We start from the raw sequence: 57,671 nt of genomic DNA on the forward strand, positions 1-57,671 counted from the left end.
ATTATTTTGCGCTGGGATGTACAAAAAGCTGTCATCACCATCCCAAAATCAACGAAAGCACATCGTTTAAAGGAAAACGCTGATATATTTGACTTTGTCTTATCTGATGAAGATATGAAACGTCTTTCTGACTTAAATGAAAACAAACGTATCGGTCCAGATCCAGATCACTTCGACTTTTAATGAAAACACCCCCGCTTTTTTGCTTTGCGGGGGTATTCCTATTGGTCATTTTGATTTTTTAAAGGAAGCTTCATATTCTTCTATGATTTTATTCCCGCCATTTGATTTCCACTTCTCTACACCCTTCTGAAATTGATCTTCATTGATGTCTCCAAGAATGAACTTATACGTCGCATCATCGATGATTTTCTTCAATTCGTTTCCTCGCTCTGATGCAGTTTCTGAATACAGGCTTTCAGCAGGATTGGCAACGATGATGTTTTGATTGTCTTCTTCTAGCTCTTCATATTTAGAACGAACTGCATCCCCTTTATTTTTCAAGTAACGTTTATCAATGCCTACAAGACTGACAAGCGGCTGTACATCTGTCTGCCAGCCTTTCACTTGGCTTTCTTCCCTGACAAATGCATTTCCTTCTTCTTTTTTATAATGCTTGCCATCTATACCATACGTCATGAGACCATATACATCTTCTTCGGCAATGCGGTCAAAGAAGGCCAAAATCCGCTTTAATTCCGCCTCTGATTTCACGCTTGTTTTAGGGAATGCGAAGATGCCATTATGCCCCCCTGATGCCCACACACGTTCTTTGCCATCTGGGCCTTTGATTCGGTTGATAATATCTACTTTCATGTTTTTATCTGTCGCATCATCTCTCAGGTTCACGGCATCTACCATATTTCCAACATAGATGCCTGCTTTTCCTTGTGAGAATAATTCCTGCTGCTGTGTTTTGCTTGTCACTGGGAAGTCTTTGTTGATATAGCCATTGTCGCGCAGCTTTTTCATGTATTTCATTGTATTCATGTACTCATCTGTCATAAAGTCCGGCGTGAATTTCCCGTTTTCTTCTTTCCAGTCTGTCGGCATTCCTTCATATGAACCAAGTGTTTTAAATGCGCCATAAATTAAATCGTTACGATCTGTAAAACCAATTGTATCGGCTTTTCCGTTTTGATTCGGGTCTTTTTCCGTAAAGGCTTTGGCCACTTCATACAGATCATCCAATGTTTTTGGTGTATCCAAATTTAAATTTTCAAGCCAATCCTTTCGAATGACAATCCCTTGTCTTGAAAGTGGTCTTTCTCTATAGATGCCATAAAGCTTGCCGTCTATAGAGGCGTTTTTATTAATCAGTTCGTTCATCTTACTTAAATTTGGATAATCCTTTAAATACGGACCGACTTCCCAAAACATGCCTGATCTGAACGCATTAATCGCAGACGAATTTTTAATGTCTTGAATCGTCACAATTTGCGGCAAATTCCCTGCTGCAAGTGCGGAGTTTAGACGATCTTCCTTCACTGCATCAGGCACCCATGTAATATCAAGCTCTGTATTTGTGAGTTTTTCAATCTCTTTTAAAACCGAATCCTTCGGCGGCTGCTGATGATACAAAATCGCCATCCATGTCAGCTTTACCTTTTTGTCTAAATCAACCTTCTCATCTGATGAGTTTGCCCCTTTACTTGAACATGCTGACAGAATACCGCTTGCTGCAAATAACAGGACAAACGCAATCAGCCATAATTTCTTTCTCCCCATATGATCCCTCCGTTGTTCCATCTTTTTAACCCTTTACAGAACCTAGTAATGCCCCTTTGTTGAAATGCTTTTGTATAAATGGATAGACAAGCAGAACTGGAATGGTTGCCACAACAATCACAGCCATTTTAATCGTCTGATCTGGCGGTGGGGTGGATGAGCCCATATCCGACATATCTCCCTGCATACCGCTTGAGACAATGACAATCTGTCTCAGCAGCACTTGAATCGGCCATTTCATTGAATCATTTAAATATAGAATGGCGGTCATATACGTATTCCAATACGTCACGGCATAAAAAAGTGAAATGGTTGCAATGGCAGGCAGAGAAAGTGGGAGCACAATTTTAAAGAAAATCCCTAAATCGTTACAGCCGTCCATCTTCGCTGATTCCTCAAGGCTTGCCGGTATGTTTTGAAAGAAGTTTTTCAAAATGATTAAGTTGAACGCATTGATTGCAACCGGAAAAATCAGTGACCAATAGGTATCAAGCAGACCGAGTGTTTTCACCACAATAAACGTCGGAATCATACCTCCGCTAAACAGCATCGTGAAAACAACGAGAAACATCAGTGTTCTCCGGCCTTTTAGCTCCTGACGAGACAGCCCGTATGCCATAAGCGAAGACAAAAACATACTGACAGCTGTTCCAACGAGCGTCACAAGAATGGACACAATGAGGCTGCGATACACAATATCTGTAGAAAAAATATATCGATATGCCTCTAAAGAAAACGTCGTCGGGAACAAGATAAACTTCTTCGTGATGACCTCTTCTACTGTTGCAAAAGAGGCGGCAATGACATGGATGAACGGAAGCACACATATTAATGCGAACATGAGTAGAAAAGAGTAATTAAATAAATTGAACAATCGGTCTTTAATAGAACGATCTATGTTCATCACACCCTTTCTTTGAAAGCGTTATCATTTCATCTGAAAGTAAGCTGCAGCCTGTGACGATATCGTGATTAAAATGTAACAAACGGGGGAAGAAAGCGTCTATAATCATTTTGACAGACCAACTGGATAGATCATGTCAGCCGTGCTTTTATGCTCTTGAAACAAAAGAATAAGATCATTAGCTCATGACATGATTATGCCTTATGCTCGATCATTTTCTTCGAGGATTTCCGTCGTATTGACATCTGGTTCATAGCCTAACTCCTGCTTCGTTTTCTCAGTAGACCACGGCTTTTCTTCATTCTCTGATACAGCATAATAGGTCCCAAAGGGAATATCCGTTTCAATCGCTGCCTTTATCATACCTGTAAGATCCTCATGTGACAGCAGGGTTCTTTTTGTTCTTGGCTTTTTGTGTAATGCCTTCATCTCATCTGTGACAACTGTTCCAATTCTTAAATTGATGACAGACATTCCCGATTGATCGTGGAACAAACGTCCCAGCTGCTCGGAAGCAAACTTTAAAATACCATAAACATTTTTAGTCGCAGGCACATCGTCAGTTGTAATCTGCCGTCCAAGTAAGGAGCGTCCATCCTCTTCATAACGATCCGTCACATGGTTGCTGCTTGCAAAAATGACTTTTCGTATGCCATGCCGCGCGGCTGAACGAAACATATAATAGGTACTTCTCCAAAAAATATCAGTCATTTTTGCAAATTCTCCATGATCCATCACATCATGCGTCATGTCCATGTTTAGAAGATGCAAGATGACATCTGTATCCTGCGGAATTGCCTCATATACATTTTGTTCATTCGCTGCATCGGCTAAAATGACTCCTTCTACACAGCTCGTTAGATCAACAATCGTGACGCTGTACTCAGTAGAGAGCGATTTTGTTAAAAGACGTCCAATCACACCGCATCCTCCAATGATGGTGATTTTTTCCATATATCTTCTCCTTTCTTTTGACGTAGTATGTCCAAGCGTTTCTTGATTACAGCCACTTTTTCAAAAATCGTGTCGCCTCGTGACGCATAGCGGCTGTTTCAAAATGACCTGCATGAAGACGGGTAAGCTGATATCGTTCTTTCAATGAAGCAGCTTCATAGGTTTGACTCAATACTTTTTGAATTCTTCCAACGCCTTCAGCAGGCGTGAGCTGATCAAGTTTTCCAACCAAACTTAAATGCGGTCTTGGAAAAATCATTTCTTGAATGTCCGCTGCTGTAAAATGCTTCGCCAAGCTCGGTACATAGTAATAAAAGCCATGTCTGTCCAAATTGTTCGTTTCAATTAATGTATGATGGTCCACCTGTGCGCAAAGATCAATACATACACTGACCCTCTCATCAAGTGCAGCCGTCCACCAGGAAAGAAGACCGCCCATTGACATCCCAAAGACAGCTAACCGGTCCGCCAGCACATCAGGTCGAGACAGCAAATAATCAACCGCACACATACTTTCATACAGCATCATGCCCCACATCACTTTTCCTGTTAAAAGCATTTCCTTAAAAATTTCACTTTCTGTTCTTCCTCTTCTCTCACCAAACCCTGCATGATCAATGGCCAGTACACTATATCCTTTAGACGTAAACTCTTTTGCATATGAAGGCGCTTGCAAATAATGAGCACCTTTTAACAGCTCTTCCTTCCCATTCACGTAATCTCCGCCATGAGAATGCTGGAACAGCACAACGGGTCTTTTTTTCACCGTATCCTTCGGTTTCACGAAATAAGCGGGGACTTCCTCTACGCCATTTATGGAGAGAATGAGTGTTTCCACTACATATGATTCACGTTCCTCCATTTTTAACGTATAAGCCTCCACGCGATGACGTTCTGGCATTTCTCCTAACAGACTGAGCAGTTGTTCACGTTTGCTTTCCTTTTCCATTGACGTCACTCCTCATTTTCTTGATCACCTGTTAAAATACGAGACCGATGCGGGAATCACCTTGTTTTCGACAAAATTATGTCCCGGGAAATAAAGAACACCCACCGGTTCATACCGATGGGTGTCATCATTAGTTCGCAACAATATTGACAAGCTTCCCAGGAACTGCAATCACTTTACGAATGGTTTTCCCTTCAAGCTGTTCTTTTACACGTGCATCATTTTTCGCAAGCTCTTCTAACTGCTCCCTTGTTGCATCAGCAGGAACGGTTAATTTTGCTTTTACTTTACCGTTAAGCTGTACGACAATTTCTACTTCATCGTCGACAAGCTTTGACTCATCATATTGAGGCCATGCTTCATAAGAAATAGATCCTTCATGACCAAGTTTATTCCAAAGCTCTTCTGCTAAATGCGGTGCAATTGGAGAAAGAAGCTTTACAAAGCCTTCTGCATATTCTTTCGGCAGTGTATCCGCCTTATAGGCATCGTTGATAAACACCATTAATTGTGAAATTCCTGTATTGAAACGCAAGCCTTCATAATGATCCGTTACCTTCATAACTGTTTCATGATAGCTGCGTTCTAATGCGCCGCCAGATTGCTCTGTCACTTTATCACTGAGTGAACCATCTTCATTTGTAAAGAGACGCCATACACGATCAAGGAAACGACGAGCGCCATCAAGTCCTGTTTCAGACCAAGCAATTGATGCATCTAAAGGTCCCATGAACATTTCATAAAGTCGTAATGTATCCGCACCATGGGATTCTACGATATCATCTGGGTTGACCACATTTCCTTTTGATTTACTCATTTTTTCATTGTTTTCCCCAAGAATCATGCCTTGGTTAAATAATTTCATGAAAGGTTCTTTTGTTGGAACAACACCGATATCATACAAGAACTTATGCCAGAAGCGTGCATATAGAAGATGCAGTACAGCGTGTTCTGCTCCGCCGATATACACATCAACTGGAAGCCATTTCTTCAGCTTCTCAGGAGAGGCAAGCTCTTCTGTGTTATGAGGATCAATATAACGTAAGAAATACCAGCAGCTTCCTGCCCATTGCGGCATTGTATTCGTTTCGCGGCGGCCTTTTTTACCTGTAACAGGATCTACAACCTCCACCCAGTCTTTAATATTGGCTAATGGTGATTCACCTGTACCACTTGGCTTAATCTCAGATGTCTTAGGCAAGATCAGTGGAAGCTCTTCTTCTGAAACGGCTGAAGATGTTCCGTCCTCCCAATGAATGATTGGAATCGGCTCACCCCAGTAGCGCTGACGGCTGAACAGCCAGTCTCTTAAACGATATGTGACTTTCTTTTCACCTTTTTGATGTTCTTCAAGCCATGCAATCGCTTTTTCAATCGCTTCTTCTTTTCCTAAGCCATTTAAGAAATCAGAGTTAATGTGCTTTCCATCACCTGTGTAGGCTTCTTTTTCAATGTCTCCGCCTTCTACAACTTCTTTAATTGGAAGATCAAAGGTTTTGGCGAATTCATAGTCACGTTCATCATGGGCAGGAACCGCCATAATGGCTCCAGTTCCATAAGTCGCCAGCACGTAATCGGCAATCCAGATCGGCATCTTTTCACCATTTAAAGGATTGATGGCATACGCTCCTGTGAAAATACCTGTCTTCGTTTTAGCAAGATCTGTCCGCTCTAAATCACTCTTTGATTGAATCTCTTTGATATACGCTTTGACAGCTTCTTTTTGAGCATCTGATGTAATTTTTTCAACAAGTGCATGCTCTGGTGCAAGCACTGCATATGTTGCGCCAAATAGTGTATCAGGACGCGTTGTGAAAACCGTAAACTGTTCGTCATGTCCTTCTACTTCAAAATGAACGTGCGCTCCTTCAGAGCGTCCGATCCAGTTACGCTGCATATCTTTGATGCTTTCAGGCCAATCAATGTCCTCTAAATCTTCTAACAGCCTGTCCGCATATGCTGTAATCTTTAGCATCCACTGCTTCATAGGACGTCTTTCAACAGGATGGCCTCCGCGTTCACTTTTTCCATCAATGACTTCTTCATTTGCAAGCACTGTGCCAAGCGCTGGGCACCAGTTCACTGGTACTTCATCGATATAGGCCAATCCTTTTTCATACAATTTCAAGAAAATCCATTGTGTCCATTTGTAGTAATTCGGATCTGTCGTGTTGATTTCTCGATCCCAATCATACGAGAACCCTAGTGATTGAATTTGGCGGCGGAAGTTATTGATGTTCTCTTCTGTAAAGGCCGCCGGGTCATTTCCTGTATCAAGTGCATACTGTTCTGCCGGGAGACCAAATGCGTCCCACCCCATTGGATGAAGAACATCATATCCCTGCATACGCTTCATGCGTGATAGAATATCCGTTGCTGTATAGCCCTCAGGGTGCCCGACATGAAGCCCTGCTCCTGATGGATATGGAAACATATCAAGTGCATAAAACTTCGGTTTATCTTCCGAGTCAGATGTGGCGAATGTTTTATGTGTCAGCCAATAATCCTGCCACTTCTTTTCAATTTCCCGATGCTGAAAACTCAATGTGAAAACCTCCTTTAATATGTACGGCTTTATCTGCTTAGATGACCACTGCAAGAATTCAGATTTTTCTAAAATCAACAAAAAACCCTCATCCCTGGAAAGGGACGAGAGATTTTTTGGTTCCCGCGGTACCACCCTTGTTAGCGTAACATGCTGTTCGTACGCTCACTTAATATCTTTAACGCAGACATGCGACAGAAGCTTTAACGCAACTGCAACTCTGAGGCGAGTTCAGAAGCAGATTTGATTGACTTTCACCAGCCGTCAATTCTCTAAAGACAAATACTGCTTTCCTACTACTCCTCTTCACTGTTCTTATCGTAACCGTCATCTAAGTAGTATTTTATAGAATTATGATCATAAGTGCAAGCAGGTTTGTATACAATGGGAATGTACCCTAGACTAGGGTAAAGTAGAGGATATTATTCGTGTGGAGATCGGTTATGACGGTTGGAGTCTGCATCCTGTGAATGCTGTTCTCTCACAAAATCAAAGCTTCGCAGAACTGCTTCTCCTCCGTAACCTGAAATAATGGATAAGATGATCAAGTGCAGACTAGAATCGGGATTTGAGGATAAGACAAGCAGTGTAGCGGCAATCATCCCAACGAGCCAATCTTCAATAAACCCTAAGTAAATAAACTTTTTTGTCATTCTGGGCTTCTCTAGCCTGCCTTTTTTCTTTACGTGACCGAGAATGCCCATGACCCCTCCAATGGCACAAGCAATAATGACTTGTTGCAGCATTTTCATCACCTTCCTAAAGCCCTTAGAATAGTAAAGCGACTTCAGGCTGTCCAGCCCCCTGTAATGCCATTCTGCTGTTCCGTCATAATCCATGTAAAAGGTCTATTCTCTCTAACGAAGAAAAAAAGCTTGTTTCTTCCATTATATGTGAATGACCCAAAAACAATCTTGATGCATTGGAATCATTTTTACCTAATCCATATTAACTATTTTTGTCATTTTATGAATGATGAGTAATTGATTCCTTCTTTTTCTAATGAAAAGTCTCCTTACTTACTCTATTCTAATGGAGGACAAACTATGATGACAAATTTAACAAAGCGTTTGCAATCGTTGAAACAGAACATATGTTATGTTACGTTTAAAAGGATTCATTTGGTTGAAAAGACAACCATTTGATATGTCTTATAGCAGCAAAGGAGGGTAATATGGTCAGCTCGAACATTTTCGGCTTGCAAAAACAGCTTGAACTCATCAAAAAAGCGCTGGATCATGCGCGGATCGGTGTTGTCATTACAGACCCTTCCTTAGAGGATAACCCTATCGTTTATGTGAATCACGGCTTTACACAAATGACTGGATACAAACCAGATGAGATTCTTGGTCGTAATTGTCGATTCCTTCAAGGACAAGACACGGATCAAAAGCAGCTTGCTTTAATTCGCCACGGAATTCAAAACAAAACACCTATTACCACACAGCTAAAAAATTATAAAAAAGACGGCACTTTTTTTTGGAATGAACTCAATATAGATCCTCTATACATTGAACAAGATGACAAAACATTTTTCATTGGTTTTCAAAAGGATATTACGAAACAGAAAGAATATGAACAGCTCCTAGAAGATTCCTTACAGGAAGTCACCTCTCTTTCGACGCCAATCGTCCCAATCAAAAATGGTGTATCTGTTCTTCCGCTTATCGGAAAATTATCTGAAGAACGCTTTGATGCCATTGTCGCTAAGTTAACCTGTATATTAGATGATTCAAAGGATGATTATTTAATTGTCGACCTTTCTGGTTTAATCGAGGTCGATGATTCCGTCGCAGCACGTATTTTCAAACTGCATCATCTTCTCAATCTAACTGGAACCGAACTGATTATCACTGGGATTAAGCCGCAGCTTGCGCTGAAAATGAAAGACCTCGATACAGATTTCCAGAATACGATCACTTATTTGACAGTAAAAGAAGCCATAAAAGGATTAGCATTAGCTGAAAACCCTGTGTAAACAGGGTTTTTCAGATTGTTGACAAAGGGCTAAAATGATCTTTATTTTAGCCCTTTGTCTTCTTTTCAGCGTGATAGAAAACCTTTGCAGTCTAGGAAGGACGAGTACTGGCGCGGAGCGAATTTGATATTCGTGAGCACCAGCACGCAGGACTGACAAAGAATGCGAGGGTTTGTCTACACGCTGGAAAACCCTGTGTAAACAGGGTTTGTTTAATTGAACCGCTCCCCAAAATGGAAAAATGAGGTATGATAGGTGTAAATAGCAATTTAGGGGGCTGTTAGATATGTTGTTACTCATCATAGGTCTTTTATGTGTTTGTTTTGCCATCGGATATGCCGTCAATTTCTTCTTACTCAAACACAAGAACGAGCTGATTTTTTCAAAGAAACTTTTTTATCCTTTTTTGATCATTGGTCTCTTCTTTTCCATTATGTCATTACCGCTTACTGCTGGAAATGCACCAAAGGCACAAGCCGATCCATCTTCCGAACAGCTGTTAAAGGATCAAAAGGAACTCTCATCTGACATTTCGCGCTTAAAAGCTGATAAAGAGTCGCTTACCTCCTCTTTAGAAGACGCGGAGAAGGAAAAAGAAAAGCTGGAAAAAAAGCTGGAAACCATCACCTCGGAAAAAGAAACGGTCAAACAGCAAGAAAAGACCATTCAATCGCTTGAAGAGAAAATAGACAAGCTTACCTCCAGCAATAAAACACTCAAACAAGAAAACAAGAATAGCAGCAGCGATACGAAGTCTTCCACCGTCCAGCGCTCCGCACCTAAAGGTGAAGGAAAAAGCACAGGCGGTCATGAATCACAAAAGGAAACAAAAAAAGAATCGGCTGCCTGTAACATTAAAGGAAGTGTCAATGGCATTTACCACACACCAAGCAGCAGATACTACTCTAGAACAAAGAATGTAACCAAAATGTTCTGCTCAGTAGAAGAAGCAGAGCGTGCCGGATACAGGGCACCTAAGCAATAGCGGTGTGTATTTAAGATAAAAAAGAACCTCCTGAGCGCCCAATGGTTTTCAGGAGGTTCTTTTTTAGATTTCTCTTCTTAAAGCTGCTAATACATTCGTTTTTGTTGCCTTACGTGCCGGGTTAAGCCCTGAGATGATCGCTACCCCTGCGCTGATCACTGTCGCTGTAATGACAAGGCTGAGTGGAATATAGGAAAAAGTAATCGAGAATTGATCGCTTGATCCTCCCTCAGACATGGACGACAAAATGGCTGGGATGATCAAATTAACGGCGAAACTAATCAAATATGAGATGATAATACCGATGATTGATCCGATTACTCCAATATAAGCACTTTCCATTAGGAACATTCGCTTGATAATGGATGGATTCGCGCCAATGGCTTTCATAATCCCAATCTCTTGTGTTCGCTCTGTTACCGCCATGGTCATCGTATTGAAAATTCCTATGGCAGAAATAATGACTGCAATACATCCGACAAAAATGAGTCCAATTTTGAAGACCGTAAAGAACATATCCATTCCTTCAAGCTGGTTCGTCACAGAGATGACTTGATAGCCCTCATCTGTCAGTTTATTCGTGAGTGCACCGACATTGTCGAATTTATCTGCATAAACAGAAGTCATTTTCTCGACATTTCCTGCTTCAGGAGACAGGTCGAGTATTTGACCAAATTCTTTTTCATAAGCATTCGGAATCAGAATTTTATGATCCTCCTGCCACTCCAAATTCGGCTTTTTCAAAACACCTACTACGCGGAAATCAAATGTTTTTTCTTTGACGACTTCCCCTTCTTCATTTAGTTTTGGCACTTTGATTTGAATCACTTTATTTAAAATATCCTTCGTGTAGCCTTTTGGCTCCTTCGGTGTTTCTTCCCCATTTGACGTCTGGTTTAATTCTTTTTCATAGGCTTCGCGTTCTTTTTTTGTCCACAGTTGCTGCGCCATATGGTACCCGACCACAATTTCGTTCGCTGATGTTGGGACTTTTCCTCGGTCTAGTTCAAGCCCTGCTTCTTTTTCTTCTTTCATATCGGTCAAAGCAGCCTGTGTTTCACTTGAACGGTTATCGAGCTCGACGTTAACCGATGGATTGATCGCCGTTCTTGAGACAACAGATTTCACATGATCATATTTCTTTAAATCATCAATCTTGACGTCTCCTTTTTCTTTTCCTAACACTTTAATTTCTGTGATGATTTGCTGCTTCATGATTTCATCTTGAGCTGATTTTTGCAAACCAAAACCAACAGACGCTAGTACGATTAAGAAAGAACATGCCATTGTTGTCGCAAGAATGGTCATAAACACACGCAATCTATTTTTCTTCATATTTCTTCTAATGAATTTGACCTGATCTCTAAATTTCAATGGATTGTTCCCCTTTCTTTAATACACCATCGTGAAGCTGGAACGTTGTGTCTGCGATTGAAGCGACTTCATCGTCATGTGTAATGATGACAAATGTAATTCCTTTTTCACGATTGAGCTGCTGGATAAAGGCTAGAATTTCTCCTTCCGTTTCTGAATCCAGACTCCCTGTTGGTTCATCCGCTAAAATAATTGATGGATTTAAAATCAAGGCTCTTGCAATACTCACACGCTGCTGCTGTCCGCCTGACAGTTCATTCGGGTAATGTCCTGCATGATGTTCGAGTCCTACTCGTTTCAGCATTTCTTTTACTTTCACTTTTCGTTCAGACGGCTTCACACCTTTTAAAGTGAGTGGAAGTTCAACATTCTCATACGTTGTTAAGCTCCCGATCAACTGAAAGCTTTGAAAAATAAAGCCAAAGTGATCTAAGCGAAAGTCTGCCCATTCTTTTTCATTAAAGCCGGTCACATCAGTTCCATCAATGACAATTTTTCCGCTCGTTGGCGTAATATAGCCTGATATTAAGTTCAATAAAGTCGATTTCCCCGAACCACTTCGTCCAACAATACAAGCAATGTCGCCTCTTTTGATGGAGAGGTCAATCCCTTTCAGCACAGGAATTTCATTTTCCCTGCCTTTTTTACCAATTTTAAACTCGTGATCTAATGCTTGAATCTGAATCATCTCTACTCCCCTGCTCTCTGTTTATCTTTTTCGATAGATTAAGAAATAACTCGTTAATGCGCCTACGACTCCACCGATGAGCATACCAACGATATAACCAAATATGGAATTATCTGAAGAAAAACCAAACCATCCAAATCCTAGAACACCGAAGACAATGACCATAATCTGAATAGGTCTATCCATACTTGAGTAAAGGAAGAAGCGGCCATTTCTTTCAATTGGATGTTTTATAAAGCTAAACAAACCAATTAGGTAAAATATGACCATCATGACAAGTGGAATGATGAATTCTTCACCATTGAACCAGTGTCGATATTCTTGTTGATAAATGTCATTTGTAATATAAGTAATTGGTGAAATAGGCGATATCAAATAATTGAAGCTCGTATCTATCCACCTCTCACTTGTTCTAAAGATAAAATCTAAATGAACGATCGGAAGTCCAATTAACAAAAATGGGAGAATGGACGTACTGAATCCAACGATTGCTTGGGATATAGCACTTCCTGTTAATGTACCTGCTGCAAAAAATAAACTGTAGATCATCAAAGCTGACAACAGTGCATAAAAATAACGACTGTTTAACTCAGGTGTTTCTATTGGCTGAAGGCCTAATTTGAGTAAATAAATGATAAGATATGAGACAACATGAACGCTTGCGATGATGCCAGCACCTAAGAAAAATTTGGAGTGAAAGATGGTACTTCTGCTAAATGGCAAGGATAATGTAAAGTCCATCTGCCCTTTATTTCTCTCAAACCCTAGCTGAATCACAGCGAAATATATTCCCATTACCCATGAAAGTGAGAGAAATGCATCCTTCTTGAACATATAGGTGAATGTTGTTGTATCCATTATACAGTCTGGATTTTTCAAACAATCTTGAAAGGTTGAGTAATCCATTAAGAGGGATAATGGCGTCGCAAACACCGCAACAAGCATCACTAAAATGAATGTCAGCTCATATTGCTTCCACTCCTTATATAATAATTGCCGCTTTACCATCTGCGTTTCCCTCCAAACTTCGCAATGAATACTTCTTCTAAATTCACAGGCAGTTCATGCCATACTTTTGGCTTCAGTGACTTCAAGTACTCTTTAGCTTCTTCGTCGGTTTTTAGAACAAGCGCTGTATAGAAAACGCCCGCTTGATCCAAAATCGCAACACTATTTTTTCGAATACTTAAGTTCATATCTTCTTCAAAGACCATTTGGATTTTGACATAGTCATTTTTTAATTCATCTAAATCCATGACACTTGTGAGTTCATTTCCTTCTAAAAATCCGATTCGATTACACATACGCTCAATATCCTCTAAACGGTGAGATGTAATTAAAATCGTTGTTTCACGTTCTGCCACTTCGTCGATCATGAGCTGAAGAACATCATTTCTTGTGACGGCATCAATTCCATCAGTCGGCTCATCTAATAAAATGACCGCTGGTTTGATGGCAAAGCTTAAAATTAATGACAGCTGTTTCTTTAACCCTGTCGACAATTCACGATATTTTACTTTTTCCGGAATTTCATACCGGTTCACAAGTTCATTGGCATAAGTCACGTCAAACCTCGGATAAATATGCTTTAACAGCTGGACAAGCTGTCCGTAATTGTATCTGTCAAAGTATGGATTCACGACTGGCATAAACACAATATTTTGCTTCACTAAAGGGTGGTCTTTCACCAGCACATCTTTAAAATAAATCTCTCCTTCATCGGGAAGAAGAATCTGCTGAATCAATCGGAGAAGCGTTGTTTTCCCAGAGCCATTCCGGCCAAGGAGACCGAAAATCTCGCCTTCGCCTATTTTGAAGGATACGTTGCTGAGTACTTCGCGTCCATTTAATTTCTTCGATACATTTCTGACCTCAATCAACTTGTTTTCCTCCTTTGAGACTTGAGCCGATCTCTTCCAGCCATTCCTTGAGTTGATGAATATTAATACCGGCATAATGAGCTTCTATGATGAGTTGTCTTAACTGTTCTTTCATCTGGAGCACCTTCCCTTCATTCAGCTTTAACTGAGCACCTTCTGTTACATACGTACCGCGGCCTCGCAGAGTTTCAATAATCCCTTCCCGCTCAAGCTCTTTATACGCTTTACTGACAGTGTTTGGGTTGGCAATAATAATGGTGGCGAGCTCTCTGACAGAGGGCAGTTTGTCACCTGGCTTCATCACGCCTTTTAAACATAAAATTTTGAGCTGCTCAATGATTTGTTCATATATTGGCGCAGCGCTTCTAGGATCTATTTGGATCATGATGGCTCCCTCTTTCCTCATTCATGCTTTTGCAGTCCTATCGCTTGTTCATGTCCTTGCATTAAAGGAAACGAATTGGGTATCAAATCTTTTTGAACTTCAAAACCAATGAAAACGAGAACGAAAAAAAATGTACATGCTAACGCAACAGCCAGAACCATCCACTTTAAATTGATTGGCTTTTTTTCTTTTTTCATGGTTGAACACCTTTCTCCACTTTTTAAGTGTCTGTAGTGTATTAGTTGATGTAGTACACTTAATACAATATAGACACTTAATTGAAAAGTCAAGAGACTCTAGAAAAAATTAGGCTGTTTTCGTAAAGATTGTTGCTTTCTTGATTATACTGTTAAAAGGTTGTTACAATGGGCATTCGAGAGGCGTTTAAGTATATGGGAAAATGTTTATGAAGAGTTCAGCGATTTAACCAAATCAGAACAATTAGCCTTGTTTAACGCAATGAAACAAGACTTGTTTCCAGACGAACCAGATAAAATTACGAAACTACTTAAAAGCATTCGTGAAGCCAAATTTGCTTCTGGTTTAGGGTGAGTTCATTGCGGTAGTACATCATCCGTTAAACGGAACGGGAAATATCGCTCAAGACAACGCTATCTGTGTAACGATTGTGGAAGATCCTTCAATGATATGACCAACACATCATTCTCAGGCTCTCGTTATCCAGAAAAATGGGTAAAATACATTGAACTAATGGTTGAGGGTTATAAAGGCTTTAAAAAACACATTTCCACCGCATTTTATTGGAGACATAAAATCTTGAACGCATCAGGCAGTTTCGGATTTAATCAACTTTAAGGTATCGTTGAAAATGATGAAACTTTCTTTCGTGAGTCTATGAAGGGGCGAGAAATCACCCATAGAAAAGCCAAAAAGCGTGAAGAAAAGGACGAAAAGTGAGGTATTTCTAACCTTAAAATCTGTTGTCGTAGCACAAGACCGTAATGGAAGTGTAATTGCTCGTAAGGCAGGAACAGGTCGTGTTAAAGCAGAAGGGTGAGTATATTCACCCTTCTGCTTTGCTATGCACTGATACAGCAACAAATTATAAAAAGTTCGCCAAGTAACACGATTACAACACGAAACAGTCAATGAGCGTCAAAAACAGCGTGTAAGAAGGGGGTTTACCACATTCAACACGTTAATAACTTCCATAATCACCTATAAATGGATGGAGCGTTCCCAAGGAGTTGCAACAAAATATTTGGACAACTACCTCTACTGGTTCCGATGGCTTGATAAGGAAAAGAATTTAGCATTTGAAAAATGAGTAGAGCAAATGCTTGTTTTAGCGTGTCAAATATCTAATTATAGTACAGTTGAGATGTTGAGAAGTGCATAATAAAAGACCCCGAATATTAAGGTCTCTACAAGGTTTTAATTAGATACTATTACTTGGTTTTTGGACTTGCTTTTGAACAGGATTAGCACCCACCATACTAATAAAAATATATAGCCTATAACTGTAAAGATAGACCAAACTTCACCCTGTTGCAATTGACGAAATAAGTGTTCAAATTCATTCATTCCTTCTACTCTACCAATGCTATTTATCAGGCTAATAATCGGAATTGTAACAGTAAATACAATGGTTAGAATGGACAATCCCCTATGTTTATTTTTCACAACACTGAATATTGCAGTTCCTAATGTTGCTAAGAAAAACACGTAATATAATGCCCAAAACCAATTAGGAAGAGTCTCCAACATTTTTTCTACCCCCTTGATTAAAGATATTTGCAATTTCTTTATAGAACATATTTTAACAGAATAAAACCAATTACAAATAGATATCCAAAACAACAATCTTTGCGAAAACATCCAAAAAATAAAACAGACCCTTAAAAGAAGGATCTGTTCATCATTCATTATCGTAAGAAATCCCTAAAATCATTTGGTTTTGCAAGCTCTGAATTTGAACACGCGCCCTGTCTAACCGTTCTCTTTGCTGGTCATTGGCGACATCTTTTAATTTTTCTAATTCGTTGACTGTATTCTCAAGCATGAGCTGTGCTTTTGAAAATTCTTCCTCATTATAATGTTCCTGTCGTGAGCTCAAATCAAATTGTTCATTTGCAAACTCAAGGGTTTCCGTACTTTTTTGGATAAATTCATCGATCGACTGCCTTGTTGCCATCTTACATTCCCTCCATTTCATTATCGCTCCCGCCTATTTTGCCCATGTAACGCTTTTTCACTAAAGAAAATGTTGGACAGATTCAATTGTCCTCCTTCGTGATTTTTGTTAAACTTTAAGGATGCCTATTATTATGCAAGGAGGTTACTGACTTGGATCAGCATAACCCTTTTTTATATTCAAACAGCGAAAAACGTTATCACACATGGAACTACCATTTGCGTGAACACTTTGGCCATAAAGTATTTAAAGTAGCCTTAGACGGCGGCTTTGACTGCCCAAACCGTGATGGTACTGTAGCCCACGGCGGCTGTACATTTTGCAGTGCCGCTGGATCTGGTGATTTTGCAGGAAACCGGGCTGATGATCTCATCACTCAATTTAACGAAATCAAAGACCGGATGCATACAAAATGGAAAGACGGAAAATACATGGCGTATTTCCAGGCGTATACAAACACACATGCACCGCTTCCTGTCCTAAAAGAAAAATATGAAACCGTCATGAATCTGGATGGTGTCGTAGGTCTATCCATTGCAACAAGACCTGACTGTCTGCCGGATGACGTAGTGGAGTATTTAGCCGAATTAAACGAACGCACTTACCTGTGGGTAGAGCTTGGTCTTCAAACGGTACACGAACGGACAGCTATGCTCATCAACCGTGCTCATGATTATGAATGCTACGTTGAAGGTGTAGAAAAACTGAGAAAACACGGAATTCGTGTCTGCTCACATATCATCAATGGATTGCCTCTTGAAAACCGGGACATGATGATGGAAACAGCAAAAGCTGTTGCGGATTTAGATGTGCAGGGAATTAAAATTCATTTGCTTCACCTTTTAAAAGGGACTCCAATGGTCAAGCAATATGAAAAAGGAAAGCTTGAGTTTTTAAGCCAAGAGGAATATGTGCAGCTTGTTTGTGATCAGCTGGAGATTCTGCCGCCAGAAATGATTATTCATCGTATTACAGGTGACGGTCCTATTGAATTAATGGTTGGTCCAATGTGGAGTGTAAACAAGTGGGAAGTCCTCAATGCCATTAATGCTGAGCTTGAAAGACGTAACAGCTACCAAGGGAAACGTTTCGTCAGATTGGAAGAAGCAGCCAAATGATTTTGAAACGCATGCTTCCTTTTAGTAAAGAGCTGTTAGAACTCGCTTGTCAAAAAGGCGACATCGTTATAGATGCAACAATGGGCAACGGCCACGATACACTCTATTTAGCTGACCTTGTAGGAACTGATGGACAAGTGTTTGCATTCGACGTCCAAGAGGAAGCCTTGCAGCAGACAAGCAAAAGGCTTGGCGGTCAATATTCTTACGTTCACCTCATCCATGATGGACATGAAAAACTGGCGGATCATCTTCCGAAGTATGCTTATGGACAAATAGCCGGTGCAGTGTTTAACCTTGGGTATCTGCCCGGAGGCGATAAAGCCGTCACCACTCAGGCTCATACAACCATTGAAGCCATCAAGCAGCTCCTGGAATGGCTCAAACCCGGAGGTCTGATCGTCCTTGTGATCTACCACGGACATCCTGAAGGTAAAAGGGAAAAAGAAGTGCTTCTCGACTACTGCAGATCACTGCCTCATGAAGAGGTACAAGTTTTATCATATCAATACATGAATATTCAAAACGACCCGCCGTTTGTGGTCGCCATTGAAAAAAAGCTAAAATGATGTGCATTTTAGCTTTTTTTCTTCTTTTTTATGATGATTTCATCCAAGGCATTTTCTGATAGGTTCGATAGGCTCTTCCGTTAATATAGAAAAAGAACGATGTTTTCCCGCTTGATTTGATCAGCCGCTTTGCCAGCTTGTTCATCTCTTTTTGGGCTGTCACTTTTTCATCGGACAAATAGACCGCCAGTAACCCTCTGTTAATCAATTTGTGAAAGTTTTCATGCGGAATGCCTTTCAGCTGCTCATCCGCTTTTTCGATAAAATGCTGAAGTCTATCCATCATCTCATGATGAGAATTATAGTATGAGCAAAAGTTTAGATCTCCCCCAAGCCGGTCCTCTTCTTGGTCTATTAAATAATCGAGTAAAATGTGCAGACCTTGAATATAAGGGAAATAGCTTTCGTAAATTTGCTTCGCCTGCTTTTCTGTAAAATCAGGCTGCAGCGCATACGCCACAAGACAGAATATTCCTAACGTTGATCCCGCACAAGCTGAAAACTCATACCATTCCATCTTCGGCAAATCTTTTTCATATTGGCGGAACCATGACTCTAGCCGTGGTACACGCTCATGAGGGACGACGTGCTTATGTACTTGCAGGTCACTATAGTAATCACACAGCGTGTGTAAATATGGCTGAATGATCGGATAATGCCGAACGCGGGTAAGCACGTCTTGACATGTGCGGACAAGCGCATGTAAATATCCATGATCCTCTTGTTCATCACGGAATTGATAGTATGGCTTGAGCTCAGCATGAATATCAAGCGCATCTCTCATCGCTTGATGCAGCATATGAAAATCCTTAGGATCAAGCGACGTGCTGCGGTCACATAGGTTATCTAAGTAATCACTGATGGTTTGGTACGCCACTATGAATTCAATACACGTTTCTTTCTCTTCACCTGCTAGAAGAGATAAAATACCTCCGCCTTCACAGTGAAACGTTTTACTGGATATGCTCGCTAGTGCCTGCGTTCTCAGTTCTTCATTTTCAATCATTTCTGCATGAGCCCGCCACTTTTTCAGCTCCTGATGAACAAGCGGAAAAATATCTTTATACACCTTTGTCATCAGTGCAAAAGGACGCTCTGGTACTGACAAATCACTCCACCCCCAACTTAAAGCTCACAATCAAATATATTGATCTGTAAAGGCTCTCGCCGCCTTAAACACTTCTTCTCTTTCTGGTTCATTAAAAATTTCGTGATACAGCTCTTCCCATTCACGGTATGATTTATTGGTTGATTCTATGCCATTGAACCATTTGATCACCCTCGTTTTATCGACGATCTTATCATCTCCCGCCTGCATTAAAAGGAGCGGGATCGATTTAAAGACATTCGTCGGCTGCATCGCCGCATCGATATTTTTGATCAGCTCTCGATACCAGCGAACCGACACCTTTGTCACGTAAAGAGAATCATTTGAGTCTGCCTCAATCACTGCCTGATTTCGTGTGGCTAATTCAATCGTCAGACCTGACTCCACTTTAAAAGACGGTGCCAGCACATTTAGACCTTTTGACGCAAAATCCATCAGCTTCTTCGGTTTAAATTGCAGACCTAAACAAGGTGATGATAAAATAAGGCCATTCAACTTCGTATGGGTATACTGCTTCATCCACTCAATTGAAATGAGTCCACCCATACTGTGGCCGAGTAAAAAAGTAGGAAGCCTGAATGATTTCGCATGTTCGATCCATTCATCCACTGTATCAATGTATTCTTGAAACGAACGAATGTGGCCTCGCGCACGTGTCGATGTGCCTTGTCCAGGCAAGTCACCCATGACGACGTGATAGCCTGCATTCCGCCACATTTCAATCAGCCATTTATATCGGCCGTGATATTCACTCGCACCATGTACAATGACAATTGTACCAACTGGTCTTTCAGCATGCCAAGTCCACAAAGTAAACACCTCACAAATGTTGTATTAAGAAAGGAAGTCGAAAAAGTGATTTATCCATATCATCAGTTTACACCTGAGATTCATGAATCAGTCTTTGTCGCAGATAACGCCACCATTACCGGTGATGTCACAATTGGAGAATATTCGAGCGTGTGGTTTCAAACCGTCATCAGAGGCGATGTTGCCCCTGTGAGAATTGGAAAGAACGTCAACATTCAAGATTTATCGTGCCTGCATCAAAGTCCTGGAAAAACACTTCTTATTGAAGATGGTGCTACCATTGGACACCAAGTCACATTACATAGCTCAATCATTCGAAAAAATGCCCTCATTGGCATGGGGTCTATCATTCTCGATGGTGCGGAGATTGGCGAAGGCGCCTTTATCGGTGCAGGAAGTCTTGTCCCTCAAGGAAAGGTCATCCCAAAAGGATCACTCGCTTTTGGCCGTCCAGCCAAAGTCGTTCGGCTGTTAACAGATGAAGATATCCAAGACATGGACCGAATCCGCAGAGAATATGTAGAAAAAGGACAATACTATCGTTCCCTTTTATCTCGTTAACATCATACGTGTATCTTCACTTTATCATGTTTTTTTCAGGATATTAAGCAATAACTATGAACCGCTTGTTATTTTACCCTTTTCCATCCCTTTCTATCATGACAAAAAAGGTTTTCAGCACAAAGCTGAAAACCTTTTTTCATTAACTGAAGATGACTTCTTTCGGTTGATGATTCAATTGCTCTGGATCAATACTGCGCTCGACATAAATGCTGTGCCAAATCATAAAGATCAGGACAGTCCAAATCTTACGGCTATGATCTGCTTTACCAGCACAATGTTCATTTAATAAATCAAGCACATACGCTTTGTTAATATATTCGTCAGTTTGACTGTTTTTAATGATGTCTTTCGCCCAAGCGTTCATCTCATTTTTCAGCCAATGACGAATTGGAACAGGGAAGCCCAGCTTCTTGCGGTTTAACACATGGTCAGGCACAATGCCTTCTGCTGCTTTACGCAATAAATATTTCGTTGTGCCATCTTTTGTTTTCAGCTCTTCTGGAATTTTAGAAGCTGCTTCAAATACGACCTTATCAAGGAAAGGAACACGAAGCTCAAGAGAATTCGCCATTGTCATCTTATCTGCTTTCAGTAAGATGTCCCCGCGCATCCACGTATGAATATCAACATATTGCATTTTGTTAATATCACTGTAGCCTGCACTTTCCTCGAAGTATGTCTTCGTCACATCACGATACGTAATGTTCGGATCATACTGCTTTAAGAGGTTTTTCTTTACTGGCTCTTCAAAGATTTTCGCATTACCGATATAACGTTCCTCTAATGGTGTACAGCCGCGGACGATAAAGCTTTTTCCTTTCATTCCTTCTGGCATTAAGCGCGCCAGACGAAGAAGAAGCTTTTTCAGCATAGATGGTACAGATTCAAATGGTTTAAGAGAAAGCGGCTCACGGTAAATATTATATCCACCGAACAGCTCGTCTGCTCCCTCACCAGAAAGAACAACCGTCACTTGTTTCTTCGCTTCCTTTGCCACGAAGTACAATGGAATCGCCGCCGGATCAGCTAAAGGATCATCTAAATGCCAAACAATTTTCGGAAGCTCATTCATATATTCCTCAGGAGAAATCACCGCGCTGAAGTTTTGTAAGCCAAGCTTATCAGCCGTTTCCTTCGCTACATCAACTTCACTAAAGCCATCCTGCTGGAAGCCAACAGAAAACGTCTTCAGCTCAGGATGAAATTCCTTTGCGACAGATACGATGAAAGAAGAATCGATACCACCTGATAGGAATGAACCAACAGGTACATCACTTCTCATATGAATTTTCACAGAATCATAGATTGCATCGCGGACTTCTTCAATCAGCTTTTGTTCTTGTGTTTGCTCAGGCTTGAATTGAACCTTCCAGTAAGTCTTAAATTCAATCTCCTGTCCTGGGCGTAAAGTAAACTGATGACCTGGCTCTACTTTGTGAACCTTTTGATCAAGTGTATTTGGCTCAGGTACGAACTGGAATGACATATATTGCTGTAAGGATGTCTCATCAAATAAAATGTTCTCGTTCACTGCCATCAAGCTTTTGCGTTCAGACGCAAAGTACACTTGCTCATCCATTTGTGTAAAATAAAGCGGTTTGATGCCAAAAGGATCTCTTGCGCCATATAATAATTGCGCTTCTTTATCCCAAATTAAAAATGCAAACATGCCGCGAAGCTTTGAAGCCGCTTCTTCTTTATAATGACGGTATGTGGCAAGAAGTACTTCCGTATCAGAATCTGTGCTGAACGTATAGCCTTTTTTCACAAGCTCTTCCTTCAGCTCCACATAGTTATAAATTTCTCCGTTGAAAATAATCCAATACTTTTCATCTTCATAAGAAAGCGGCTGCTTTCCGTGCTCAACATCTATAATACTTAAACGTCTAAATCCAAATCCTACATGCTCATCATGAAAGTAACCCTCATCATCCGGACCACGATGAACGATGAGACGATTCATTTGTTTAATTAGCTCTTCCTGTTCAGTAGTTTCGGACAATGGACGGTGATTAAATACACCAACAAACCCACACATATTATTGCCTCCACGTTATGTTATTTCTTAAAAGTAGACCTATAATTAGACAGTATTTTGTCCGATTTTGTTTCACATTTTTTCGCTTTTTGCAGATTTTTTTTTAATCAAAAGGAAAACCGCTTAAAATAAGCGGTTTTTTATGTTGTTATTGTCCCAATGCTTCTTTGCGAAGTGTATCGGCTTTATCCGTTTTTTCCCACGGAAGATCTAAGTCGTGACGGCCGAAATGCCCGTATGCAGCTGTTTGTTTGTAGATCGGACGGCGCAGGTCAAGCATTTTAATAATGCCAGCTGGACGAAGATCAAAGTTTGCACGAACCACTTCAATTAATTTTTCTTCAGAAGCTTTTCCTGTTCCGAATGTATCAATTGAAATCGATACAGGCTGTGCAACCCCAATTGCATAAGCAAGCTGTACTTCACAAGAATCTGCAAGGCCGGCAGCTACGATGTTTTTCGCTACGTAACGTGCAGCGTATGCCGCAGAACGGTCAACCTTCGTTGCATCCTTACCTGAGAAAGCACCGCCGCCATGACGAGCGTATCCGCCATACGTATCAACGATGATTTTACGTCCAGTTAAACCAGCATCCCCTTGAGGTCCACCGATCACGAAACGGCCAGTTGGGTTAATAAAGTATTTTGTCTGTTCATCAATCAGTTCACTTGGAACGACAGGACTGATGACATGCTCTTTTAAGTCACTTTGAATTTGTTCAAGCGTCACTTCTGGTGCATGCTGCGTAGAAATAACCACTGTGTCAATACGAACTGGTTTGTTTTGCTCATCATATTCAACTGTGACTTGTGTTTTTCCGTCTGGACGAAGGTATGCAAGTGTTTCATTCTTGCGTACTTCTGTTAAACGGCGAGATAATTTATGCGCTAGTGAAATTGGCAGCGGCATGAGCTCTTCGGTTTCGTTGTTAGCAAAACCAAACATCAATCCTTGGTCACCTGCACCAATCGCATCAATTTCTTCTTCAGTCATTGTTCCTTCACGTGCTTCAAGCGCTTTGTCTACACCTTGCGCAATATCAGCAGACTGTTCATCAATTGATGTAAGTACCGCACATGTTTCCGCATCAAAACCATATTTCGCACGTGTGTAGCCAATTTCCTTAATTGTGTCACGCACCGTCTTTGGAATATCGACATAAGTAGACGTTGTAATTTCACCGCTTACTAATACGAGACCGGTTGTAACAGAAGTTTCACAGGCAACACGTGCATTTGGATCTTTCTTTAAAATTTCATCCAAAATGCTGTCTGAAATTTGATCACAGATTTTATCCGGATGTCCTTCTGTCACTGATTCTGAAGTAAATAAACGACGATTTTGACTCATAATGGCTATTTCCTCCTGTACAAGACCACATCATCCCAAGATGAGGCCTCCAATATGATACGGAACTCGTTCCCTCTTATATTTGAAAACGTTTATATTAGAGATGTTATTGGCAATTTGTTCATATGATATCCCAAAAATAAAAAAACCATTTCCTTCATTGCGAGGAAAGGGTCTGAGATCGCATGCCTTTCACTCTTATCGCTCAAGGTGTTCTTGTACCTTGCATCAGGTTAGCACCTTGGTTTCTCAGCATTTTCATGCCTTTTTCATAAGAAACCGGTTGCTGGGCTTCATCGGGCCTGTCCCTCCACCAACTCGGGATAAGAGTATCCGTTCAATAAGATATCTTATCTTAAACCCTTGCGTCATGTCAATGCTTCATAAGAATTATCTCCCTCTTTTTTCTCCTCACCATTAGCATCACCAAAAAGCATATTTTCATAGCAGAAATGAAAAAACACACACAAAAATTTTTAAATAGTATAGACTATTATTATTAATGTGTTATACTAATCGAAACAAACAAATTCAACGGTAAAGGAAGGGTTTTTTTATGAACTCAGTGGATTTAAAAGAAGATTTGCAGTCATTGCTCTCATTAGAAAATACGCACCAAAATTTATCTGTTCCGAAACTTGTTGAAAAGATTTTGGCACGTAATGAAGGCGTTTTAACATCAACTGGAGCTGTCCGCGCTACAACGGGAGCCTATACAGGACGTTCGCCTAAAGATAAATTTATCGTCAAAGAAGAAAGCTCTGAACATAAAATCGATTGGGGTCAAGTAAACCAGCCGATCTCCAAAGAAGCATTTGACCGTTTATATACAAAGGTTGTGTCATACTTAAAAGAACGTGATGAACTATTCGTCTTTGAAGGTTTTGCAGGCGCTGATGAAAGATACCGTATGCCGATTACAGTTGTAAACGAATTCGCATGGCACAATCTTTTTGCCAAGCAGCTATTTATCAGACCTGACGGGTCAACACCTTCTTCAAACGAAAAACCTTTCACCATCTTATCTGCACCGCACTTTAAAGCAGATCCTGCAACAGATGGCACAAACTCTGAAACGTTTATCATCGTTTCTTTTGAAAAACGCACGATTCTTATCGGTGGAACAGAATATGCAGGAGAAATGAAAAAGTCCATTTTCTCTGTGATGAACTACCTGCTTCCTGAGCAAGACATTTTATCCATGCACTGCTCAGCAAACGTAGGTCAAGAAGGCGATGTGGCCCTATTCTTCGGACTTTCAGGTACGGGTAAAACGACGCTTTCTGCAAGCGCAAGCCGCAAGCTGATCGGAGACGATGAACACGGCTGGTCTGGCACAGGGGTCTTCAATATCGAGGGCGGATGCTATGCGAAATGTGTGAACTTGAGTGAAGAAAAAGAACCGCAGATCTACAAAGCGATCAGCTTCGGATCAGTTCTTGAGAACGTTGTGCTTGATGAAGAAACACGTGAAGCGGATTATGATGATACATTCTTTACTGAAAATACACGCGCTGCTTACCCAATCGAAATGATTGATAACATCGTGAAACCAAGTATCGCAGGACATCCATCTGCTATTGTCTTCTTAACAGCTGATGCGTTTGGCGTCTTACCTCCAATCAGCCGTTTAACAAAAGAGCAGGCAATGTACCATTTCTTGAGCGGGTACACAAGTAAATTAGCTGGAACTGAGCGCGGTGTCACATCACCAGAAACGACATTCTCTACTTGCTTCGGTTCACCATTCCTTCCGCTTCCAGCTCACGTCTATGCTGAAATGCTTGGCAAAAAGATTGATGAGCACGGTGCAAAAGTATTCCTTGTGAATACAGGCTGGACTGGCGGAGGCTACGGTACAGGCAGACGAATGAATCTCGCTCATACAAGAGCAATGGTACAGGCAGCAATCGAAGGTGACCTTGACAATGCCGAGATGATCACTGATGACATCTTTGGATTACACATCCCGCTTCATATTCCTGGTGTACCAGATGAAGTGCTTCAGCCTGCTAAAACATGGGATGACCAAGAAGCTTATCAAGAAAAAGCACACTTCCTTGCCAATGAATTTAAAAAGAACTTCCAAAAATTCAGCCACGCGGCAAGTGACATTGAAGCCAAAGGCGGACCACTCGTATAACCAAATGAAAAAAGCTGAGGAGAATTCAATCCCTCAGCTTTTTTAGTTTGTTGAATGCAATGACACAAGACGGTACGTCACCTTCGTGACATTGTCTGTCAGCTCCAGCTTTTCAACATGTGCTGTCCCTGTTTTTTCTCCGTCTTTCGTTTTGCGCACCTCAAGTGGAATATTTAACGGATAAATGCGGTATCCATCCTTCATGAGTTCAAATACATTTTCTTCAATTCTTGTCTCTTTTCCCTTTGTGACAATCATTGTATTAAATTCAACAGGCATTCCCATAATGAAAATCCCCCTACTTTCTATATTTCGTTATACTGCTTATTTTACCACATTTCCGCTTTTTCGGCTGTGCATCCATGTGGTCAGCCTTCTCACAATTTCTCGATTATGCTGCGGCGGAAAATAGTGGTTGTATCCGTGGAAATACCATGTCTCTACGGACTTTCCGTGCTGGCGCAGCGCATCTTCTAACAAATACGCATGCTCAATCGATACATTTTGATCTTCTTCTCCGTGAATGATAAGGACAGGTGCTTCAATTTTGTCCACATCATTTAAAGGGGTTCTGTTCTCATATGCCTCTGGCACCTTATGCGGCGGTCCGCCAATCACACGCTTCATCATCCGTCTCATATCCACACGCTCTTCATAAGTCAGTTTCATGTCACTGACGCCTCCCCATGTGACAAAGGAAGCCGCCTCCTGTTTCATTTCAACAGCGGTCCAAATGCCCATAATACCGCCTCGCGAAAAACCAAAGATATGAATGCGGTCCTTCTTCACTTTTTTGTGCTGTTTTAACAGCTGAAAGGCAGCGAACGCATCTTTTCGATCTTCTCCGGCAAAATCTTCGTTCCCTTCGCCTCCTTGGTTTCCTCGGTAAAAGGGAGCAAAGACGACAAAACCCTGCGCGGCAAATTGCACAATCCGGCCTGGTCTGACCATCCCCACATTTTTAATGCCGCCTCGTAAATACAAAAAGCCGTCGTAGAAACCTTCTCCGGCCGGTTCAGCGAGCAGCCCTTTCATCCGAAGTCCATCTGCCTCATAGGTCACTGTATATAAGTGAATATGCGGATGGGGCGACGGAAACCTTCTTTTTTCCACAATCACTCGATTTCTCTCCTTTTCATCTTTGATTACGTCCATTGCTTCAGCATCGCTTCTGCGACAAGCTGGCCTGATTTTGTCACCATCGGCGTGCCGCCGCCTGGATGACTTGTTCCTCCAACAAACCAAAGTCCTTCAATATCTTTTGACCGATTATTGATGCGAAAGAACGCCTGTTTGAACGAGTTTGAAGACATGCCATAAATGGCTCCACGATATGCCCCCGTTTTCTGCTGCAGATCGAGCGGGGTTTGAACCGCTTCATATTCAATAAGCTCATCCAAATCAAAAAGACCTTTTTCCATTAATTTGTTTTTTACATGCTGACGATATGTCTCCTTTAGCATGTCCCAATCTTGCTCTTTTGTCACATAAGGTGCATTGGCCAGTACAAACAGGTTGCTTCTTCCCGGCCCTCCGCTTAAAGCTGGTTCTGAATGGCCTGAATAGCATATGTAAAGTGCCGGGTCTTGAGGCAGTTGTTTTTTCTGAAAAATATCCTTGAATTCTTGCTCATAATCCTCAGGGAAAAACACATTGTGATGGACCAGCTGTTCATAGACTTTAGGTACCCCTAATAAGAGAACAAAGCCCGACAACGACGGTTCAATGCCAGACAGTTTTTGATTTAAAAAACGAGAACGGTCTTTTTCATCTATAAGATGACGGTATACAGTGAGCGCATCTGCTCCTGCAATGACTTGATCTGCCTCATACATCTGCTGATCCGTCTCCACTCCTTTGATCCGCCGATCCTTCACATGAATCTTGTTCACTTGTTCATTGAGGTGAATCTGAACGCCTAATTCTTTTGCCAGTATCTCAAATGCCTCAACTAAACGATATGTACCGCCCTGTATTCCATAAATCCCTTTCTCCCCTTCTAAATACGCCATCATGTTAAAAATAGCCGGCGCCTCGTAGGGAGAAGAGCCGGTATAAGTGGCATACCGTCCAAACATCGCCAATGTATGGGGATGACGGAAATATTGACGCAGCAGGCGCTGAACCGATGTGAATGGTTTGACAGCGAGAAGTGCTTTCATCAGCTTTAAATCCGCCTTATCCTTCCAGCTCAATAACAAACGATTTAAAAACTGCTCCTCTGCCTTTTGAAAAAGCGTCTTTGATTCCTGTAAAAATGCCCGGTATTGCTTCGCATCTTCAGGACTGAATGCAGCAATTTGTGATTCCATATGCTCAATATTCGGCGTAAACTCAACCGTATGTCCATCTGGAAAAATATTTTTGGTAAGCGGAGAAATCGGATAAAAGGTCACATAATCCTCCATCCGTCTATGACAGGATGTAAACACTTCTTCAAAATAGGCCTTCATTGTAATAGTGCTCGGTCCTAAATCAAAAGAGTAGCCTGCCTCGTGATGGCGCTGCAATTTCCCGCCTAAGGCCGCTTCTTTTTCTAAAATGGTGACCTGAACCCCGCGTGACTGTAGACGGATCGCAGCTGATAATCCGCCGAGTCCACCGCCGATGATGATCACTTTTTTCATTCGTACCTTCTCCCTTTCCATTCATACCCTTCTTTTTTCAGACCGATTTTCATAGAAGCAAAGCCAATGGCGATCAGGCTTAAAATACTGACCGGCAATAAAAAAGCCATCGCAGATGTCCGCCCATTTTCAGTATCTATTGCCGCTTTAATCGACACACCCAGCCCATAGCAAAGAATGGCTAAGCATATGCTCAAAACATTCAGCTGAAACAATGCGATCATGAAACAAATGACAGGAACCAAATAAAGGAGGGTGTATAAACAAAAGACACTGCTCAACAAAGCAATGCTTCGATTCACACCTGGGAATAAATTTTTGCGGTAACCTTCCCAAACCTCTTGTCCACTTTCATACATTCTCATATACACAAATGGATGAATGCTTGCAAGTGTGAACGGAAAGCCTTTTTTCTTCACCCGCCTAGCCAAAGCCATATCATCAACGAGTGAATCCTTGATCGCTTCATGCCCGCCAATGTCGTGATAACAATTCTTTTCAATGGCAATAAAACCGCCATGTGCTGCGGCAAAAGCGGGGTTCTTAGATTTTCTTACCCATTTCACTGGCAGATGACAGCCAATGGTAAACATCATCATAGGAACCACAAGATGCTCAAAAAATGTACCTGTTTTTTGTTCTGGAAAACCTGACAGCATGCCCGTTTTTTGCAAACATAACTGCTTGTATACTGATTCAACTGCCCCTTTTTTTAACCGGACATCCGCATCTAAAAATAGCAGCCAGTCAGAAGCTGCTGCCTCTGCGAGCTGAGAGCAGGCATATGATTTACCAAGCCAGCCCCGCTTTAATGGCTGACCTGACTGGACTCGGATCCACGGATATGTTTCTGCAAACCGCTCCACCATCGCTCTTGTCTGATCTGTCGAATGGTCATCAAGGACGATAAGCTCTTTCGGATAAAAGCGTTGATCAACGATCGACTGAAGACAGGCTTCTATTCGGTTTTCCTCATTTCTCGCTGGAATCAGAATTGATAATGAAATAAGTTCATCAGGCGAAATGGATGCTGGCTTTAAAACAGGAAGCTGCTTCATATTCCATATGGTGAAAATAAACTGACAGAGCAAGAGTACACTGATTACGGTTAAGAAGACCGCCATGTTTTCACCCACTTTTGAAAGGAATCAAACGCATCACTTGTTGACTGACTTGTCCTTGTCATCTGTCTAAATTCTTGATTAGTTGTAAAATCAGGATCTGCGATGACCTGTGCTTGATGTGCGTTTAGCTGCGTTTCAAGCAGATCTCTAAGCAGATGCGTCACGTCCTTGCTTCGTAGTTCTCCGCCAGATACTAAGGTATCTTCACCAAACAAAGCAGATACTGTCGGCTTTTGAAATTGATTAAATGTATAAAGCAAGGTCACAGGCTTCACCACAACTTGCTCAAATTGTCTCACTAAAAATGAAGCCCCGCCCTCCAATTCAAGCGGCCGCATATCCTGATGCATGATTTTCCCCTGTGGAAAAAGCCATACAGCCCGGCCAGCCTGCATGTTCTCTTTTGCCGTCATTAATGCTTGCTTCACACTTTTCAGATTCTCTTTCTGAACCGGAAAGGCACCAAGCTTTCGGAAAAAGGCATATTGCTTCAGCTGTTTCTCTTCCATCATCATATAGTGATCGAGCCCAGATGCTTTTTCTGTTAAAAGAAAGATGATCAGTCCATCCCACCATGAGCTATGATTGGCGATATAAAGAACAGGCAGCTTCTCGTTTGGGTCTGCAGCGCCTTTCATCATCACAGAGCGGAAATGTTTATGAAGTAAATACCGCTCAAGATAAAGAGAAAATATACGTCTAAACGATCGGCTTTTGTCGCTTTCTTTCAAATTGAACCCTTCCTTCACACAAAATAACAATGATCAGTGCTAAATAAAAAATGACATCGAGCCCGCCCTTTAATGCCAGCACACCAAAAAAGAACACCATTGCCTGATAAATACGGCTCGTCCAGCTCAGAGCCTTTTGATCAATCTGAACAAGCGGGAAAAGAAAGGAAAGTCCTGCTCCAATCATACCCCAGCTCACAAAATTCTCAAAAGGAATACCATAAAATCCACCGCCGTCATACCACACCCAAAATTTTCGTTCAGCCGCTACTGGGTCTAATATGAGGTCAAGCAAGACAATCCATATCCCCGTTTCGACAGCTCGTTTCCATTTCGACTGCTGAGTGGATAAAAAAAGACTGTTTAAAAACACACCAACCCATGCAAAAGCAATGGTTAAAGGCACCCCTGCCACTAGAAAACCTAACGTCGGATAATAGTCATAGGCCCCGAAAGGAAAACCGGTTGTGATCCCTATCCATTCAACCGTAAATGTCAGCACCCCGACAATAGCTGTCCTTTTGATCACAAACCCCCATGAACCATAAATATTTCGCCCAATTTCTATCACACAGCAGGCATACAGCACAAGGAAAATGCCATTTGCAAACTGAAGCCATGCTGGCACTTCAAAAGAGACCATTAATATGAGCCCTGCTAAATACCATCCAAGAAATACCCAACTCACTCTATACACGAAACCGCCCCTTTATTTCTGCCAAATTCAAGAAAGTATTCATGCTTCTAGTATAGAAAAAAAGACACGTTCTATAAATAAACAATGCGCTTCTTATTTTCATCTAGGCACTCACCAAAAATCCCTTTTGACATACTTTAATTAGTGATCTAGAACAAAGGAGGCGAATTACTCTTGAATCGTTCCATCAAAGTCAGACTGGCATTCATCGTCGTTGTCCTGCTCTTTATTCCATTTGTCGCCTGTAAAAAAGAACAAGAGCAGACCGTACAAGTAGCCGAGGTGACCCATTCGGTTTTTTATGCTCCGCTATATGTTGCCTTATCTGAGGATTTCTTCAAAGAAGAAGGGCTAGAGGTTGAATTAAAAACGACTTGGGGCGGTGATAAAACGATGACAGCTCTCTTATCCGGCGGTGCAGATATCGCCCTGACCGGATCTGAATCCTCTATCTATGTAGAGGCTCAAGACACAAAAGACTCTGTCATCAACTTTGCACAGCTGACACAAACAGACGGTACATTTCTTGTTTCAAGGGAGAAAGTGAGCGAATTCTCTTGGGATCAATTAAAAGGAAAAGACTTTCTTGGACAGCGGAAAGGCGGCATGCCGCAAATGGTCGGTGAATATGTCCTGAAAAAGGAAGGCATTGATGTAAAAAAGGATCTCCGCATGATTCAAAATATTGATTTTGCCAACATTTCAGGTGCTTTCTCCTCTGGAACTGGCGATTTTGTGCAGTTATTCGAACCGACAGCATCCTTAATTGAAAAAGAAGGCAAAGGGTACATTACCGCCTCCTTTGGAGAGGCTTCCGGAAAGGTGCCGTATACCACCTTCATGGCAAAGAAGAGTTACTTAGAGGAAAACAAAGAAACAGCTGAAGCTTTCACTCGCGCCATTTACAAAGCGCAGAAATGGGTAGAAGCCAAGCAGCCGGAGGAGATTGCCAAAACCATTCAATCTCATTTTCCTGACACAGCACTTGATGTTTTATCAACTGCCATTAAACGCTACAAACAGCAGGACTCCTATGCAGCAGATCCCCTACTGAATGAAGAGGAATGGAACAAATTGCAGGAAATCATGAAGGAGAGCGATGAATTGCCGAAATTTATCCCGTACAAACAACTTGTCGATTCATCCATTGCAAAGAAGGTCACAGAACACAAATAGAATAGGAGGTAGCACATGTCTTTCCTTCAAATTGACCATGTGACCCACACGTACTTCTCTTTAAAAGAAAAAACAACGGCCATACAGCACATCAATATGGAGATAGACCAAGGAGAATTTATCTCATTTATTGGTCCCAGCGGCTGCGGAAAAACCACCCTGCTGTCTATCATTGCAGGAATAACGCCGCCCTCTGAAGGCCGAATTTTAATCGAAGGAAAAGAACCGAATCAAAAAGAACATCAAATCGGCTACATGCTCCAGCAAGATTATTTGTTTCCTTGGAAAACCATCAAGGAAAATATCATTCTCGGGTTAAAAATTACCAAGCAGGATTCACATGAAGCCACCTCTGCCGCTCTTGGCTTACTGCCTAAGCTTGGCCTTCATGATGTAGAGGAAAAATACCCGAAGGAGCTGTCAGGCGGTATGAGGCAGCGTGCGGCTCTCGCCCGAACGCTTGCAGTGAATCCCGGTCTGCTTTTACTAGATGAACCCTTTTCAGCTCTAGACTATCAAACCAAACTCACTTTAGAGGATCTCGTCTTTCATACACTCAAAAACTATCAAAAAACAGCGGTCCTTGTGACACATGACATCGGCGAAGCCATTGCGATGAGTGACCGCATTTTCTTATTCTCTAAGCATCCCGGCTCAATCAAGAGAATGTTTACCGTTCCAGATGAACTGAGGACTCTTTCTCCTTTCGAAGCAAGACAGACCCAGAGTTTCCAAGAGCTCTTTCAAACGATTTGGAAGGAGCTGAAAACAGTTGAAACACAGTGACCTTTTACATGAAGCCTATCGCAAAAAATACCGAATGGAAAAACGCATGACCCGAATCTATCAGTTCATTATTTTCGCCAGCTTCTTTTCTCTTTGGGAGCTTGCCAGTCATTTTCGTCTTATCGATCCACTGATATTTAGTTCACCTTCAGCAGTCTGCCAATTGTTTGTACAAAAAATATCCGATGGGTCTTTAGTGAATCATATGAGTATTACATTATTTGAAACGGTGCTCGGATTTCTGCTTGGTACCTTTTGCGGCATCTTGCTTGCTGCCGCCTTATGGTGGTCCACCCGCCTGGCAAACGTTCTTGATCCTTATTTAGTCATTTTAAATGCCATGCCAAAAGTGGCCCTCGCCCCGATTTTAATTGTTGCCCTTGGGCCTGGCATGATCAGCATCGTTGCCATGGGCGCAATCATTAGTGTAATCATTACGACAATCGTCATATATACAGCCTTTCAAGAGGTCGATGAGAATTATTTAAAGGTGATGAAAACCTTTGGTGCGAAAAAAAGCGTCGTCTTTCGCGAGGTCATTTTGCCAGCTAGTATTCCAACGATGATTTCTGCCATCAAGGTCAATGTCGGCCTTTCTTGGGTTGGGGTTATTGTAGGGGAATTTCTTGTTTCCTCAAAAGGGCTCGGCTACATGATCATTTACGGCTTTCAAGTCTTCAACTTTACACTCGTGTTCTTAAGTCTTTTCATTATTGCCGTGTTTGCGACCATCATGTACCAGCTTGTCGAATGGCTCGAACGCCGTTTTCTTCAAAAATAAAAAAGCACAGGGATTGGGGACTGACCCCCGTTATTGAGACAGGGATCAAAACACCTTTATACAGCCAATTGCCGATAGTTTATCGGTGATTGGTTGTTTAGTTTCTTTTGAATACGAATGTTGTTATAATAATAAATGTATTCTTTGACAGTGCGTTCTACGATGGTGGTCGTAGTTCGATCAATGCTGTTAAGATAGAACGTTTCAGACTTTAGTGAGGAATGAAACGATTCGATGGAAGCATTATCAGCGTGCGTCCCTTTACGGGACATGCTCATGGTAATGCCTTTTATATGAACAGCTTTCTGATACTCGTAAGATGTATACACAGAACCTTGGTCGCTATGTAACACGCAGTGCTCAGGCAGTGCTGGGAGCTGATCAAGTGTGTTTAAGATAAAGTCTGTGTCCTGCTTATCACCAATCGTAAAAGCAATCACTTCTCCATTATATAAATCCAATATACTGGAAAGGTACAATTGTTTCTGTCCATAAGGCAAATACGTGATGTCCGTTACTAGTTTTTCAAGAGGGCGATCAGACTGAAAGTTCCGATCGAGTATATTACCAGCCACGGCATAGGGCTGCCCATTCTTCTTACGCTTTTTCATTTTAACCCGGCATTGCCACTGGTTTTTCTGCATGATACGTTGAACAGTTTTATGGTTAATACGCATTCCCACTTTTAGTATGGCTGTAATTTTTCGGTATCCATATCGATACTTGTGCTCTCGGCACAACGTGCCGATTTGTTTCTCTAGTTGTCTTTTAGAATGATTCTGAGTCAGATTCTTTTTCCATCTATAGAACGAAGCGCGTGAGATGCCTAAATGGACACAGATGTCCTGTACTGTCATCTTTTTGCGCAATTCTTCTACCAGTTTGATTGACGTTTCCTTATCAACTTCCTTTCCAATTCGTTGTACTTTTTTAAAACTTCATTCTGTTGACTCAGATAGCGATTTTCTGCCCGCAGTCTCTCTAATTCGGAAGAGTACTCGAGACCCTTTCCATGGGTATATTGTTTTCCAACAGGCTGTTCGAACCGGTGTGTATCCCCAGCATGATGCCACCTCACCCATGTTTGAACCTGCGTTTTATTTTTGATATTCAATTCTTGCATGATCTCTTTCATAGGTATGCCTGCCAATCTCATGTCTACAGCCTTCTGTTTGACTTCAACCGGATAACTCACTCTTGTCCCCATAGAAAAACACCTCCATGTTTTATTTCGGATCACAACGATCCATTTTCAAACTTGAAGGTGTTTTTTATTTGTCTCATCTTATGGGGTCAGTCCCATTGTTTCCCTGCGCTTTTTAACGAATCAAACCGTTCTTTTCTAAATAAGCAAGACTTTGTCTTAACACATCATCTTTCATAATAAAACTGAAATTCTTATTTTTTGTGATGGATCTTGGCAAGTCTGCGAAAAGAACGGGTCCTTTCGTTTCAAAATACGTGTCTTGCTTCACTAGTTTTTCAATATCAGCGAAATAAATATTCTTGACAATGACCTTTTCTCTGCCAAGCACCTGATATTGACCAATATACGTTAATTCACGAACAACAGCACCCGTCTCTTCTTGAATCTCCCGTATAGCGGCTTGGTCTGCTTCTTCATCCGGCTCAACTTTCCCTCCTGGAAACTCATAGCCCCGGTCCTCATGTTCAGTGAGCAGCCATTTCCCTTGGTAGCGGCAGATGGCCCAAACATGCTTAGGATGACTTGAAAAAGGCTTCTCCTCAAAAGAGAGCTTGACCGTATTATGATAATAGTCTTTAAATACATGCATGTGAAATCCCTCATATCCTGTCCTTGCTTCTTGTAAAACATCATACCACAGATCACATTTATCTGAAGAATTTTTATCAAAAGTGAAACAAACGAGTGGTTCCAACTCGTCTGTATCTAAAATGAGGTATTGTTGCTAAAACCTTTTTATCATCTCCAACTTCACCCAAATTTAATCATGAAACCTTTTATCCCTATATGACGTAAATGAATCAATGTTTGTCCTATGACAACGAGGAGGAAATCAGCATGAGTATAAAAAAAGGGTCAAAACAAGACTCACCCCATGAGGTGATCAAGAAACACCTCGTGAAAGGGCAAAAGTTAGATTTAACGAAAGAAAATCCAGCGGTCGACCAAATTCATATCGGGCTTGGCTGGGACCTGGCTGGTCAGCCTATTGATTTAGATACACAAGTGTTTCTTTTAAATGAAGAGGACAAGCTGTTGTCTCCTAAGCATCTGATCTATTATCACCAGCAGCAAAGCTTAGATGGAGCTGTTCGTCATCTTGGTGATCATCAAGTTGGCGGAGGGTATCGAGACAATGAAATGATTATTATGCAATTAAGCAGAGTCTCACCTGATATTCATAAAATTGTCGTCACAGCCACGATACATGATGCACACGAACGCCAGCATCATTTTGGACAAGTGACCAATGCCTACTTGCGACTTACGGATCAAATCTCGCAGCAAGAGATTTGTACCTTTCAGTTAACAGAAGATTATTCGTACTGTACATCCATTATATGCGCTGAACTCACGAGAGATCAGGAGAAATGGAAAATCACGGCGACCGGGCAAGGGACTACTCTAGATTTAAATGATTTATGCCGCATCTACGGATTTACATCTTGATGCAGGAAAGGAGCCGGCACCTATGGGATTTCATTTCAACACGATAGAAGAACTTACCTTACAAGCAGAAGGCAGCGGAATCTTTTTTGCCAAAAAAGGCGCCATGATTGCTGATCAAGGAAGTTTCCAATACCGCAAGCGATTACTTGGAACGAATAAAGGAAATATGGTCAGCCAAGTATTTAACCATATCAGCAGGAAATTCACAGGTGAAAACCTTGAGATGATGGAAGTGAGTGGACAAGGTACTTGTTACTTGGCGGATGCAAGCGAGCATGTAACAGTGATTAACCTTGAGCCAAGCGGTCCTTGGCAGCATGTAAGTGTAGAAAGTGAAGATTTACTTGCCTTTACTGAGGAATGCCATTACGGCGTCACACCAGTAGGCGTTGGTATTTTATCACAGAAAGGACTGTTTACTTCAAAACTCTCTTATCAAGGGCACGGAGCGCAGGTCGCCATTAAAACGAATGGAAATCCGCTCATTTTAAAAGCCCCCTGCCGTGTAGACCCTGACGCAATTGTTGCTTGGACAGGCAAAGCACCGAAGGTCAAACTAGATGTGAACTGGAAAACTTTTATTGGACAAACATCTGGCGAATCCTACTTATTTGAGTTCCAGGAACAAGATCAAATCGTCATAATCCAGCCATCTGAGCGCACATCTGGCTTACGGGTAGGCTTAGATGATCATCGCTACAAGCCTCAGAGCCAGAGCTCCTCTCATGAATTCACCAATTCACAGCAAGAAAATAGAGGCGGCGGGATCAGTGATTTGATCGGAGGCATTTTACAACCGCGAAAATAAAGCATGTAGAGAATCTCTACATGCCTTTTTCAATTCATCAAACCATTTGTCTCAATAAAGCTCCTTGTTTCTTCATTGCCGAGCTCATAAATCATTGTGTATATCTCTTTTCTTTTTCTATCCATTTCATCATTTGGACTATCATAATGATATTCAAGAAACGGAACATGCGCCCGAAAGAAGCCTTTCCAATCTGTCATATACTGTTCATCGAAATAGTCTCTCAGCTGCAAGATTTGATCATCATCTGCTTCTATTTGAAATTGCCAAGCCGCCGCATTTTTATGCTGCGATATCGATCCATCTTGTACGGATACATAGTACGTGTGTCGCCCCATCTGAATCATCCTTTTTCCTTTAGTATGACCAGATAGGAGGAAATTACGGCTTTTTGCGCAATTTATTTTTCAACATGTCCAACACATCAATAAACAACTGCGGAATGGGAATTCCAAGGGCTCTGGCTGTCGAGACGATTTGGTAAGATTCATAAATAATATAAAAGATGATCGCTAAATCCTTAATCGTCCCATTAGTCTTCAGCATGACATCGAAGAAATGTGCCATAGATATTAAGGAGACTGTCACGACTTTTCGAACAAGCCGCGTTAAAAACCGCTTCATTGTGAGCTGCCCAGTCAAAGATTCTCTTAGGCTTGAACAAATTAATTCAATAGCCATCAACGTCACTAAAATCATCAGTAAATATCCTGCTCCACCAAACAGAAAGCCCATCGCCGACAAACTCACTGTAACCAACGAAAAGATGCCTAAATCCTTGCTCACTTGGCATCAACATCCTTTCAAAGTGGAACTCCTTACCTCAATAGTATATGCCGAATTCTCGCAATAGCTTGGACGACAAAAAATAAAGGCGCTGTCTTGTACTCTGTTATAGAAACCAAAAAAGCCGCCCCATGAGGCGGCTTTTTTAGACTCTGACATCAATAAATGAAGCATCTGAATCCTTTGACTGAACAGCTTGAGGCTGCTGCTGCACTTGATCCAGCATCACCATAGCTTGTGCTGTATTCGTAGCAAGCTGTGAATTCAATAAACTAATATTGAGTGTCTTTTGAATGCTCGCTACTTGCTGACTCATCATTCCTGCAATAGAAGACATCTTCTTCCCTCCCTTCTCTTTTCTCTTCGGCTGAAAGCCCTATGATTTCAATGGGCTGTCTGTCCCTATTCCAATAAAAAAAGAATGCCAGTCTATTGATGACCGGCATTCTTTCACATACGTGTATTATCCTAAATATGCTTTAAGCATCCAGTTGTGTTTTTCAATGGATTGATGAATCGCAAGCAGCATATCACCTGTAGTTTCATCGCCAACCTCTGCAGCCAGCTCCATTCCTTGCTTTAATTCCTCAGCGATATTGGAGAAATCATCATATAGATTTTTCACCATTTGCTCCGCTGATTCATTGCCTTCTGCTTCTTGAATGCTGGAAATTTCTAAGCACTCTTTCATTGTCGCAACAGGCTGTCCATTTAAAGCAAGCATACGTTCAGCCAAATCATCAATATATGTAGCTGTTTCTGTATATAGTTCCTCAAATTTCTCATGGAGTGTAAAGAAATCTTTCCCCTTTACATACCAATGATAGTTATGTAATTTCACGTAAAGCACAGTCCAATCAGCTACTTGTTTATTGACGACGTTTAATAATTGTTCAGACATATTTATTCCTCCTTATGTAATTGCGTTTAGTATGAGAATACCCTTTTCTTATTATACTGAAACCTGCCGTCAATTTCTTCTATTTTGACTGCATCACATATATGTTAATATGGAAATAAGGAGGGAGTTAGATGCTGTTACTTGGGATTATCAGCTTTATCATTATCTCAATCGTTGTCTTTTTATCATTGTGGACGACATCAAAGGCTTATGAATATAAGCATAAAGTCGATTCACCACAGGATGCAGAACCAAATCAACGTCCTAATCCAAAATAATTCGCTTTTAATGATGTGAGGTTTCTTCTTCTGCAGTAGATGAACTCTCTTTTTTGACCTCACCTACGTGGATGTTCGTTTTCGGCATATTATGCTGCTGTTTAGCTGTCACATGGACTTGTATGATATAAAGGCCATCTTTTTTGAAGGCGGTGTGCAATTCGTATACACCTTTGTTTTCTTTCTTTGGCTGAATCATCTTGCTGTTATCCTTGTCGCCATCTTTCCACACTTCAAATTGAACATCATCTGCATCATCAACAGGCGTATCACCGTATGTGACAGCTGCTTTTACTGTAACGCTTTCATTTTTCTCCACTTGCTCAGGTCCTGTGAGCTTTACTTCTAATAGCTCAGGCACTTCCCCTTTGCCGCTATTTGCTGCAGAGTTTCCACATGCACTTAATAACGTGAGCACCAAAATCATTCCCCACATTTTTCGCATCCTGCGTTTCCCCCTTCTTTTACTGACATGTCCATTTTAACAAATATCCCCTATTTTGACATCTCTGTTTGAATTCAAATAAAAAACCGGACATCTAAATGTCCGGTCAGCTTGTAGACAAAGTCTACAAGCTTTTTTGTATAATAAGGGTATTAACATTTCTGTGGGGGATGAACATGTTATCGAAACGTGAAGAAGAAAGAAGAAATCAATTAGAAGTAGTGGCATTAGATGAATTAGTGCCTGAAGATCATCTTGTACGGAAAATAGATCAAGCAATCGATTTTGACTTCGTTTATGATCTTGTCAAAGATCATTATAGTTCCGACAATGGCAGACCAAGTGTGGACCCCGTTGTTCTCATTAAAATGGTTTTGATCCAATATCTATTTGGCATTCGCTCCATGCGTCAAACGATTAAAGAAATTGAAACCAATGTGGCTTATCGTTGGTTTATTGGGTATGGATTTTCGGAGAAAATTCCGCACTTTTCTACCTTCGGTAAAAACTACGTGAGACGTTTCCACGATACAGATTTATTCGAACAAATTTTTTATCGAATCTTAAGAGAAGCGATGAAAAAAGGCCTCGTTGACCCTTCTGTCGCCTTCATTGATTCAACACATGTCAAAGCGAATGCCAATAAGAAAAAACTTGAAAAGAAAATCGTTCGAGTTGAGACGAGAAGTTATCAAAATCAGCTTCATGAGGAAATTAATATTGATCGTGAAGAACATGGAAAAAAGCCTTTACCCCTTCAGAATAAAGAAGAAATAAAAGAAATCAAGGTCAGTACAACTGACCCAGAGAGTGGCTACTATGTAAAGGATGAACGTGAAAAGTCATTTGCTTATTCATTTCATACAGCTTGTGATTCAAAAGGATTTATTCTAGGATCACTGGTCACAGGTGGCAATGTTCATGATAGTCGTATGTTAGATTCACTCGTATCAAAGGTGACAGAGAAAATCGGAAAACCAAATGTAGTCGCAGTAGATGCTGGATATAAAACACCTTACATCGCTAAGTTTTTAATGGATCAAGAGATAAGACCAGTCATGCCTTACACTCGTCCAAAAACAAAAGCTGGTTATTTGAAAAAGAATGAATACGTGTATGATGCATATTTTGATTGTTACATTTGCCCCAACGGGCAAATTCTCTCCTATCGTACAACAACTAGAGAAGGCTATAAGCAATATGCGTCCGACTCAGAAGTATGTAAGTCCTGCTCGTTTTTAGATAACTGTACACAAAGTCAAAATCATACCAAACAAATTCATCGGCATATTTGGCAGGATTACCTAGATGAAGCAGACAACCTAAGACTCACTGAAATAAATAAGAGCATCTATGCAAAACGGAAAGAAACAATTGAACGCGTTTTTGCGGATGCCAAAGAAAAGCATGGTATGCGTTGGACGAAACTTCGTGGACTAAAAAAAGTTTCAATGCAAGCGATGCTTACTTTCGCTGCCATGAACCTTAAAAAGCTAGCAAACTGGACATGGAAAGGACCATGTCCAGCGTAAAACACATGATATTTTTATCAAAAAATGTGAAAACCCCACTTTTAATTGAAGTAAAAGTGGGGTTTGTCTACGGTCTGAACCGGACATTTAAATGTCCGGTCAGCTTGTAGACAAAGTCTACAAGCTTTTTTGTATAATAAGGGTATTAACATTTCTGTGGGGGATGAACATGTTATCGAAACGTGAAGAAGAAAGAAGAAATCAATTAGAAGTAGTGGCATTAGATGAATTAGTGCCTGAAGATCATCTTGTACGGAAAATAGATCAAGCAATCGATTTTGACTTCGTTTATGATCTTGTCAAAGATCATTATAGTTCCGACAATGGCAGACCAAGTGTGGATCCCGTTGTTCTCATTAAAATGGTTTTGATCCAATATCTATTTGGCATTCGCTCCATGCGTCAAACGATTAAAGAAATTGAAACCAATGTGGCTTATCGTTGGTTTATTGGGTATGGATTTTCGGAGAAAATTCCGCACTTTTCTACCTTCGGTAAAAACTACGTGAGACGTTTTCACGATACAGATTTATTCGAACAAATTTTTTATCGAATCTTAAGAGAAGCGATGAAAAAAGGCCTCGTTGACCCTTCTGTCGCCTTCATTGATTCAACACATGTCAAAGCGAATGCCAATAAGAAAAAACTTGAAAAGAAAATCGTTCGAGTTGAGACGAGAAGTTATCAAAATCAGCTTCATGAGGAAATTAATATTGATCGTGAAGAACATGGAAAAAAGCCTTTACCCCTTCAGAATAAAGAAGAAATAAAAGAAATCAAGGTCAGTACAACTGACCCAGAGAGTGGCTACTATGTAAAGGATGAACGTGAAAAGTCATTTGCTTATTCATTTCATACAGCTTGTGATTCAAAAGGATTTATTCTAGGATCACTGGTCACAGGCGGTAATGTTCATGATAGTCGTATGTTAGATTCACTCGTATCAAAGGTGACAGAGAAAATCGGAAAACCAAATGTAGTCGCAGTAGATGCTGGATATAAAACACCTTACATCGCTAAGTTTTTAATGGATCAAGAGATAAGACCAGTCATGCCTTACACTCGTCCAAAAACAAAAGCTGGTTATTTGAAAAAGAATGAATACGTGTATGATGCATATTTTGATTGTTACATTTGCCCCAACGGGCAAATTCTCTCCTATCGTACAACGACTAGAGAAGGCTATAAGCAATATGCGTCCGACTCAGAAGTATGTAAGTCCTGCTCGTTTTTAGATAACTGTACACAAAGTCAAAATCATACCAAACAAATTCATCGGCATATTTGGCAGGATTACCTAGATGAAGCAGACAACCTAAGACTCACTGAAATAAATAAGAGCATCTATGCAAAACGGAAAGAAACAATTGAACGCGTTTTTGCGGATGCCAAAGAAAAGCATGGTATGCGTTGGACGAAACTTCGTGGACTAAAAAAAGTTTCAATGCAAGCGATGCTTACTTTCGCTGCCATGAACCTTAAAAAGCTAGCAAACTGGACATGGAAAGGACCATGTCCAGCGTAAAACACATGATATTTTTATCAAAAAATGTGAAAACCCCACTTTTACTTTAAGTAAAGGAGGGGTTTGTCTACGGTCTGAAACCGGACATCTAAATGTCCGGTTTATCATTCTATTAACCAAATACTTTTAAAAGCTCTTCTTGGTCCTGAGAAAGCCAGAAACGCATTAAACGTTTTGCCCCTTCAAGATCATGAAGCTTCGCTTGGCCGCATTGCTCTTCGTTTGCAGCAGGAATTTCTGTTACTTCAACTGCATCCTTGAATGTTGCATCAAGAAGTTCAACGATCTCTTTTGGAGTTGGTGCACCACTGACAACTAAATAGTAGCCTGTCTGGCAGCCCATTGGAGAAATATCAATGATATCAAAATGATCATATTTCTCTGAGTGTGTTCTAATATTAAACGCAAGCAAATGCTCTAACGTATGAATCGTATCAGGTTTCATCGCTTGCTTGTTGGGCTGACAAAAACGAATATCGAACTTATTTACTTCCCCATCTGATCCCACTTTATGAACGCCGCAATGACGAACATATGGCGCTTTTACAGCATTATGATCAAGTTCAAAGCTTTCGACTGAAGGCATCATCACCACTCCTATAATTGCAATTTCCTATATTATAACATATTTCTCCGACCAGTTTAGTTTATAAAACTTTCCTTCTTTGTTCTTTTTTCTTATACTGTGGAAGACAGACAAGGAGGAACCTCTATGAAACAAATTTTTATCGGCATAATACGCTTTTATCAAAAATGTATTTCCCCTCTGACACCGCCAAGCTGCCGGTTTTATCCAACATGCTCAAACTATGGACTAGAGGCAATCAAAACGCATGGCGCGATCAAGGGCGGCTGGCTTACTATAAAACGGATTTTAAAATGTCATCCGCTTCATCCTGGCGGCATCGATCCTGTCCCGCCTAAAAAGGAAAAATAACTTACTTTTCTTCATAACCGTTAACAACTACGTCAAGCTTCCCTGTTCCAGGGTCAATGACAAGCCCATGTACAGGTACATCTGATGGAAGAAGCGGGTGATTTTTTACTACAGACACACTGTCCTTCACGCTCTCTTCAACTGAACTAAAGCTTTTGAGCCACTGTTTAAAATCAATTCCTGAGTATTCCAGTACTTCAATACGTTTTTCTGGAATACCACGCTCAACAGCTTTATTTAAAAGTGTCTGACTGTCTATTTTGCTCATCCCGCAATCATGGTGTCCAATGACATATACCTCGTCAGCATTTAATTCGTAAACAGCCACTAAAATGCTTCGCATAATACTTCCAAATGGATGAGAAACAAGCGCCCCAGCACTTTTGACAATCTTAATATCACCATTTTTCATGTTCATGGCACGCGGAAGCAGTTCAACAAGTCTTGTATCCATACACGATAGAATGACAGCTTTTTTCTGTGGAAACTTTGTTGTTGTAAATTCTTCGTATTTCTTTTCTTCAATAAATTGTTGATTATATTCGATGATTTCATCTAAAAGTTTCATACGTTTGTCCATTCCTTTATCTTTTTTTAAAAATAAATATAGCACAATGTAAGAAATTTCGTCACGTTTTGCAGCTTATTTTTTTAAAGGAAACATCTGCTGACGAAAACTTTTTATTTTCCTCTTTTCAAATCGTAATTATTACGATACAATAACTCAGGACATTAAATCGTAATCATTTCTATCTATTAGATTGAGAGGAGACATTTTCTACATGAAAAAAATCTTTTATTTGTTAACAGCTGCTTTATTCGCGATCGGCCTTGCCGCTTGCTCAAGCAGTGCGGGCACTGATGCTTCAAAAGGAAAGGCAGACGGGAAACTAGTCATTTACACCACGATCTTCCCAATTCAAGATTTCACTGAAAAAATTGGCGGCTCTCACGTTCATGCTCAAAGCGTGTATCCTGCAAATGCAGATGCACACAGCTTTGAACCAAGTTCAAAAACAATGGTTGAAATGGCTGAAGGTGATGCCTTTATCTACAGCGGCACAGGGGCTGAAGCATTCGCAGACAAAACTGCTGCCACATTAAAAGACCAAGGTGTGAAAACAGTCAAAGCAGCCGAAGGCATCAAATTGTTATCGACAAAAGAAGAACATGCACATGAAGAAGACGAAGATCATGACCATGAAGGTGAAGACCACGACCATGACGGGCACGATCACGGAGATAAAGACCCTCATGCATGGTTAGACCCAGTTTATGCACAGCAAATGGCGAAAAACATTAAAGACACACTCGTCTCATTAGATCCAGATCACAAAGACGAATACACAAAAAACTATGAACATCTAAAAAAAGATTTGCAATCGATAGATCAAGAATTCAAAACAACGTTATCTAAAGCGAAACATAAAGAAATCCTTGTTTCTCACGCAGCTTATGGTTATTGGGAAAAGCGCTATGGCATTGAGCAAATTAGTGTTTTAGGATTATCCGCTTCTGAAGAGCCTTCACAAAAACAGCTCGAAAACATTGTACAAAAAGCGGAAAAGCATCACATTCAATACGTTATTTTTGAAAACAACGTCAGCAGCAAAGTATCAGATACAATCCGCAGTGAAATTGGGGCAAAAAGCCTGACCCTTAAAAATCTAGAATCCATTACTGAAGATGATGCCAAAAATGGCGAAAGCTACGTCAGCTTAATGAAACAAAACCTAAAGACCTTAAAAACTGCTTTAAATGATTAATGCTTTGAACCCCGGGTGATCAGCCGGGGTTTTTTACTGTCAAAAAAGCACACCATTATCGGGACTGACCCCCGTTATTGAGACAGGGATCAAAACACCTTTATACAGCCAATTGCCGTTTATCGGTGATTGGTTGTTTTGTTTAGTTTCGTTTGAATACGAATGTTGTTATAATAATAAATGTATTCTTTGACAGTGCGTTCTACGATGGTGGTCGTAGTTCGATCAATGCTGTTAAGATAGAACGTTTCAGACTTTAGTGAGGAATGAAACGATTCGATGGAGGCATTATCAGCGGGCGTCCCTTTACGGGACATGCTCATGGTAATGCCTTTTATATGAACAGCTTTCTGATACTCGTAAGATGTATACACAGAACCTTGGTCGCTATGTAACACGCAGTTCTCAGGCAGTGCTGGGAGCTGATCAAGTGTGTTTAAGATAAAGTCTGTGTCCTGCTCTCGGCACAACGTGCCGATTTGTTTCTCTAGTGTCTTTTAGAATGATTCTGAGTCAGATTCTTTTTCCATCTATAGAACGAAGCGCGTGAGATGCCTAAATGGACACAGATATCCTGTACTGTCATCTTTTTGCACAATTCTTCTACCAGTTTGATTGACGTTTCCTTATCAACTTCCTTTCCAATTCGTTGTACTTTTTTAAAACTTCATTCTGTTGACTCAGATAGCGATTTTCTGCCCGCAGTCTCTCTAATTCGGAAGAGTACTCGGGACCCTTTCTATGGGTATATTGTTTTCCAACAGGCTGTTCGAACCGGTGTGTATCCCCAGCATGATGCCATCTCACCCATGTTTGAACCTGCGTTTTATTTTTGATATTCAATTCTTGCATGATCTCTTTCATAGGTACGCCTGCCAATCTCATGTCTACAGCCTTCTGTTTGACTTCAACCGGATAACTCACTCTTGTCCCCATAGAAAAACACCTCCATGTTTTATATCGGATCACAACGATCCGATTTCAAACTTGAAGGTGTTTTTTATTTGTCTCATCTTATGGGGTCAGTCCAATCAGGCGTGCTTTTTTGATTACATTTGATATTTTTTCTTAAACTGCTCAGCTCTTCCGCCTTTTTCTCCGAATTTTTGGCGTCCTGTATAAAAAGGATGCGTATCAGAGCTTGTTTCTACTTTAATGACAGGATACGTTTTCCCATCTTCCCACTCTACTGTCTCGTTTGATGTCTTTGTTGATCTACTCAAGAAGCGGTAACCGCTGTTTACGTCCATAAATACAACTTCATGTGAGGTTGGATGAATATCTCTTTTCAATGTCAAAACTCCTTTCGTTAATAAAACGTAATGGTTACGTTTTATATTTATATTCTACTCCCTCTTTTACAACTTGTCAAAAAACAAGCTTTCTTAGTCAGGAAGAATAATCTAAAAATGGTGGAGAATAATAAGCATCATGAAAAAGAGAAGCGATAAGAAAGGCGGAGAAAAAATTGACTGATCTCGTTTTAGCTAGAAGCCTGTTCGGCACAACCATGGGCTTTCATATTATTTATGCCTCGCTTGGCGTTGGCATCCCGCTAATGATTTTGTTAGCTGAACTCATCTTTCAAAAAACGAAGGACCCGCATTATTCCATCATGGCCAAGCGGTGGACAAAAGCACAGGCTGTTCTGTTAGGGGTCGCCATTCCAACAGGCACTATTGCTGGTACGCAGCTTGCTCTTTTATGGCCAGGTTTTATGGAGGTCATCGGAAAGGTCATGTCACTGCCATTCCAGATAGAAATCTATGCGTTCTTTATAGAAGCATTATTTATGTCTATTTATGTGTACGCAGCGGATCGCCTATCAAATGCAATGCGTATCATTACGGTTATTTTTATCGTCATTGGTGCAGCTGCATCAGCGATTTTAATTACAAACGTACATGCTTTTGAAGGGACACCTGCTGGCTTTCAGATGGTGAATGGAGAAATCACAAATATCGAGCCTTGGAAGGCCTTTTTCAATCCAAGCTTTGCTGTAACTGCTACACATGTTGTGCTGTCTGCTTTTACAACAGGTGCTTTTGTGATTGCTTCAGTTGCAGCTTTTAAAATGCTCAAAACGAGAAAAAATGAGAAGCTCTATACATTTCATCGAAAAGCCCTTTTTCTTGGACTCATTGTAGGAGGACTTTTCTCTTTTCTAACAGCCTTAAATGGCCACGAATCCGCTCAGCTTCTGTATGAATATCAGCCTGAAAAGCTGGCTGGAGCTGAAGGTTTATTTGAAACGCAATCACATGCGCCTCTTGCAATAGGTGGTTTTACGGATGCTGATTCTCAGGAAATTAAAGGTGCGATCGAAATTCCTTGGGCGCTTAGTTTTCTGGCAGGAAACAGCTTCGATACAGTGGTCAAAGGCTTAAATGATTTTCCTCGTGATGAGTGGCCGCCTTTATTTATACACACATTATTTAACGGCATGGTCATTATTGGATCGGTGCTCATTCTATTTGCGGTATTAGCACTGCTTTACCGTAAAATTTTAAAACGGGACAAATTTCCGAAGTGGCTTCTTTTTCTTTACTTATTCGGCGGGCCTCTTAGTCTTTTAGCTATTGAATTTGGCTGGATCTTTGCTTGTACAGGCCGCCAGCCATGGGTCATTTATCGAATGCTCAAAACCTCAGAGGTTGTCACATCATCAGGCTCGATCGGGACACTTTTTATCCTTTTTGCCATTGTCTATCTCATCTTAGGCATAGCAACCGTTATTGTGCTGACGTACTACTTTAGAAAACATTCAATTGAAGAAGACCTACGGTTAACAGAATCTTAAAAAGGGAGCGATCTTGATGCAAATGGATGTTACAACTGATGCGCTCATTGCAATCACCATCTTATGGGGATTCGTTTTTATCTATGCAGTGATGGCATCAATGGATTTCGGCGCAGGATTTTGGTCGATGATTTATATGAATAGAGAACAAACAAAGGCCGCTAATATCGCAAATAAGTACCTTTCTCCGACATGGGAAGTGACAAACGTCTTTATTGTCGCCATCGTTGTCGCATTGTTCAGCCTGTTTCCAGGTGCGACCTTTGTACTTGGTACCGTTTTATTAATACCCGGCAGCATTATCTTATTGCTTCTTGCACTGCGAAGCGGGTTTCTCGTGTTTTCTCATTCACTGCCTAAGAAATACCGAAAAGCGGTGACGTACATTTCAGGAATCAGCGGCTTTATCATTCCGTCCATCCTGATCATGGTTCTCCCAATCACCCATGGTGGCTTTATCTTTCAGGAGAACAACGTCTACTCATTAGATCTTGGACTGGTCTTTACAAGTGCAAATGTTTATTCTTTTGTCGGCTTTGCCATCTTCAGCACCCTTTTTCTTTCGTCCTTGCTTTTAGCTGATTTCTCTAATGTTGCTGATGAAGATGAAGCTTACAGCATTTATAGAAGAGGGGCGCTCATTACCGGCCCGCTTTCACTCATGATGGCCTTTTTTATCATGCTGACATTACGAAGCGAGGCCAATTGGCTGTTTACAAAAATGATGCAGAACATCCCTATTCTTCTTGTATCTCTCTTAATGTTTCTGCTCGCAGGACTGGCTCTCTTTTTACCAAACAGCCGGTTTAAGCATCGGAAAGGGAGACCACGCCTTGCCGTCATTGCGATTACCATTCAATATTTCTTAGCAAGCTATGTGTATGGGCGTGCCCATTTGCCTTACATGGCTTATCCAGATATTACAATCATGTCTGGATTTACAGACCCTGTCACATTTAGGGCATTATTTATCACCTATATTGTAGGGTTTATCATCTTGTTTCCCGGGTTTTATTTCTTCTGGAAATTATTTATGAAGGATAAGCGCTATATTCGTCAGGAAGATTAACATGAATGGACGAGCTTCATTTCGGTTACATTATAGATGAAAGACATACTCAAAAGGAGGTCATCTGTATGAGTCAAAAAATCCTTTGTGAAGTCAATAACTGTTCCTATTGGAATGCTGGAAACCGCTGTGGTGCAGATGCAATCTATGTCGTCAGCCACACAGGAAATACGGCTGAGAAAAGTGAAGAAACGGATTGTAAAACGTTTAAACCGCAAGATCTTTAAGTCTCATTAAAGGAGGCGCTTCAATTTGAAACACGATCGGCTGCTTCAAACGTTTTTTGACGAAATTCATGACGCGGATGAAGCCGCATTCCACCAAGCCGCTCACTCCTTTTTAAATCTTTGGGATTATGAATATGGACATGCATCAAACATGCCAAGTGAAATTCATCAGTATATCGGACAGCTTGCTTATGACAGCGAGCTGGTTGAAGAGTAAGAAAGAGCGGTGATCCGCTCTTTCTTTTTTGTTCAGACAGGAAGGAAAAACTTTCTCTCACTATAGCTAGATTCTATTGGGGATGCAAAAGGTGATTCCTTCGTTTTTATCTCACAAAATCATGTTTTGTAAACACGTCGATTTTATCTGAAAACGAACGGAGCGCTTGGTAATCAACTTCCACGCCCATTCCTGGGGAGCGAGGCACCTCAATAAACCCATTTTCAACCTTAATTTCAGGAAAAATGATATCCTGCTCCCAAAATTTTGACGAAGCTGATATATCACCGGGAATTGTAAATTGAGGAAGGGAAGCAAGTGCTACGTTCTGCGCTCGGGAAATACCTGTTTCAATCATCCCTCCGCACCATAACGGAATTTGATGCTCCTTACTGAACGTATGAATTTTAAGAGCCTCTGTCAATCCGCCAACTCGTGAAGGCTTCACATTAATAATTTGACAGCTGCCAAGCTCTACAGCTTTTCTAGCATCATCTAAAGAACAAATACTTTCATCTAAACAAATCGGCGTTTTTAAATGCTTTTGCAAATGGCGGTGGTCCACAATATCATCTGCAGATAAAGGCTGTTCAATCATTAATAAACGAATATCGTCGAGCTGCTTAAGCTTGCTAATATCTTTTAATTCATATGCAGAGTTTGCATCTGCCATTAATGGCAGATCAGGAAAAGACTCTCTGATCTTTTGAAGAAGTCCAATATCTTGTCCTGGTTTAATTTTCACCTTCACCCGCTGATAGCCTTGGTCAACAAATTGCTGAATTTGCTCAAGCATATCGTCAATAGGGCCTAACCCCGCCACAACGCCAGATGGTATTTTATCTTTTGTACCGCCTAATACATCGCGTAAAGACTTATTCTCACGCTTCGCATAAATATCCCAAACAGCCGCTTCAATGCCTGCTTTCGCCATCCTATTGCCTTTAAAATGATACAGACTGTCAGGGATTTCTGAAGGATGTGTAAAGGCGCGCGTCAGCACGTTCGGGATAAAGAAAGCCCTCAGCATATGATAGCAAGTCTCAATTGTTTCTTCTGTATACCACGGAGAAGAAAAAGCAGATACTTCTCCCCATCCAGTCAATCCTGTCTGATCTTTTACTTCAACAATAATAAACTCACGCTCTGAAATGGTTCCAAGACTTGTTGTAAATGGCTGTTTAAGCTTCATCGTGACATGATATAAAATTACTCGTTCAATTTGAATCATTTGAAAACCCCTTTGATCTGAGTCTGTGCCTTTGCAATTTATTCGACGCATTTCTTGGCAGCTCGTCCACAAAGTGAAAAGCGGCGGGCCATTTATATTTGGCTAAATGCGACTCACATAAAGCATAGAGCTCATTCTCCGGTATCTTATCATCTGTTACAAGGAAAGCAGCAGGTACCTCTCCCCATCTATCATCATACATACCCGTTACTCCGGCTTCCTTGACATGCGGATGTGTTAGCAGAACCGCTTCAATTTCCGCAGGATAAATATTTTCTCCGCCAGAAATAATTAAATCTGAACGGCGGTCAAGCACAAATAAGAACCCTTCCTCATCCACATAGCCAATATCACCCGTTTTCAGCCAGCCCTCATCAAAGGCAGCCGCGGTCGCTTCTTCACGATAAAGGTAACCTTTCATCACATTTGCACCTTTCACCATAATTTCGCCATGCTCAAAAGGACGGCAAATGCGATCTCCATCTTGAATTTTCAGCTCACACCCAAAAAGAGGTTTTCCCGCTGACCCAATCTTCTCTACACTAAATTCGGGCGCAAGGGTCACAATTTGTGAACAGGTTTCCGTCATCCCGTACGATTGAAAGACAGGAAAGCCCTTCTCTTTGCTTTCTTGAAGCATCGCATAAGGCGCAGGTCCTCCGCCTAATAAAAGACAGCGCAAAGAAGACGGACATTCTGCCAATCTGCTTAACAAACGAGATAACATCGTCTGCACAACAGAAATCATCGTTACACGATGCCGTTCAATAGAATCCTTTACGTCATCGACGTCAAACTTCTGATGAAGCACGACTGTCATTCCATATATCACAGACTTAAATAAAGCAGATAAGCCGCTAATATGAAAAAGAGGCAGGGCAATGAGCCAGCGGTCATCCTCTCTGAGACCCAGATTCAATGCAGAGGAAACAGCACTATGAAAATGATTGCCAAACGTTTGCTCTACCCCTTTTGGACGTCCTGTTGTACCAGATGTATACATGATGGTCGCTGTTTCATTCAAATCAAATTCACTCTCGATCTTGTTGACATGGTCTTGCTCTGGTTCAGGTAAAGTTTCCATTGTATAAACGGGTAAATCACCCTCATGATCGCTTGCATAACCAGATTCTGTTAATAACGCCGCGGCTTTTGCATCTTCTAGCTGATAGCGCCTTTCAGCTTTTGTCAGCTTATTATTCAATAGCACAATTTTTAACCCTAATAAAAAACAGGCATGTACAAGCATCACCATATGAGGATGATTGTTCATCAAAAGCGCAACCGTTTCCCCTTTTTTCAATGATGCCTGAGCAAGTCTATTTGAAAGCTCTTCCGCTTCTTGAGCTAATTCGTGAAATGTCCACTCTTTCTCACGATAAATGAGTGCGACTCGATCTGGCGTTAAATAGGCACGGTGCAGCAGCCAATTAGGTTGCTTCATCATGACACCTCCTTTTCGTAAAAGAAAACAGCTTAGTCTGATGCACTAAGCTGTTGTTCATTGATATCATTGAATCAAGGGAAACGCGGGAACTGGCCGAAGTCCGGCTTGCGTTTTTCCTTAAAGGAATCGCGTCCTTCTTTTGCTTCATCTGTTGTGTAATAAAGAAGTGTCGCATCTCCTGCAAATTGCTGAATTCCAGCTAATCCATCCGTATCTGCGTTAAATGCAGCCTTCAAGAATCGTAAAGCAGTCGGGCTCTTTTCTAGCATCTCCTCACACCACTTCACCGTTTCTTCTTCAAGCTGATCTAATGGCACAACTGTGTTAACAAGTCCCATATCAAGCGCTTCTTGTGCATTGTATTGACGGCATAAGTACCAGATTTCTCTTGCTTTCTTATGACCAACAATACGTGCAAGGTAGCCTGAACCATAACCAGCATCAAAGCTGCCTACTTTTGGACCTGTTTGTCCAAAAATCGCATTATCTGCTGCAATCGTCAGGTCACACACAACGTGAAGAACGTGGCCTCCGCCAATCGCGTAACCTGCTACCATGGCGATCACCGGTTTTGGAATGACACGAATCAAACGCTGCAAGTCTAATACATTTAGACGTGGAATTTGATCGTCTCCTACATAACCGCCATGGCCGCGAACTTTTTGGTCTCCACCAGAACAGAATGCTTTTCCGCCAGCACCTGCAAGTACGATCACACCAACTTCTGAATTATCACGAGCCCGTGAAAATGCATCAATTAATTCACTAACAGTCTTCGGGGTAAACGCGTTATGTACGTGCGGACGATTAATCGTAATCTTTGCGATCCCATTGTACGTTTCATATAAAATTTCGTCATACTGACGCTCAGTTTGCCATTCAATAGCCATCAATATTTCCTCCTCTAATCTTGCGCTAAAATAAACTCACTTACTATTTTACCAAAAAAATGTGGTTGTTCCACATGAACTGTATGCCCAGCATGCTCAGCCACTATAAATTGACTTCCTTTCAGCTCCTGCTGCATACGTTTCCCGATATGGCAGAACTTTTCATCAAGCGTTCCACAAATGAACAAAGCAGGCAAATGAATATGCTTTAACGCCTTCCAAACAGACGGCTGTGAACCTGTTCCAATTCCTTCTAAGCTGCGAGCCAGTCCAAGAGGATTGGCTTTTAGTCTTCCCTCTCTCAGCTCAGTCTGCCTTTCCGCTAATAATTTTTTCTGCGACGCAAACAAAGGGATGCTTTCCCAAAAATCCACAAACTTCACTAAGCCTTCATGTCTAATCTTTTGAGCAAGCTGATGATCATGCTTTAGTCTTGCCATCCGCTCTTTAAAAGTGCGAAGCCCAGGAGATGTACTCTCAAGAATCAATTTATTGACACGATCTGGATAACGAGCGGCAAATGATAAAGCAATACGTCCTCCCATAGAATATCCGAGAATATTCACTTTGTGAAGCTTTAATTGGTTTAAAATCTCTACAAGATCTGCCAGCTGCTGAGACATGGCATATCTTCTCACACTTTCTGGCGAGTCCGTACGCCCATGTCCAAGCAAGCTGACCTGAATCAGTCTTGTATTCTCCAAATAAGCATTCAAGAACGTCCAAGACGCTGCACTTCCAGTGAAGCCGTGTAAGCATAATGTGGCATTTGCTGCCGAAGGGTTCTGGTCCACCACTTCGTACGCTACCCCATCACGCATTCTTATGATGAGCGAAGGCATTCTTTTTTCACTTCTTCCAATATGTCATCCATCATTTGACGGTGCTTGTCTACACGGGAATGACGATCTGTTTCAATTTCAATTAAATGAAGCCCAGGTTCATCGATATGCGCCATGTACACATCATGTAACTCTTGTTTCGTTGCCGGTTTCGAATAGGTTCCCCCATATAACTTCGATGCATACTCAAAATTCAGTCCTGTCGGCGTACCAAAGAGCTTTTCATAATAAGGTTCATCAGACGCCTGCGGAAGGAAAGAAAAGATACCTCCCCCATCATTGTTTATCAAAACAACTGTCAGCGGAATGTCCATCAGCTTAGCTGCAAGCAGACCGTTCATATCATGGTAAAATGATAAATCTCCAATGACTAAAGTGACTGGCTGCTTCAAGGCTGCATACGTGCCAAGTGCTGTGGACACAACGCCGTCAATGCCATTTGCTCCGCGATTCGCCATCATTCGAAAAGGCTTGGACTGAGTTTCAAAAAATGTATCTACATCACGAATCGGCATACTATTTCCGATAAAAAGGACACTCTCCTTTGGCAAGAGGTACTGAAGCTGACGATACACATTCCCTTCAAAGGACAAATCCTCATCTGAATAGCGGGCTGCATGCGTTCTGAATGAAGAATTAGCATTCTGCCAGCAGTTTAAGAAACTTTTCTCTTTACGTTGTACTGCTTGATTTAATGCTGCTTCTACAAAAGCAGAGACAGTACTTTCAATGACGTATGAAGCACTTAACCCAGGATCACGAAAACCTCCGGCTGCATCTACAACAATCTGCTGCACTTCCGCATGTTTTTCCAGCCACTTGAATAAGGGCTTAGATACAGGCATCGGTCCAAAGCGAATGATCATATCCGGTAATAGATGCTGCTGCAATGCTTCATCTTTCAATAAAGAATCATAAGCGTCGATAATTAGCTCTTTATTCTCATGCCCGTTGCGCAAAAGAGAAAGCGGGTCAGCTAAAATAGGTAAATGCAGGGCTTTTGAAAGGCGTAAAACTGCCTCTTTTTCTTCCTGTGTATGAAGTTCACCAGCCACAATCATTCCCTTTTTGGATTGGTTTATGACGGTTACGATTTCAGACATCACTCGATCATTTGGGAAAGCCTGACCTGATGCTAATACCTTTTTCGTGTCTGATTCTTCTCGCGCGAAAGGGTCAATAGACAGATCAGGAAGCAATGGTTCTCTCAGAGGTACATTGATCTGAACAGGCCCTTTTGGCTCCTGCATCGACATGTGATTTGCTCTCGCAGCTGCTGTCTGAACATAACGCAGCATCGTTTGACTTTCTTCTGGCAATGCTAAGTCTGTGAACCATTTAACAAACTTACCGAATAAGAATTGCTGATCAATCGCTTGAGGTGCCCCAACTTCCCTCAATTCGTGCGGCCGATCAGCAGTTAACACAATAAGAGGTACACGAGAATAATGCGCCTCTACAATGGCAGGATAAAAGTTAGCAGCTGCTGTACCTGATGTACAAATGAGCAGCACTGGTGATTGACTTGCTTTTGCAAGACCAAGCGCATAAAAAGCAGCAGACCGTTCGTCCACTAAAACATGGACATGGATGTCTTGATGAGCAAGGGCCAGCATCGCAAGCGGAGTTGAACGAGAACCAGGACAGACAACTGCCTCTTTCACACCACCTTGGACGAATTCATCCATCAATCTGCCTATATATGTTGTCATAATGTGATTATTCAATAGGATGACCTCCAAGAGCAGACAGCATTGGTCTTAACTTCACTTGTGTTTCCTCATACTCCTGCTTTGCAAGGGAATCCTCTACAATTCCGCAGCCAGCAAACAAACGAACACGATCTTCCTCAATAAGACCTGACCGAATGGCTACAGCAAATTCTCCATTATCCTGAGAATCAATCCAGCCTACCGGCGCCGCATACCAGCCGCGCTTGAGCGGTTCGATTTCACGAATCACTTCTACTGCCTTTTCCTTCGGATATCCGCCTAGTGCCGGCGTCGGATGAAGCTGCTCAATTAATGAAAAGAGGGAACAGCTGCTTTTAATTTCTCCCACAATCGGTGTAAACAAATGCTGAATGTTTTTTGTTTTATAAAGACTTGGTTGATTTGGTTTATGCACATGAAGGCAATTCGCTTCAAATGCTTGCTCAATCATATTGACGACAATTTGATGTTCAATCAAATTCTTTTCATCATGCAGCAGTTCCTCGCCTAATGCGTGATCCTCCGCTTCATCTTTTCCGCGAACAATGGAACCTGCTAAACAGGATGAAAAGACCTCTCCGCCGCTTTTTTTCACTAAGCGTTCCGGCGTTGCTCCGACAAATGCTTGTCTTCCCTGTTCAACCGCAAATACATAACTCGTTGTTTGATGCTTTAATAATTCTGCTAATAGTGGAGCAAGTTCAATTTGATTTTTATAGTGAAGCAAGACTTCTCTTGCTAAAACAACCTTTTCATATTCGTTTGCACGAATGTGGTCTGTCGCTTCTTGGATCGCCTTCATCCATTCCTTCACATCCAGCTCTTCCATATGAACAAGTTCAGCTTGTCCATGAGTCTGTACTGGTAATGTCTCGAAACGAGAGGCCTTTTGTTCTAATTCCTGAATAAGCTGATGAACATTCCCATCCACCTGCTTCCACTCGTTGATCGTAAGAAAACTGCCTTCTTTTGAAACAGTCAGCATGATCGATGGCACAAAAAAATGAGCCTCGCCAAATGCTTCCCAATGACGCGCCTTCTCTTCGTGCGGATCAAACGAGAATCCTCCAAATAAAAGCGGACCAACAGCCGCTTGCTTTAACTCCTTCTCATCATGAAAATGGAACATGTGCTGCTTTAGCTGTTCCCATTCCTGATGGACTATGTCGAATCGTTCCTTGCCTTGCTCAGATGATTTAATGACGGCCGCTCTGCCAAGTCCAGAAAATATCATTTGGCTTTCTGGATCAGACCAAAAAAACCGCTCACCTAAAAAATCCGCTTCGCCGCTTTGGAAAAAGGCAAGAGGATCCAGATCGTCAACTTTTCTGGAGTAGCTTATCAAAACAGCATGGTTGACGTTATTCGCTTCTTCTAATGTCGCGAGCGCTTCCTGCCGGAAAGTACTTTGCACTGTTGTCACCATGATACATTCCTCCAAAATCCATGAAATA

General features: G+C 41.3%; 61 protein-coding genes, 2 pseudogenes, 1 riboswitch and 1 other annotated feature (1 of these 65 cut by a window edge). Of the genes and pseudogenes, 22 read left to right on the top strand and 41 right to left on the bottom strand.

The genetic code is table 11. From position 1 onward, the window contains the following. Positions 1 to 183 carry the end of an aldo/keto reductase gene (locus M1D81_RS14145; RefSeq protein WP_456266574.1) on the top strand. 660 nt of this gene lie to the left of the window's left edge, so 183 of the gene's 843 nt are visible here — the last part of the coding sequence; its start codon lies off the left edge, out of view; its stop codon occupies positions 181 to 183. A gap of 45 nt (positions 184 to 228) precedes the next feature. On the opposite strand, the gene M1D81_RS14150 is transcribed toward M1D81_RS14145, so the two are convergent. From M1D81_RS14150 to M1D81_RS14175, 6 genes are all read right to left on the bottom strand, one after another. Continuing rightward, positions 229 to 1,728 carry an extracellular solute-binding protein gene (locus M1D81_RS14150; protein WP_456266573.1) on the bottom strand — a complete coding sequence of 500 codons (1,500 nt, stop codon included), beginning with the start codon at positions 1,726 to 1,728 and terminating at the stop codon, positions 229 to 231. A 25-nt stretch (positions 1,729 to 1,753) separates the two neighbouring features. Continuing rightward, a complete protein-coding gene (locus M1D81_RS14155) occupies positions 1,754 to 2,614 on the bottom strand; it encodes a carbohydrate ABC transporter permease (RefSeq protein WP_456267109.1) in 861 nt (286 codons plus the stop codon). A 219-nt stretch (positions 2,615 to 2,833) separates the two neighbouring features. Next, complete coding sequence (locus tag M1D81_RS14160) at positions 2,834 to 3,586, bottom strand: NAD-dependent epimerase/dehydratase family protein (protein ID WP_456266572.1); 753 nt, start codon at positions 3,584 to 3,586, stop codon at positions 2,834 to 2,836. A 46-nt stretch (positions 3,587 to 3,632) separates the two neighbouring features. Next, positions 3,633 to 4,535 (bottom strand): dienelactone hydrolase family protein, encoded by a 903-nt coding sequence (locus tag M1D81_RS14165; RefSeq protein ID WP_456266571.1) that lies wholly within the window; start codon positions 4,533 to 4,535, stop codon positions 3,633 to 3,635. A 130-nt stretch (positions 4,536 to 4,665) separates the two neighbouring features. Beyond that, positions 4,666 to 7,080 carry a leucine--tRNA ligase gene (gene leuS, locus M1D81_RS14170; protein WP_456266570.1) on the bottom strand — a complete coding sequence of 805 codons (2,415 nt, stop codon included), beginning with the start codon at positions 7,078 to 7,080 and terminating at the stop codon, positions 4,666 to 4,668. Positions 7,081 to 7,177: 97 nt separating this feature from the next. Beyond that, positions 7,178 to 7,399 (bottom strand) — a binding site (T-box leader). A 103-nt stretch (positions 7,400 to 7,502) separates the two neighbouring features. Beyond that, entirely contained in the window at positions 7,503 to 7,832 is a 330-nt protein-coding gene (locus tag M1D81_RS14175) for a DUF4257 domain-containing protein (RefSeq protein ID WP_456267108.1), read from the bottom strand. A gap of 422 nt (positions 7,833 to 8,254) precedes the next feature. Between M1D81_RS14175 and M1D81_RS14180 the strand changes: the two genes are divergently transcribed. Beyond that, the gene (locus M1D81_RS14180; protein WP_456266569.1) at positions 8,255 to 9,058 is read left to right on the top strand and encodes a PAS domain-containing protein; all 804 of its coding nucleotides are present in this window, start codon (positions 8,255 to 8,257) and stop codon (positions 9,056 to 9,058) included. 286 nt (positions 9,059 to 9,344) lie between these two features. Next, a complete protein-coding gene (locus M1D81_RS14185; protein WP_456266568.1) occupies positions 9,345 to 10,043 on the top strand; it encodes a sunset domain-containing protein in 699 nt (232 codons plus the stop codon). Between the two features lie 63 nt (positions 10,044 to 10,106). Here M1D81_RS14185 and M1D81_RS14190 read toward each other — a convergent pair whose 3' ends face one another. The 6 genes from M1D81_RS14190 to M1D81_RS14215 are packed head-to-tail and all read right to left on the bottom strand — an operon-like array spanning position 10,107 to position 14,567. Continuing rightward, positions 10,107 to 11,417: an ABC transporter permease gene (locus M1D81_RS14190; RefSeq protein ID WP_144471454.1), complete on the bottom strand. Its 1,311-nt coding sequence runs from the start codon at positions 11,415 to 11,417 to the stop codon at positions 10,107 to 10,109. Further along, positions 11,407 to 12,105: an ABC transporter ATP-binding protein gene (locus tag M1D81_RS14195; RefSeq protein ID WP_456266567.1), complete on the bottom strand. Its 699-nt coding sequence runs from the start codon at positions 12,103 to 12,105 to the stop codon at positions 11,407 to 11,409. The genes M1D81_RS14190 and M1D81_RS14195 overlap by 11 nt, the downstream gene beginning before the upstream one ends. Positions 12,106 to 12,126: 21 nt before the next feature. Then, positions 12,127 to 13,113: an ABC transporter permease subunit gene (locus M1D81_RS14200; RefSeq protein ID WP_456266566.1), complete on the bottom strand. Its 987-nt coding sequence runs from the start codon at positions 13,111 to 13,113 to the stop codon at positions 12,127 to 12,129. After that, positions 13,107 to 13,985, bottom strand: a complete 879-nt coding sequence (locus tag M1D81_RS14205; RefSeq protein ID WP_456266565.1) for an ATP-binding cassette domain-containing protein — start codon at positions 13,983 to 13,985, stop codon at positions 13,107 to 13,109. Before M1D81_RS14205 ends, M1D81_RS14200 begins: the two co-directional genes overlap by 7 nt. Next, a complete protein-coding gene (locus tag M1D81_RS14210) occupies positions 13,978 to 14,370 on the bottom strand; it encodes a GntR family transcriptional regulator (RefSeq protein WP_456266564.1) in 393 nt (130 codons plus the stop codon). The genes M1D81_RS14205 and M1D81_RS14210 overlap by 8 nt, the downstream gene beginning before the upstream one ends. Before the next feature lie 17 nt (positions 14,371 to 14,387). After that, entirely contained in the window at positions 14,388 to 14,567 is a 180-nt protein-coding gene (locus tag M1D81_RS14215) for a hypothetical protein (RefSeq protein ID WP_456266563.1), read from the bottom strand. A gap of 193 nt (positions 14,568 to 14,760) precedes the next feature. On the opposite strand from M1D81_RS14215, the pseudogene M1D81_RS14220 reads away from it, so the two are divergent. Next, positions 14,761 to 15,730, top strand: a pseudogene (locus M1D81_RS14220) (IS1595 family transposase). 35 nt (positions 15,731 to 15,765) lie between these two features. On the opposite strand, the gene M1D81_RS14225 reads toward M1D81_RS14220, so the two are convergent. Next, positions 15,766 to 16,098 carry a hypothetical protein gene (locus M1D81_RS14225; RefSeq protein WP_456266562.1) on the bottom strand — a complete coding sequence of 111 codons (333 nt, stop codon included), beginning with the start codon at positions 16,096 to 16,098 and terminating at the stop codon, positions 15,766 to 15,768. A 151-nt stretch (positions 16,099 to 16,249) separates the two neighbouring features. After that, a complete protein-coding gene (locus M1D81_RS14230; RefSeq protein WP_024424902.1) occupies positions 16,250 to 16,525 on the bottom strand; it encodes a YtzC family protein in 276 nt (91 codons plus the stop codon). Positions 16,526 to 16,677: 152 nt separating this feature from the next. Between M1D81_RS14230 and M1D81_RS14235 the strand changes: the two genes are divergently transcribed. Together M1D81_RS14235 and M1D81_RS14240 are read left to right on the top strand one after the other, a co-directional pair. Continuing rightward, complete coding sequence (locus tag M1D81_RS14235; RefSeq protein ID WP_017358356.1) at positions 16,678 to 17,643, top strand: TIGR01212 family radical SAM protein; 966 nt, start codon at positions 16,678 to 16,680, stop codon at positions 17,641 to 17,643. Further along, entirely contained in the window at positions 17,640 to 18,212 is a 573-nt protein-coding gene (locus M1D81_RS14240) for a class I SAM-dependent methyltransferase (protein WP_456266561.1), read from the top strand. Before M1D81_RS14235 ends, M1D81_RS14240 begins: the two co-directional genes overlap by 4 nt. Before the next feature lie 28 nt (positions 18,213 to 18,240). Here M1D81_RS14240 and M1D81_RS14245 read toward each other — a convergent pair whose 3' ends face one another. Both M1D81_RS14245 and M1D81_RS14250 read right to left on the bottom strand, forming a co-directional pair. Beyond that, positions 18,241 to 19,320, bottom strand: coding sequence for a tetraprenyl-beta-curcumene synthase family protein (locus M1D81_RS14245; protein ID WP_456266559.1), 1,080 nt, complete (start codon positions 19,318 to 19,320; stop codon positions 18,241 to 18,243). A 30-nt stretch (positions 19,321 to 19,350) separates the two neighbouring features. Then, positions 19,351 to 20,130 carry an alpha/beta hydrolase gene (locus tag M1D81_RS14250; protein WP_456266558.1) on the bottom strand — a complete coding sequence of 260 codons (780 nt, stop codon included), beginning with the start codon at positions 20,128 to 20,130 and terminating at the stop codon, positions 19,351 to 19,353. Positions 20,131 to 20,175: 45 nt separating this feature from the next. On the opposite strand from M1D81_RS14250, the gene M1D81_RS14255 reads away from it, so the two are divergent. Further along, entirely contained in the window at positions 20,176 to 20,691 is a 516-nt protein-coding gene (locus M1D81_RS14255) for a gamma carbonic anhydrase (RefSeq protein ID WP_024426216.1), read from the top strand. Between the two features lie 142 nt (positions 20,692 to 20,833). Here the strand turns inward: M1D81_RS14255 and asnB are convergent, their stop codons facing one another. Together asnB and metK are read right to left on the bottom strand one after the other, a co-directional pair. Next, positions 20,834 to 22,732, bottom strand: coding sequence for an asparagine synthase (glutamine-hydrolyzing) (asnB, locus tag M1D81_RS14260; protein ID WP_024426217.1), 1,899 nt, complete (start codon positions 22,730 to 22,732; stop codon positions 20,834 to 20,836). A gap of 148 nt (positions 22,733 to 22,880) precedes the next feature. Beyond that, on the bottom strand, positions 22,881 to 24,083 hold the full coding sequence (gene metK, locus M1D81_RS14265) for a methionine adenosyltransferase (protein ID WP_024424909.1): 1,203 nt from the start codon (positions 24,081 to 24,083) through the stop codon (positions 22,881 to 22,883). Positions 24,084 to 24,278: 195 nt separating this feature from the next. After that, positions 24,279 to 24,413: riboswitch (SAM riboswitch) on the bottom strand. 226 nt (positions 24,414 to 24,639) lie between these two features. On the opposite strand from metK, the gene pckA reads away from it, so the two are divergent. Next, entirely contained in the window at positions 24,640 to 26,226 is a 1,587-nt protein-coding gene (pckA, locus tag M1D81_RS14270; protein WP_456266557.1) for a phosphoenolpyruvate carboxykinase (ATP), read from the top strand. A gap of 42 nt (positions 26,227 to 26,268) precedes the next feature. Here the strand turns inward: pckA and M1D81_RS14275 are convergent, their stop codons facing one another. From M1D81_RS14275 to M1D81_RS14300, 6 genes are read right to left on the bottom strand one after another with little or no spacing between them, the layout of a single operon-like run. Beyond that, positions 26,269 to 26,511, bottom strand: a complete 243-nt coding sequence (locus tag M1D81_RS14275; RefSeq protein WP_025092385.1) for a DUF2584 domain-containing protein — start codon at positions 26,509 to 26,511, stop codon at positions 26,269 to 26,271. A 39-nt stretch (positions 26,512 to 26,550) separates the two neighbouring features. Then, on the bottom strand, positions 26,551 to 27,345 hold the full coding sequence (locus M1D81_RS14280) for an alpha/beta hydrolase family protein (RefSeq protein WP_041107366.1): 795 nt from the start codon (positions 27,343 to 27,345) through the stop codon (positions 26,551 to 26,553). A 26-nt stretch (positions 27,346 to 27,371) separates the two neighbouring features. Next, complete coding sequence (locus M1D81_RS14285) at positions 27,372 to 28,853, bottom strand: phytoene desaturase family protein (RefSeq protein ID WP_456266556.1); 1,482 nt, start codon at positions 28,851 to 28,853, stop codon at positions 27,372 to 27,374. Further along, complete coding sequence (locus tag M1D81_RS14290) at positions 28,850 to 29,977, bottom strand: glycosyltransferase (RefSeq protein ID WP_456266555.1); 1,128 nt, start codon at positions 29,975 to 29,977, stop codon at positions 28,850 to 28,852. The genes M1D81_RS14285 and M1D81_RS14290 overlap by 4 nt, the downstream gene beginning before the upstream one ends. Continuing rightward, positions 29,962 to 30,708: a lysophospholipid acyltransferase family protein gene (locus tag M1D81_RS14295; RefSeq protein WP_456266554.1), complete on the bottom strand. Its 747-nt coding sequence runs from the start codon at positions 30,706 to 30,708 to the stop codon at positions 29,962 to 29,964. Before M1D81_RS14295 ends, M1D81_RS14290 begins: the two co-directional genes overlap by 16 nt. After that, positions 30,677 to 31,405, bottom strand: a complete 729-nt coding sequence (locus M1D81_RS14300) for a carotenoid biosynthesis protein (protein WP_456266553.1) — start codon at positions 31,403 to 31,405, stop codon at positions 30,677 to 30,679. Before M1D81_RS14300 ends, M1D81_RS14295 begins: the two co-directional genes overlap by 32 nt. Before the next feature lie 174 nt (positions 31,406 to 31,579). On the opposite strand from M1D81_RS14300, the gene M1D81_RS14305 reads away from it, so the two are divergent. The 3 genes from M1D81_RS14305 to M1D81_RS14315 are packed head-to-tail and all read left to right on the top strand — an operon-like array spanning position 31,580 to position 34,148. Further along, complete coding sequence (locus tag M1D81_RS14305) at positions 31,580 to 32,581, top strand: ABC transporter substrate-binding protein (protein WP_456266552.1); 1,002 nt, start codon at positions 31,580 to 31,582, stop codon at positions 32,579 to 32,581. Between the two features lie 15 nt (positions 32,582 to 32,596). Next, on the top strand, positions 32,597 to 33,367 hold the full coding sequence (locus tag M1D81_RS14310; RefSeq protein WP_226015487.1) for an ABC transporter ATP-binding protein: 771 nt from the start codon (positions 32,597 to 32,599) through the stop codon (positions 33,365 to 33,367). 34 nt (positions 33,368 to 33,401) lie between these two features. Continuing rightward, the gene (locus M1D81_RS14315; protein WP_369810477.1) at positions 33,402 to 34,148 is read left to right on the top strand and encodes an ABC transporter permease; all 747 of its coding nucleotides are present in this window, start codon (positions 33,402 to 33,404) and stop codon (positions 34,146 to 34,148) included. 56 nt (positions 34,149 to 34,204) lie between these two features. On the opposite strand, the gene M1D81_RS14320 is transcribed toward M1D81_RS14315, so the two are convergent. Further along, positions 34,205 to 35,355 (bottom strand): IS3 family transposase gene (locus tag M1D81_RS14320; RefSeq protein WP_456266551.1). Its coding sequence is split into 2 segments (ribosomal slippage): positions 34,205 to 35,082 and positions 35,082 to 35,355, totalling 1,152 coding nucleotides; the frame shifts between segments, so codons are not numbered across the junction. A 112-nt stretch (positions 35,356 to 35,467) separates the two neighbouring features. Further along, complete coding sequence (ytkD, locus tag M1D81_RS14325) at positions 35,468 to 35,944, bottom strand: RNA deprotection pyrophosphohydrolase (RefSeq protein ID WP_456266550.1); 477 nt, start codon at positions 35,942 to 35,944, stop codon at positions 35,468 to 35,470. A gap of 248 nt (positions 35,945 to 36,192) precedes the next feature. Here ytkD and M1D81_RS14330 point away from each other — a divergent pair, with 248 nt between their 5' ends. Together M1D81_RS14330 and M1D81_RS14335 are read left to right on the top strand one after the other, a co-directional pair. After that, positions 36,193 to 36,804 carry a TerD family protein gene (locus M1D81_RS14330; protein ID WP_456266549.1) on the top strand — a complete coding sequence of 204 codons (612 nt, stop codon included), beginning with the start codon at positions 36,193 to 36,195 and terminating at the stop codon, positions 36,802 to 36,804. Between the two features lie 22 nt (positions 36,805 to 36,826). Next, positions 36,827 to 37,612, top strand: coding sequence for an AIM24 family protein (locus tag M1D81_RS14335; RefSeq protein WP_456266548.1), 786 nt, complete (start codon positions 36,827 to 36,829; stop codon positions 37,610 to 37,612). A 29-nt stretch (positions 37,613 to 37,641) separates the two neighbouring features. Here M1D81_RS14335 and M1D81_RS14340 read toward each other — a convergent pair whose 3' ends face one another. The 4 genes from M1D81_RS14340 to M1D81_RS14355 all read right to left on the bottom strand — a co-directional run bounded on the left by M1D81_RS14340 (position 37,642) and on the right by M1D81_RS14355 (position 39,299). Continuing rightward, entirely contained in the window at positions 37,642 to 37,950 is a 309-nt protein-coding gene (locus M1D81_RS14340) for a hydrolase (protein ID WP_456266547.1), read from the bottom strand. A gap of 43 nt (positions 37,951 to 37,993) precedes the next feature. Then, on the bottom strand, positions 37,994 to 38,398 hold the full coding sequence (locus tag M1D81_RS14345; protein WP_456266546.1) for a phage holin family protein: 405 nt from the start codon (positions 38,396 to 38,398) through the stop codon (positions 37,994 to 37,996). Between the two features lie 145 nt (positions 38,399 to 38,543). After that, positions 38,544 to 38,735, bottom strand: a complete 192-nt coding sequence (locus M1D81_RS14350; protein WP_456266545.1) for a hypothetical protein — start codon at positions 38,733 to 38,735, stop codon at positions 38,544 to 38,546. A gap of 126 nt (positions 38,736 to 38,861) precedes the next feature. Further along, positions 38,862 to 39,299 carry a Dps family protein gene (locus M1D81_RS14355; protein ID WP_025093663.1) on the bottom strand — a complete coding sequence of 146 codons (438 nt, stop codon included), beginning with the start codon at positions 39,297 to 39,299 and terminating at the stop codon, positions 38,862 to 38,864. Between the two features lie 131 nt (positions 39,300 to 39,430). Between M1D81_RS14355 and ytzI the strand changes: the two genes are divergently transcribed. Then, positions 39,431 to 39,577, top strand: a complete 147-nt coding sequence (ytzI, locus tag M1D81_RS14360) for a YtzI protein (RefSeq protein WP_003217544.1) — start codon at positions 39,431 to 39,433, stop codon at positions 39,575 to 39,577. 7 nt (positions 39,578 to 39,584) lie between these two features. On the opposite strand, the gene M1D81_RS14365 is transcribed toward ytzI, so the two are convergent. Continuing rightward, entirely contained in the window at positions 39,585 to 40,022 is a 438-nt protein-coding gene (locus M1D81_RS14365) for a FixH family protein (protein WP_456266544.1), read from the bottom strand. Positions 40,023 to 40,198: 176 nt separating this feature from the next. On the opposite strand from M1D81_RS14365, the gene M1D81_RS14370 reads away from it, so the two are divergent. Together M1D81_RS14370 and M1D81_RS14375 are read left to right on the top strand one after the other, a co-directional pair. Continuing rightward, positions 40,199 to 41,554, top strand: coding sequence for an IS1182-like element ISBpu1 family transposase (locus M1D81_RS14370; protein WP_456265168.1), 1,356 nt, complete (start codon positions 40,199 to 40,201; stop codon positions 41,552 to 41,554). A 169-nt stretch (positions 41,555 to 41,723) separates the two neighbouring features. After that, the gene (locus tag M1D81_RS14375; RefSeq protein ID WP_456265168.1) at positions 41,724 to 43,079 is read left to right on the top strand and encodes an IS1182-like element ISBpu1 family transposase; all 1,356 of its coding nucleotides are present in this window, start codon (positions 41,724 to 41,726) and stop codon (positions 43,077 to 43,079) included. Positions 43,080 to 43,191: 112 nt separating this feature from the next. Here M1D81_RS14375 and M1D81_RS14380 read toward each other — a convergent pair whose 3' ends face one another. Then, positions 43,192 to 43,665, bottom strand: coding sequence for an S-ribosylhomocysteine lyase (locus M1D81_RS14380; protein WP_003217624.1), 474 nt, complete (start codon positions 43,663 to 43,665; stop codon positions 43,192 to 43,194). Positions 43,666 to 43,791: 126 nt separating this feature from the next. Here M1D81_RS14380 and yidD point away from each other — a divergent pair, with 126 nt between their 5' ends. Next, on the top strand, positions 43,792 to 44,016 hold the full coding sequence (gene yidD, locus M1D81_RS14385) for a membrane protein insertion efficiency factor YidD (protein ID WP_039180891.1): 225 nt from the start codon (positions 43,792 to 43,794) through the stop codon (positions 44,014 to 44,016). 1 nt (position 44,017) lies between these two features. Here yidD and M1D81_RS14390 read toward each other — a convergent pair whose 3' ends face one another. Beyond that, a complete protein-coding gene (locus tag M1D81_RS14390) occupies positions 44,018 to 44,584 on the bottom strand; it encodes a beta-class carbonic anhydrase (RefSeq protein WP_456266543.1) in 567 nt (188 codons plus the stop codon). A 214-nt stretch (positions 44,585 to 44,798) separates the two neighbouring features. On the opposite strand from M1D81_RS14390, the gene M1D81_RS14395 reads away from it, so the two are divergent. Then, a complete protein-coding gene (locus M1D81_RS14395) occupies positions 44,799 to 45,782 on the top strand; it encodes a metal ABC transporter solute-binding protein, Zn/Mn family (protein ID WP_456266542.1) in 984 nt (327 codons plus the stop codon). 100 nt (positions 45,783 to 45,882) lie between these two features. Here M1D81_RS14395 and M1D81_RS14400 read toward each other — a convergent pair. Beyond that, positions 45,883 to 46,718, bottom strand: a pseudogene (locus M1D81_RS14400) (helix-turn-helix domain-containing protein). Between the two features lie 113 nt (positions 46,719 to 46,831). Next, a complete protein-coding gene (locus M1D81_RS14405; protein WP_024424931.1) occupies positions 46,832 to 47,074 on the bottom strand; it encodes a type B 50S ribosomal protein L31 in 243 nt (80 codons plus the stop codon). 176 nt (positions 47,075 to 47,250) lie between these two features. On the opposite strand from M1D81_RS14405, the gene M1D81_RS14410 reads away from it, so the two are divergent. The 4 genes from M1D81_RS14410 to M1D81_RS14425 all read left to right on the top strand — a co-directional run bounded on the left by M1D81_RS14410 (position 47,251) and on the right by M1D81_RS14425 (position 50,095). Continuing rightward, positions 47,251 to 48,582: a cytochrome ubiquinol oxidase subunit I gene (locus tag M1D81_RS14410; protein WP_456266541.1), complete on the top strand. Its 1,332-nt coding sequence runs from the start codon at positions 47,251 to 47,253 to the stop codon at positions 48,580 to 48,582. A 22-nt stretch (positions 48,583 to 48,604) separates the two neighbouring features. After that, the gene (locus M1D81_RS14415; protein ID WP_170871266.1) at positions 48,605 to 49,651 is read left to right on the top strand and encodes a cytochrome d ubiquinol oxidase subunit II; all 1,047 of its coding nucleotides are present in this window, start codon (positions 48,605 to 48,607) and stop codon (positions 49,649 to 49,651) included. Between the two features lie 68 nt (positions 49,652 to 49,719). After that, positions 49,720 to 49,878, top strand: coding sequence for a DUF1540 domain-containing protein (locus M1D81_RS14420; protein WP_008360682.1), 159 nt, complete (start codon positions 49,720 to 49,722; stop codon positions 49,876 to 49,878). Positions 49,879 to 49,903: 25 nt separating this feature from the next. After that, positions 49,904 to 50,095: a hypothetical protein gene (locus M1D81_RS14425; protein ID WP_024424934.1), complete on the top strand. Its 192-nt coding sequence runs from the start codon at positions 49,904 to 49,906 to the stop codon at positions 50,093 to 50,095. A 106-nt stretch (positions 50,096 to 50,201) separates the two neighbouring features. Here the strand turns inward: M1D81_RS14425 and menC are convergent, their stop codons facing one another. From menC to M1D81_RS14455, 6 genes are all read right to left on the bottom strand, one after another. Further along, complete coding sequence (gene menC, locus M1D81_RS14430; protein WP_456266540.1) at positions 50,202 to 51,326, bottom strand: o-succinylbenzoate synthase; 1,125 nt, start codon at positions 51,324 to 51,326, stop codon at positions 50,202 to 50,204. After that, positions 51,313 to 52,773 (bottom strand): o-succinylbenzoate--CoA ligase, encoded by a 1,461-nt coding sequence (locus M1D81_RS14435; protein ID WP_456266539.1) that lies wholly within the window; start codon positions 52,771 to 52,773, stop codon positions 51,313 to 51,315. The genes menC and M1D81_RS14435 overlap by 14 nt, the downstream gene beginning before the upstream one ends. Positions 52,774 to 52,844: 71 nt before the next feature. Beyond that, positions 52,845 to 53,663 carry a 1,4-dihydroxy-2-naphthoyl-CoA synthase gene (gene menB, locus M1D81_RS14440; RefSeq protein ID WP_024424937.1) on the bottom strand — a complete coding sequence of 273 codons (819 nt, stop codon included), beginning with the start codon at positions 53,661 to 53,663 and terminating at the stop codon, positions 52,845 to 52,847. A gap of 14 nt (positions 53,664 to 53,677) precedes the next feature. Further along, the gene (gene menH, locus M1D81_RS14445) at positions 53,678 to 54,505 is read right to left on the bottom strand and encodes a 2-succinyl-6-hydroxy-2,4-cyclohexadiene-1-carboxylate synthase (RefSeq protein ID WP_456266538.1); all 828 of its coding nucleotides are present in this window, start codon (positions 54,503 to 54,505) and stop codon (positions 53,678 to 53,680) included. Beyond that, the gene (menD, locus tag M1D81_RS14450) at positions 54,487 to 56,232 is read right to left on the bottom strand and encodes a 2-succinyl-5-enolpyruvyl-6-hydroxy-3-cyclohexene-1-carboxylic-acid synthase (protein ID WP_456266537.1); all 1,746 of its coding nucleotides are present in this window, start codon (positions 56,230 to 56,232) and stop codon (positions 54,487 to 54,489) included. Before menD ends, menH begins: the two co-directional genes overlap by 19 nt. Further along, entirely contained in the window at positions 56,225 to 57,643 is a 1,419-nt protein-coding gene (locus M1D81_RS14455; RefSeq protein WP_456266536.1) for an isochorismate synthase, read from the bottom strand. Before M1D81_RS14455 ends, menD begins: the two co-directional genes overlap by 8 nt. Positions 57,644 to 57,671 lie beyond the last annotated feature (28 nt).

The sequence above is a fragment of the Bacillus sp. JZ105 genome (assembly GCF_053903125.1).

Bases quoted from the DNA above. Each gene is read 5' to 3' on its own strand.
- M1D81_RS14370 (WP_456265168.1), top strand. From the start codon at position 40,199: ATGTTATCGAAACGTGAAGAAGAAAGAAGAAATCAATTAGAAGTAGTG.
- M1D81_RS14180 (WP_456266569.1), top strand. From the start codon at position 8,255: ATGGTCAGCTCGAACATTTTCGGCTTGCAAAAACAGCTTGAACTCATC.
- M1D81_RS14350 (WP_456266545.1), bottom strand. From the start codon at position 38,735: ATGTCTTCTATTGCAGGAATGATGAGTCAGCAAGTAGCGAGCATTCAA.
- M1D81_RS14390 (WP_456266543.1), bottom strand. From the start codon at position 44,584: ATGAAACTTTTAGATGAAATCATCGAATATAATCAACAATTTATTGAA.
- M1D81_RS14225 (WP_456266562.1), bottom strand. From the start codon at position 16,098: ATGTTGGAGACTCTTCCTAATTGGTTTTGGGCATTATATTACGTGTTT.
- M1D81_RS14150 (WP_456266573.1), bottom strand. From the start codon at position 1,728: ATGGGGAGAAAGAAATTATGGCTGATTGCGTTTGTCCTGTTATTTGCA.
- metK (WP_024424909.1), bottom strand. From the start codon at position 24,083: ATGAGTCAAAATCGTCGTTTATTTACTTCAGAATCAGTGACAGAAGGA.
- M1D81_RS14420 (WP_008360682.1), top strand. From the start codon at position 49,720: ATGAGTCAAAAAATCCTTTGTGAAGTCAATAACTGTTCCTATTGGAAT.
- menC (WP_456266540.1), bottom strand. From the start codon at position 51,326: ATGATTCAAATTGAACGAGTAATTTTATATCATGTCACGATGAAGCTT.
- M1D81_RS14165 (WP_456266571.1), bottom strand. From the start codon at position 4,535: ATGGAAAAGGAAAGCAAACGTGAACAACTGCTCAGTCTGTTAGGAGAA.
- M1D81_RS14160 (WP_456266572.1), bottom strand. From the start codon at position 3,586: ATGGAAAAAATCACCATCATTGGAGGATGCGGTGTGATTGGACGTCTT.
- menB (WP_024424937.1), bottom strand. From the start codon at position 53,663: ATGGCTATTGAATGGCAAACTGAGCGTCAGTATGACGAAATTTTATAT.
- asnB (WP_024426217.1), bottom strand. From the start codon at position 22,732: ATGTGTGGGTTTGTTGGTGTATTTAATCACCGTCCATTGTCCGAAACT.
- M1D81_RS14175 (WP_456267108.1), bottom strand. From the start codon at position 7,832: ATGAAAATGCTGCAACAAGTCATTATTGCTTGTGCCATTGGAGGGGTC.
- M1D81_RS14375 (WP_456265168.1), top strand. From the start codon at position 41,724: ATGTTATCGAAACGTGAAGAAGAAAGAAGAAATCAATTAGAAGTAGTG.
- M1D81_RS14310 (WP_226015487.1), top strand. From the start codon at position 32,597: ATGTCTTTCCTTCAAATTGACCATGTGACCCACACGTACTTCTCTTTA.
- M1D81_RS14395 (WP_456266542.1), top strand. From the start codon at position 44,799: ATGAAAAAAATCTTTTATTTGTTAACAGCTGCTTTATTCGCGATCGGC.
- M1D81_RS14415 (WP_170871266.1), top strand. From the start codon at position 48,605: ATGGATGTTACAACTGATGCGCTCATTGCAATCACCATCTTATGGGGA.
- M1D81_RS14455 (WP_456266536.1), bottom strand. From the start codon at position 57,643: ATGGTGACAACAGTGCAAAGTACTTTCCGGCAGGAAGCGCTCGCGACA.
- M1D81_RS14240 (WP_456266561.1), top strand. From the start codon at position 17,640: ATGATTTTGAAACGCATGCTTCCTTTTAGTAAAGAGCTGTTAGAACTC.
- M1D81_RS14330 (WP_456266549.1), top strand. From the start codon at position 36,193: ATGAGTATAAAAAAAGGGTCAAAACAAGACTCACCCCATGAGGTGATC.
- yidD (WP_039180891.1), top strand. From the start codon at position 43,792: ATGAAACAAATTTTTATCGGCATAATACGCTTTTATCAAAAATGTATT.
- M1D81_RS14285 (WP_456266556.1), bottom strand. From the start codon at position 28,853: ATGAAAAAAGTGATCATCATCGGCGGTGGACTCGGCGGATTATCAGCT.
- menH (WP_456266538.1), bottom strand. From the start codon at position 54,505: ATGCCTTCGCTCATCATAAGAATGCGTGATGGGGTAGCGTACGAAGTG.
- M1D81_RS14200 (WP_456266566.1), bottom strand. From the start codon at position 13,113: ATGGTAAAGCGGCAATTATTATATAAGGAGTGGAAGCAATATGAGCTG.
- M1D81_RS14230 (WP_024424902.1), bottom strand. From the start codon at position 16,525: ATGGCAACAAGGCAGTCGATCGATGAATTTATCCAAAAAAGTACGGAA.
- M1D81_RS14185 (WP_456266568.1), top strand. From the start codon at position 9,345: ATGTTGTTACTCATCATAGGTCTTTTATGTGTTTGTTTTGCCATCGGA.
- M1D81_RS14380 (WP_003217624.1), bottom strand. From the start codon at position 43,665: ATGCCTTCAGTCGAAAGCTTTGAACTTGATCATAATGCTGTAAAAGCG.
- M1D81_RS14355 (WP_025093663.1), bottom strand. From the start codon at position 39,299: ATGTCTGAACAATTATTAAACGTCGTCAATAAACAAGTAGCTGATTGG.
- M1D81_RS14290 (WP_456266555.1), bottom strand. From the start codon at position 29,977: ATGGCGGTCTTCTTAACCGTAATCAGTGTACTCTTGCTCTGTCAGTTT.
- M1D81_RS14210 (WP_456266564.1), bottom strand. From the start codon at position 14,370: ATGATCCAAATAGATCCTAGAAGCGCTGCGCCAATATATGAACAAATC.
- ytzI (WP_003217544.1), top strand. From the start codon at position 39,431: ATGCTGTTACTTGGGATTATCAGCTTTATCATTATCTCAATCGTTGTC.
- M1D81_RS14215 (WP_456266563.1), bottom strand. From the start codon at position 14,567: ATGAAAAAAGAAAAAAAGCCAATCAATTTAAAGTGGATGGTTCTGGCT.
- M1D81_RS14275 (WP_025092385.1), bottom strand. From the start codon at position 26,511: ATGGGAATGCCTGTTGAATTTAATACAATGATTGTCACAAAGGGAAAA.
- M1D81_RS14195 (WP_456266567.1), bottom strand. From the start codon at position 12,105: ATGATTCAGATTCAAGCATTAGATCACGAGTTTAAAATTGGTAAAAAA.
- M1D81_RS14340 (WP_456266547.1), bottom strand. From the start codon at position 37,950: ATGGGGCGACACACGTACTATGTATCCGTACAAGATGGATCGATATCG.
- M1D81_RS14315 (WP_369810477.1), top strand. From the start codon at position 33,402: ATGGAAAAACGCATGACCCGAATCTATCAGTTCATTATTTTCGCCAGC.
- ytkD (WP_456266550.1), bottom strand. From the start codon at position 35,944: ATGCATGTATTTAAAGACTATTATCATAATACGGTCAAGCTCTCTTTT.
- M1D81_RS14365 (WP_456266544.1), bottom strand. From the start codon at position 40,022: ATGCGAAAAATGTGGGGAATGATTTTGGTGCTCACGTTATTAAGTGCA.
- M1D81_RS14435 (WP_456266539.1), bottom strand. From the start codon at position 52,773: ATGATGAAGCAACCTAATTGGCTGCTGCACCGTGCCTATTTAACGCCA.
- pckA (WP_456266557.1), top strand. From the start codon at position 24,640: ATGAACTCAGTGGATTTAAAAGAAGATTTGCAGTCATTGCTCTCATTA.
- M1D81_RS14335 (WP_456266548.1), top strand. From the start codon at position 36,827: ATGGGATTTCATTTCAACACGATAGAAGAACTTACCTTACAAGCAGAA.